The organism is Azospirillum sp. (genome assembly GCF_050789165.1).
Genome location: NZ_JBOZRT010000125.1, coordinates 57,252 through 108,714, shown reverse-complemented (window position 1 = coordinate 108,714; position 51,463 = coordinate 57,252). Strand labels below are relative to the sequence as shown.

The following is a 51,463-nucleotide window of genomic DNA, read 5'->3' as shown; positions in this document are numbered from 1 at the left end:
GGGGATCCAGAGAACCTTGGGAAATCAACCCCTTGCCAACTCTCCTGGATCCCCGCTTTCGCGGGGATGACGGTTGAGAGAAGCGAAGAAATGCAACTGCGCTCTTTTCCCCGGACAGCCGTGCGCCTTCGCGGGGATGACGTGTTGCGAGGGGTTGCTGAAGCCCGGAACGTGTCCGCGGCGCCCGCCTTACCGCACCGGGCTGATGTGCAGTTCCGCGATGTCGCCGCGCGGATCGACCGCCACGCAGTTGCGGCCGCGGCGCTTGGCATCGTAGAGCGCCTCGTCGGCGCGCTTGACCACCGCCTCGGCGGTGTCGCCCAGCCGGCCGCCGATCGACACGCCGACCGACACCGTCACCGCGATCTCGCCCACCGGGGCCGAGACCGCGAAGGGCGTGTCGCCGATGCGCTGGCGCAGGCGCTCGGCCACCGTGGCCGCGCCCTCGCCGTCGGTGTCGGGGAGGATGACGATGAACTCCTCGCCGCCCAGGCGCGCCACCAGGTCGAAGGTGCGCAGGTTGCGGCTGGCGCGCGTCGCCACCTCCTTCAGCACCTCGTCGCCGACGTCGTGGCCGTAGGTGTCGTTGACCACCTTGAAGTGGTCGATGTCGAACATCAGCACCGACACCGGCTTGTGGTTGTCGATGGCGCGGTCGAGCAGGCGGGGCAGGTGCGCGCTGACGTAGCGGCGGTTGAACACCCCCGTCAGGCTGTCGGTGAGCGCCATCGACAGGCTCTGCTCGTAGTTCGCGCGCAGCCGCTCCTGGTAGCGCTTGCGCCGGATCTGCGTGCGCACGCGCGCCAGCAGCTCGTTGCGGTCGATGGGCTTGATGACGTAGTCGTTGGCGCCCAGCTCCAGGCCCTTGGCGATGCGGTTGAGGTCGCCCTCGTCCACCACCAGCAGGATCGGCACCTGCCGGGTGCGCTCGTGCGAGCGCAGCTGCGAGCACAGGCGCAGCCCGTCCTCGTTCAGCAGGGTCAGGCTGATGATCACCAGCTCGAAATCGTCGGACAGCGCGCGCTCCAGCGCCCGCGCCCCGGTCTCGGCGGCGACCACGTGGTTGCTGTCGCGCGCCAGCGTGTCGGTGATCTTCTCCAGGTCGAGGGCCGAGTCCTCCAGCACCAGGACCCGCGCCTTCTCGTGCGACTCGCTGAGCAGCGTGCCGGTGGTCGGCTCGATCACGCCGAACTGGCCGGAGGTGTTCTCGCGCAGCCGCCACTCGTCCATCATCATCTTGAGACGGACCAGCGAACGCACCCGCGCGAACAGCGCGATGTCGTTGACCGGCTTGGTCAGGAAGTCGTCGGCGCCGGCCTCCAGGCCGCGCACGCGGTCGGCCACGTCGGACAGCGCGGTCACCATCACCACCGGGATGTGCATGGTGGCGGGGTCGGAGCGGATCTTCTCGCACACCTCGAACCCGTCCATGCCCGGCATCATGACGTCGAGCAGCACGATGTCGGGCGCTTCCTTGCGCACCTGCTCCAGCGCTTCCGGGCCGTTGTAGGCGGTGATGACGTCGAAGTACTCGCGGGTCAGCTTCGCCGCCAGCAGCTTCACGTTCGGCAGGACGTCGTCGACGACGAGGACGCGGGCTGACATCGGCGTCTCAGCTCAGGAACCGCTGGACCGCTTCGAGGAACTTGGTCACGGAGATCGGCTTGGCGATGTAGTCCTCGCAGCCACCCTCGCGGATCTTTTCCTCGTCCCCCTTCATGGCGAAGGCGGTCACGGCGATGATCGGAATCGACTTGAGCTCCTCGTCCTCCTTGATCCACTTGGTCACCTCCAGGCCCGAGACCTCGGGCAGCTGGATGTCCATCAGGATCAGGTCGGGGCGGTGCAGGCGCGCCATCTTCAGCGCCTCCAGGCCGTCGCGCGTCTGCAGCGTGGCGTAGCCGTGGGCTTCCAGCAGGTCGTGGAAGAGCTTCATGTTCAGTTCGTTGTCCTCGACGATGAGGACACGCTTGGCCGCTCGTCCCTGGTCCGCCGCCTCGGCGAGGCCATTCGGTGCCGACATTGACTTGCTCCCCCGGAGTCCCGCCCAGCCCGGCGGCTGTGCGGCCCTCGACCACGTTCGCGTTCGGCGATCCCCGCCACCGACGGCGCCGGGGGTGCTTTTACCGTCTTTCCAGATACAAGGTGAGGGTTAAATTGTCGTTACCTTCGGCCCTTCGTCATACGGGAGTCCGCATGTTCTTCATCCCCCTGTACGACGACAATCCGACGCGCCGCACCCCCGTCGTCACCATCGCGCTGATCGCGCTGTGCATCCTGGTGTACGGCTGGCAGGTGTCGCTGGGGCCGCGCGGCGGGGAGCTGGCGGTGTACGCCTACGGCGTGGTGCCGGCGGTGCTGTTCGGCTACGCCGAGCTGCCCGACGCGCTGCAGGTGGTGCCGCCCTGGGCCACCGTGGTGACGTCCATGTTCCTGCACGGCGGCGTGCTGCACCTGGGCGGCAACATGCTGTACCTCTGGATCTTCGGCAACAACGTCGAGGACAGCATGGGGCGCGGCCGTTTCCTGCTGTTCTACCTGCTGTGCGGCACGGCGGCGGCGCTGACCCAGAGCCTCGCCAGCCCGCTGTCGGAGGTGCCGATGCTGGGCGCCAGCGGCGCCATCGGCGGCGTGCTGGGGGCGTACCTGGTGCTGCACCCACGGGCCAACGTGCGGGTGCTGATGTGGATCATCGTCTTCGTGCGGCTGATCAACGTGCCGGCGCTGATCGTGCTGGGCGTCTGGTTCCTCGGCCAGATCCTCAGCGGCGTCGCCACGCCGACCTCGGACGAGGGCGGCGTCGCCTTCTGGGCGCACGTCGGCGGCTTCGTCGCCGGGGCGCTGCTGGTGTTCCCGTTCAAGCGGCGCGGCGTGGAGGTTCTGGAGCCGGCGCACAGCACGCCCTTCGCGGTGATGCCGGCCTCCGCCGCCGTGAAGCGGCGGGGGAGCGTGCCGGAGGCGGGAAGCCGCTGGCGGCGGTAGGGGTACAGGGGCACGGAGGCGCCGGGGAGATCAGGGGGCAAGGCCCCGGCGGATCTCCGCACCCCTGTAACTGGTCAGGCGGCGTGACGGACCGCCTTGGCGCGCTTGGGCTTGCGGTCGCGGCGGATCTTGCTGCCCTTATGTCGGTACATCTTCGCGTCGGCGCGGCGGATCACCTCGTCCTCGTGGTCGGCCGGGCCGTAGGGCTGCACGCCGACCGAGAAGCGGACCGGCAGCTCCTGCCCGTTCCACGCGGCGTGCGCGCGGTTGGCGAGCTGCGCCAGCTCGGCGGCGCGCGCGGCGCCGGTCGCCGGGTCGGTGTCGGTCAGCAGCACCGCGAACTCGTCGCCGCCCAGCCGCGCCACCACGTCGTGCTGGCGCACGTGCGCCTGGAGCAGCCGCGCCACCTGCCGCAGGTAGGAATCGCCGGCCAGATGGCCGTGCGTGTCGTTGATCGCCTTGAAGCCGTCCAGGTCGATCATCACCAGCACGCCGCCGCCCTGGCCGGCGCGGCGCGCCGCCGCCAGCTCGCGCTTCAGGTGCAGGTTGAAGCCGCGGCGGTTCACCAGCCCGGTCAGCTCGTCCGTCATGGTCAGGCTTTCCAGGTAGGCGATGCGCTCCTGTTGCTGGGTGATCGTCTCCTCCGCCTCGGCCAGCTTGGACAGCAGGGCGGCGAGGCGGACCGGGTCGCTGGCGACGTCGCGGAACCAGACGCCCGCCGCGCCCGGCACCCCTTGTGAGGCAATCCCGTGCGACCCGGCCGCGTCGGAGCGCAGCGCGATGGCGGAGGGCGGGAAGGCGGTCACGGTGGCGTTCATGGGTCGGCTCCGTCGGATACGAGGCTCGCTTCGTCTGGAACCAAGCAACCGTCATGCCAACAGTCAACGCCTTGAAATCCCTCGCCCTATGACCCGGCAAAAGCCGCCCCACCCCCTCCGTCCCGGCAGGAACTGCCCGCGCCTTCCCAGCATGCCCGGCAGAATCTGCCGCATTTTAGATAACTTTGTCCCGTATTTGTCTCTTGTTGAAATGGGCATCCAAGTTGTCCAGGGCGCGGAAGCCCATGGCGTTGCGCGTCTCCACCGTGGCGCTGCCCAGGTGCGGCAGCAGGAAGGTGTTGGGCAGGTCGCGGTAGGCGGGGTTGAGGTTCGGCTCGCCCTCGAACACGTCCAGGCCCGCGGCGGCGATCCGGCCGCTGCGCAGCGCGGCGATCAGCGCCGCGTCCTCCACCACGGCGCCGCGCGCCGTGTTGACGACGATGGCGCCGCGCGGAAGCCGCTCGATGCGCGCGGCGTTCAGCCAGTGCGTCGTCTCCTTCGTCGCGGGGCAGTGGAAGGACAGCAGGTCGGCGTGCTCCAGCATCGCCTCAGCGTCCTCGTGGAAGGTGGCGCCCTGCTCCAGGTCCGGCGTCAGGCGGCTGCGGTTGTGGTAGTGGATGGCCATGCCGAAGGCGCGGGCGCGCTCGGCCACCGCGCGGCCGATTCGGCCCATGCCGAGGATGGCGAGGCGCTTGCCACCGAGGTGCGTGCCCATCAGCTGGGTCGGCGTCCAGCCGGTCCAGGAGCCGGCGCGGATCATCCGCTCGCCCTCCGAGGCGCGCCGGGCGGCGCCCAGCATCAGCAGCAGCGCGATGTCGGCGGTGGCGTCGGTCAGCACGTCCGGCGTGTTGGTGACGGTCAGGCCGCGCGCGCGGGCGGCGGCGAGGTCGATGTGGTCGGTGCCGACCGAGAAGGTGGCGAGGATCCGCACGCTGTCCGGCAGCGCGGCGATGGCGGCGGCGTCCAGCCGGTCGCCGGCACAGCACAGGATTCCGTCCATGCCGGATGCCCGCGCCGCGATCTCCGCGCCGGAGAGCGGCGTGTCATCCGTATTAAGCACGGCGCGGTAATCGCGCGCCGCGCGCGCCTCCACCGCGTCCGGCAGCTTGCGTGTCAGCAACAGCGACGGTCGCGCCACAGCGTGCGAAGATTGCATCCCTCTGCCTCCCCAATTGTTGAAAAGGGCTTGGCGGGCCTTCCGATCCGCGCCACAACACCCATACTATTCCAGTGATAGGCCCCAATCACCGTGGACGCCACCTTGCGCAACCGCCGATCCGCCGCTCCCATCGCCGCCGCCGTCGCGCTCGGCGCCCTGCTCGTCGTCGCGGCGCCGCCCGCCCGGGCGCTCGATGCCGGCGTGATCGCGGATATCCAGCCGCACCGCGCGATCTACAAGATGTCGCTGTCCTCGGCGCGCAACAGCTCGAAGGTCAGCGGCGTCACCGGCCGCATGATGTTCGAGTGGGCGGACGCCTGCGACGGCTGGACCACCGAGCAGCGCTTCCAGCTCCGCTTCGTCTATTCCGAGGGCGAGGCGATGAACATGAACACCAACTACACGACCTGGGAGGCGAAGAACGGCCTGCGCTACCGCTTCAACGTCCTCAAGAAGGTCAACGGCGAGACCGACGAGGACATCCGCGGCGAGGCGACCCTGGACAAGGCCGGCGCCGCCGGCAAGGCCCGCTTCAGCAAGCCCGAGGAGCAGGAGATGGCGCTGCCCATCGGCAGCATGTTCCCCACCTCGCACACGCTGGGCATCCTGCAGCACGCCAAGGCCGGCGACCGCTTCTTCAACGCCACGGTGTTCGACGGCGCCGACGCCGAGGGCAGCACCGAGGTCAACGCCTTCATCGGTCCGGCCGGCAACGCCGACGGCGCGCAGGGCGGCGACCTGACCAAGGGCAAGAAGGGCTGGCCGGTGCGCATGGCCTTCTTCCCGCTGCACAGCGACTCCGCCCAGCCGGAGTACGAGATGAGCCTGCGTCTGCTGCAGAACGGCATCGCGGAGTCGATGCAGATCGACTACGGCGACTTCACCATCAAGGCGATCCTGGAGACCTTGCAGGCGCTGCCGAAATCCGGCTGCTGAAGTTTACTCAATTTTGACACAAGTCGGGCAGAGTGGCGGACATGGTGCGGCCGCCGCCGCTGCCTCGGTTTCAGGAAAGGGTTTGCGCATGCGCAAGAAGCACCACGTGCAGGTCGGGCAGGTCTACCAGGCCCTTGGCGCGGCGAGCGGCCGGTCCTGGCGCGTCAAGGACACCATCGAACTCTTCGGCATCCCGCACGCCCGTGTCGTCAGCACCGAGGACGAGGGCGACAGCAAGACGCTGAGCTGCCTGATCCTCTCCGACACCGGCTACTACCGCATGATCGAAGCGGCCCCCGCCGCGGCGGCGTAACCGGATCCTTGCGGGCAACAGGGGCTACACGGATTTCGCGGATTTAGGCACGGATTACACGGATTTTTTATGCTTGCGGCGCCTGCGCCTTCCCGCAAGCCGTTGCTGAGCACGAAAAAGAAAATCCGTGTAATCCGTGCCTAAATCCGTGCAATCCGTGTGAATTCTTGCTCCAGGCATGAAAAAGCCCCGCTCCACCGAGCGGGGCTTTCTTTCATCCAAGCGCCGTCATTCCTTCGGCGCGGCGACCTTCGGCTTCGGCAGGTCGAGCTTGAGGTGCAACTCGCGCAGGCGTGCCTGGTCCACCTCGGCCGGCGCCTGCATCAGCAGGTCCTCGGCGCGCTGGTTCAGCGGGAAGGCGATGACCTCGCGGATGTTCGGCTCGTCGGCCAGCAGCATGACGATGCGGTCGATGCCCGGGGCCGAGCCGCCGTGCGGCGGGGCGCCCATCTTGAAGGCGCTCAGCATGCCGCCGAACCGCGCCTCCAGCTCCGACGCCGGGTAGCCGGCGATCTCGAAGGCCTTGTACATGACCTCCGGCAGATGGTTGCGGATGGCGCCCGACGACAGCTCCACGCCGTTGCAGACGATGTCGTACTGGTAGGCCTTGATCTCCAGCGGATCCATCTCCTGCAACGCCTTCAGCCCGCCCTGCGGCATGGAGAAGGGGTTGTGCGAGAAGATGACCTGCTTGGCCTCCTCGTCGTACTCGAACATCGGGAAGTCGACGATCCAGCAGAAGCGGAAGGCGTTCTTCTCGATGAGGTCCAGTTCCTGGCCCAGCTTGGTGCGGGCCTGACCGGCCAGCTTCGCCGCCGCGGCCGGCTGGTCGCAGACGAAGAACACCGCGTCGCCGTCCTCCAGGCCGACCAGCGTGCGCAGCTCGGCCTGCGCCGCCTCCGGCACGAACTTGGCGATCGGGCCCTTGCCGCCGGTCGCCTCGAAGATGATGTAGCCGAGGCCCGGCGCGCCCAGCTCGCGCGCCCAATCGTTCAGCTTGTCGAAGAAGCTGCGCGGCCGGTCGGAGACCTTCGGCGCGCGGATGGCGCGCACCACGCCGCCCTTGTCGATGGTCTGGCGGAAGGCGCGGAACTCCACGTCGTCGCGCTTGAACACCGAGGTCACGTCGGTGATGACCAGCGGGTTGCGCAGGTCCGGCTTGTCCGAGCCGTACTTCAGCATCGCCTCGTCGAAGGCGATGCGGCGGAACGGGTAGGAGTCGACCTGGGGCTTGCTCTCGCGGCGGAAGCCGCCGAACTCGTCGAAGATGCCGTGCAGCACCGGCTCGATGGAGGCGAACACGTCGTCCTGGGTGACGTAGCTCATCTCGAAGTCGAGCTGGTAGAACTCGCCCGGGCTGCGGTCGGCGCGCGCGTCCTCGTCGCGGAAGCACGGCGCGATCTGGAAGTAGCGGTCGAAGCCGGCGACCATCAGCAGCTGCTTGAACTGCTGCGGCGCCTGCGGCAGCGCGTAGAACTTGCCGGGGTGGTTGCGGCTCGGCACCAGGTAGTCGCGGGCACCCTCGGGCGAGGACGCCGTGAGGATCGGCGTCTGGAACTCGGTGAAGCCCTGGTCGATCATGCGGCGGCGCACCGAGGCGATGACGCGCGAGCGCAGCAGGATGTTCTCGTGGATGCGCTCGCGCCGCAGGTCGAGGAAGCGGTAGCGCAGGCGCACCTCCTCGCCCGTGTCGGCCTCCTGGTTGACCGGCATCGGCAGGGTCTCGGCCTCGGACTGGACCGTCAGCTCCTGGATCTGCACCTCGATGCGGCCGGTCGCCATCTTGTCGTTGATGGTCTCGGGCGTGCGCTTCACCACCTTGCCGGTGATGGTGATGACGGACTCGAGGCGCAGCCGGTCGGCGGTGGCGAAGTCGGCCTTGGAGTTGTCGATCACGCACTGCGTGATGCCGTAGTGGTCGCGCAGGTCGATGAACAGGAGCTGCCCGTGGTCGCGCTTGCGGTTGATCCAGCCCGACAGGCGGACGGTGGAGCCGGCATCCTCTTCACGAAGCTGGCCGCAGGTGTGGGTGCGATAGGGGTGCATGGGTCGAGCTGCCTTGGGAATCGATGGTTTCCGCGCGGAAAATGGCCGCCAGAGCACACCGGGAGCGCGGGAATGTCAAGGGTGGCAAGCGCGACGCCCCCCTTTCCCGCCGCCCATGGCTCGTGTATGTAACGCGGCCATGACTCTGATCACCACCACATCCGACCTCGAAGCGTTCTGCCGCGACCTCGCGGGCGCCGACTACATCACCGTCGACACCGAGTTCCTGCGCGAGAAGACCTTCTACCCGCAGCTCTGCCTGGTGCAGGTCGCCGGGCCGAAGTCGGCCGCCGCCATCGACCCGCTGGCGGAAGGCATCGACCTCGCGCCGCTGATCGACGTGCTGAACGACCCGTCGGTGCTCAAGGTCTTCCACGCCGCCCGCCAGGACGTGGAGATCTTCTACCAGCTCACCGGCAAGATCCCGCACCCGCTGTTCGACACGCAGGTCGCCGCCATGGTCTGCGGCTTCGGCGACAGCGTCGGCTACGAGACGCTGGTCACCAAGCTGGCCGGCGCCCGCATCGACAAGTCCAGCCGCTTCACCGACTGGTCGCAGCGCCCCTTGACCGACCGCCAGCTGCAGTACGCGCTGTCCGACGTCACCCACCTCCGCCCCGCCTACGAGAAGCTGCGCCGCCGGCTGCACCGCACCGGCCGCGAGCACTGGCTGGAGGAGGAGATGGCGGTGCTGACCGACCCCGCCACCTACGAATCCGACCCCGAGACCGCCTGGATGCGCCTCAAAGTGCGCACCAACAAGCCGCGCTTCCTGGCCGTGCTGAAGGAGCTGGCGGCGTGGCGCGAGCGCGAGGCGCAGCGGCGCGACCTGCCGCGCTCGCGCGTGCTGCGCGACGAGGCCATGCTGGAGATCGCCGCGCACGCGCCGACCACCGTGGACGACCTCGCCCGCACCCGCGGCATGGGCCGCGGCTTCGCCGAGGGGCGCCAGGGGGCCGACGTGCTGGCCGCCGTGCAGCGCGCCCTCGACCTGCCGGAGTCGGAGCTGCCGCGCCTGGAGCCGCGCGAGGAGCCGCCGCAGGGCATCGCCCCGATCGTCGAGCTGCTGCGCGTGCTGCTCAAGATGAAGTGCGACGAGAACCACGTCGCCAGCAAGCTGGTGGCCTCGGCCGCCGACCTCGAGGCCATCGCCGCCGACGACGAGGCCGACGTGCCGGCCCTGCACGGCTGGCGGCGCGAGATGTTCGGCGACGACGCGCTGGCCCTGAAGCACGGGCGAATCGCGCTGGCGATCCTCGACCGCCGGGTGCGCATCGTCCCCACCGAGGTGGTCGAGGAGTAGGATCGGGAGGCTCCGGCCTCCCCGTCCGTTCAATAAAACAACCGGCCAGCGGCGGACGGCGTACGATTGACCCTGCAAACTAGGAAAATTTGATTGGTAATTCCTATGTTAACCACGCTTTAATGCCTTGTTAAAGATACCTAAGCGTAACATACCCGCGCGGTTTCGGGTTTGAGGGGCGGCCCGCCGCGGATGATCGTTGCGGTCCCCTGCCGGGGCACGGTAAACGAGAAAGCGGTCTGGGGGATTTCTGGATGAGCAGTTTTCGCGGCAGGCCGCCGGTCGGCAGAGACCGGGTACGCCTCTCCACCTCGGAGAAGCAGCAGGCCGTCGCCGCTCAGCAGGAAAAAGGCCCCGTCTTCGACAATGACAAGTTGCTGAACCTGCTGCGCTCGGCCAAGAGCGAGCTGCAGGGCATGCGACTGATCCACATGCACCTGTCGCTGCTGAAGGACAAGGACCCGACGGCGCAGATGGTGGTGCGCACCATCATCCAGGAGCTGGGGACCAAGGCCTCCTACCTGCAGTCCTTCAACATCTCGAACGGCGACGTCATCGTCCTCTACAAGGGCCTGAAGCTGACCGGCGTCACCGACGTCTGCCAGAAGGTCGAGCAGGTCTTCCTGTCGAAGACGACGCTGACCGGGCCGAACCCGTACAAGGAATACTCGCTCTACTCGATCATGGAACTGGCGTTGAACTTCATCAACGTCATCCGGTTCGTGGAGGAGCTGGCGTCCGGCGAGTCCGGCATCGCCGTTACCGAGACCAAGCCGCCGATCACGCTGGAAGAGCTGGGCAAGCTCGAACGCTCGATGCAGATGTTCGACCTGTCGCCGTTCCTCTTCAACCAGGCGATCGCCAATCTTGATCCGGCGGCCGAAGACGAGATGGCGTACTTCGAGCTGTACATCTCGATCAAGCTGCTGCAGGAGCGGCTGTGCCCGGACTATGACCTGACGGCCAACAAGTGGCTGTTCAACTACTTCACCGCCAACCTCGACCAGTCGGTGCTGCGGGCGCTGAACCACGGCCTCAGCTTCATGCGCGGCCGGCGCATCGGCATCAACATCAACCTGTCCACGGTGATCTCCACCGGCTTCATCAAGTTTGACGAACGCCTGCCCATCGACTTCCGCGGGCAGGTGGTTCTGGAGATCTCCAAGGGCGACCTGATCGAGAACCTCCAGCTGTTCCAGGAGGTCGTGGACTTCGCGCAGGACCGCCGCTACCAGATCGCGGTGGACGGGCTGAACCCGTTCTGGGTCACCAACTTCGACCTGGAATACCTGAACGCCGACTACGCCAAGATCTTCTGGTCCAACGACATGCTGGAGATGGACCCGGCGTTCGAGAAGTACTTCTTCGAGCGGATCAGCGAGCAGGACCGCTGCAAGTTCATCCTGGCCCGCTGCGACACCGTGTCGAGCCTGGTGTACGCCCACAAGGCCGGCATCAAGCTGGTGCAGGGCCGCGCGGTGGACAACATCCTGCGCAAGGGCGTCAGCATCCGCGACGCCATCTCCGCCGCCAAGGGCATGACGGACTGAGGGTTTGCCCCCTCCCTGCCCCTCCCCCGCTGTCGCGGTGGAGGGAACTCCGCCGCTCTGCCCCCTCCACCGCGACAGCGGGGGAGGGATGGGGAGGGGGCACGCGCTTCCTCACTCCGCCGCCAGCGGCCGTAGCGGGGTTGTCACCACCTCCGCCCTCCGGTTCAGCGCCTTGGCCAGTGCGTCCAGCCGCCGGCGCACCGTCTCGCCGTCCAGCGCCTCGGTGTCGTCGGGCAGCGTCAGCACCAGGGCCTCGCCGCCCAGCTTCAGTGCCGTGCGCTGCAGGAAGGCGCTCGCCCCGCCGGTCAGGTTCAGCGCCAGCCGCAGCCCCAATCCCAGGACCAGCGCCCGCTTCTGCTGCGCGTCCGACAGCAGGCCGCGCACCCCAGCGGTCACCGGGGCGTCGATGGTGCCGGCGTAGCGGGCGTAGCAGGCCAGCGCCAGGAACACCCGCTCGGCGTGGTCGCAGCCGGGGAACGGGTAGCGCAGCACGCGCAGGAAGGCGTGCTCGGCGCGGTAATCCGGGTGCTCGGCCCAGCCGACGTCGCTCAGCAGGCAGGCGGCGTGGCGCAGGCGCTGGCCCAGCGCGTCCTCGCCGGCGAACAGGCCGGCCGTCCACGGCACCAGCAGCGACGGGTCGCCGAAGCGGCAGAACCTCTGCCCCCAGTCGACGCAGGCCGCCAGCAGCGGGTCCTCCTGCCGCACGTCCGGCGGCAGCAGCGAGAACAGGTGCCCTTCGCGCAGGCCGTAGGCGGAGAACACCACGTCGCGCGGCCCCGCCGCCTTGATCAGCCGCTCCAGCACCAGCGCCGCGTAGGGAAGCGTGTCGCCGCGGCGGCGCGAGCCGGCCAGCTTGGCCAGCGTCGACGTGCTCTGGCGGGCGATCAGGTCGGCGAACTGCCGGATCTCGCCGGCCGGCACCGTGTAGTGGTGGATGATGTGCAGCGGGTGGCGGGTCTGCTCCATGTGCAGCTTGGCCAGCGCCCGCCAGCTGCCGCCCACCGGGTAGAAGGTACGCCCCTTGGCCTCGCCCAGCCACGGCAGCGTGTCGAGGTGCTGGTCGATGGCCTTGACCAGCGCGCCGCGGCTCTCCCCCGCCTCCATCAGCCGCAGCGGCCCCAGCGGCAGCGTCACCTGGCGGCCCAGCGCGTGGCCGGAGACGGTGACCAGCTCCAGGCTGCCGCCGCCCAGGTCGCCGACCAGCCCGTCGGCCTCCGGCGTGCCGGACAGCACGCCGTTGGCGGCGAGCTGCGCCTCCTCCTCGCCGCTGACGACGCGCACGCTCAACCCGGTCGCCTGCTCCACCGCCTTGACGAAGGCGGGGCCGTCCTTGGCGTCGCGCACCGCGGCGGTGGCCAGCACGTCCACCCGCGGCACCCGCATGCCCTCGGCGATCTGCCGGAAACGCGGCAGGTGGGCCAGCGCGGCGCGCACGCCCTCGGGGTTCAGCTTCCGGCTCTTCTCGACGCCGCGGCCCAGGCCGCACAGCACCTTCTCGTTGAAGATCGGCATCGGGGAACGCTTCAGCCCGTCGTAGACCACCAGCCGGATCGAGTTGGACCCGATGTCGATGACCGCGATGGTCTCTGGGCGCGGCGCTCCGCGGCGTTCCTCGGCAGCCATCTTACGATACCGTCTTCAGTTTCAGGCGTGGCGGCGTGCGCTTGCTGTTCAGCGCCGACCCGCGGCCGGACAGGCTGGGGTTGGTCATGAAATAGGTGTGGGCGCTGAAGGCATCCGGCCCCGATTCCTTGACACGGTGGTACACGCCGTCCGGCCCCAGCAGCCAGGAGCTGGTCTCGTCCTTGTAGTTGGCGACCATGATCTGGTCCAGCACCTGCTCGTGCACCGTCGGGTTCTCGATGGGGACCAGCGTCTCGATGCGGCGGTCGAGGTTGCGCGGCATCCAGTCGGCCGAGGAGATGTAGATCTTGGCGTGCGGGCTGGGCAGCTTGTGGCCGTTGCCGAAGCACACGACGCGCCCGTGCTCCAGGAAGCGCCCGACGATGGAGCGCACGCGGATGTTCTCCGACAGGCCCTTGATGCCGGGCCTGAGGCAGCAGATGCCGCGGATCACCATGTCCACCATCACGCCGGCCTGGGACGCCTGGTAGAGCTTGTCGATGATCTCAGCATCGACCAGCGAATTGAGCTTCACCCAGATCTGCGCCGGCTTGCCGGCCCTGGCGTTGGCGATCTCGGCGTCGATCAGCTCGACCAGGCGCTTGCGCAGCGTGATCGGCGCGATGGCGATCTTCTCCAGGACCTTCGGCGTGGCGTAGCCGGTCATGAAGTTGAACATCACCGCCGCGTCGTGGCACAGCGCCGGGTCGCAGGTGAAAAAGGACAGGTCGGTGTACACCTTGGCCGTGATCGGATGATAGTTGCCGGTGCCGAAATGCACGTAGCTGCGCAGCGCCTTGTTCTCGCGCCGCACGACCAGCGAGATCTTGGCGTGCGTCTTCAGGTCCACGAATCCGTAAACCACCTGGGCGCCCGCGCGTTCCAGGTCGCGCGCCCAGCGGATGTTGGCCTCCTCGTCGAAGCGGGCCTTCAGCTCGACCAGGGCGGTGACCGACTTGCCGGCCTCCGCCGCCTCGATCAGCGCGGCGACGATGGGCGAATCCTTGGAGGTGCGGTACAGCGTCTGCTTGATCGCCACCACCTGCGGGTCGCGCGCCGCCTGCCGCACGAACTGCACCACCACCTCGAAGCTCTCGTAGGGATGGTGGACCACGATGTCCTTGTGGCGGATCGCGGCGAAGCAGTCGCCGCCGAAGTCGCGGATGCGCTCCGGGAAGCGGGCGTTGAACGGGCGGAAGACGAGGTCGGGGCGCTCGTCGACGATCAGCTGCTTGGTGTCGACCAGCCCGATCAGCCCGTCGAGGATGAACACGTCGTCGTTCGACACGCTCAGCTCGGCGCGCAGGAACTCGCGCAGGTCGGCGGCCATGCCCGCATCGACGGCCAGCCGGATGACGCTGCCGCGGCGGCGGCGCTTGAGCGCGGATTCGAAGGTGCGGACCAGGTCTTCCGCCTCTTCCTCGATTTCGATCTCGCTGTCGCGCAGGATGCGGAAGACGCCGTGCGCCTTGACCTGGAACGGAGGAAACAGCTGGTCGATGAAGGTGAGCACCACCTTCTCCAGCTGGATGAAGCGGATGTCCGAGCCCGGCAATCTGATGAAGCGGTCCAGCTGCGCCGGCAGCGGCACCAGCGCGTCCAGGTGCGTGCCCTTGACCGTGTCGTGCAGTTGCAGGCCCAGCGAGAAGCCCAGGTTCGGGATGAACGGGAACGGGTGCGCCGGGTCCACCGCGATGGGCGTCAGGATCGGGAAGATGTCGTCGAGGAACTTGGCCTCCAGCCAGTCGCGCTCGGCCTCCGACAGCTCGTCCGGGTCGACCACGGCGATGCCGTTCTCGCGCAGCTCCTTCTTGAGCGTGCGCCAGACGTTCTGCTGCTCGCTCATCAGCTCGATGATGCGCTGGTTGACGGCGGCCAGCTGCTGGGCGGGGGTGAGGTTCTCCGGGCTGGGCGCCTTGACGCCGGCGGCCACCTGCCCTTTCAGGCCGGCGACGCGCACCATATAGAACTCATCCAGGTTGCTGGCCGAGATCGACAGGAAGCGCAGCCGCTCCAGCAGCGGGTGGTGCGGGTTCGACGCCTCCTCCAGGACGCGCCGGTTGAAGGCCAGCCACGACACCTCGCGGTTGATGAAGCGCTCCGGCGATTCGGGGTCGATGGTGAAGTCGTCGAGCTGCTGGACGTCGGACACGGGTTGCCTCGCTGGAGAACCGGGATGGGACGAACATGAAACAGGCGTATAGCCTACAACAGCTGGATTACGATTTGGCGAAACGGCATGCTTGTCCAGTGAAAACCCCCCTGCCGGGAGGCCCTGCGCCATGAAGACGCTCTGCCTGATGCGCCACGCCAAGTCCGGCTGGGACGATCCGTCGCTGGCCGACCACGACCGGCCGTTGACCGAGCGCGGGGTGGAGGCCGCCGGACTGGTCGGCCGCCACCTGAAGCACCGGGGAATCCACCCCGACCTGGTGCTGTGCTCCACCGCGAAGCGCGCCGCCGACACGCTGGCGCTGGTGCTGGAGGCGCTGGGCCGCGACGCGACCGTCAAGCACGACCGCGGGCTCTACCTGGCCGGCGCGCCGGCCCTGCTGGAGGCGCTGCGGGCGGCGCCCGATTCGGTGGGAACGCTGATGCTGGTCGGCCACAACCCGGACATGCACCACCTCACCCAACACCTCGCCGGATTCGGCGACCCGAAGGTCCTGCGCGCGGTGGCCGAGAAGTTCCCCACCGGCGGCTGCGCCATCCTGACCTTCGAGACGACGCGCTGGCGCGACGTCTCCCCCGGCCAGGGCCATCTGGTGGAGTTCGTGCGACCGCGCCTGCTGGCATAACCCCCGGCCTTGGGGTATTCCAGGACACCCGTCCCGGAACCCGAGGCCGCACCGCGTTGGCAACCGCTCCGCTCCCCGCATCCCCGACCGGCGCCATGGCGCACGAGGTGGAGTTGAAGCTCCACGTGCAGCCGGACGACCTCGCCCGGCTGGCGGCGCTGCCGCTGCTGGCGGAGCGGGCGGAGGGAGCGCCGGTGACGGGACGGCTGCGCACCGTCTATTTCGACACCCCGGACCTGCGCCTGTACGGCCGCGGCATCGCGCTGCGCCTGCGCCACGACGGCACACGGCGGATCCAGGGCCTGAAGACCGTCGCCGCCGACCCGCAGGCCGACGCCGCCGCGGTCGCCGTGCGGCGCGAGTGGGAGTGGCCGGTGGAGGGCGACGCCCCCGACTTCGCGCGCCTCGACGCCGAGGGCGCCGGCGCCCTGGTGCCGGAGGACGCGCGCGGCGAACTGATGCCGGTCTTCGCCACCGACTTCACCCGCACCGCGGTGCTGCTGCGCCTGGACGCGCAGACCAGCGTCGAGGTCGCCATCGACGATGGCGGCATCGCCGCCGGCCGCGGCGACGAGCGGATCAGCGAGGTCGAGCTGGAGCTGAAATCCGGCCGCATCGGCCGCCTGTTCGCCCTGGCGCAGGAACTGCACGGCGCCGTGCCGTTGCGCATCGGCATGGAGAGCAAGGCCGAGCTGGGCTACCGCATGGTCTCCGGCCGGGCGCCGGCGCCGGTGCTCGGCGACCCGCCCATGTTGTCGCCGCTCAGCACGGTGGCCGAGGCGTTCCGCCACGTCGTGCGGCACGGACTGCGCCAGATCCTCGCCAACGAGCCCTGCGTGCTGGCCGGCGGCGACGCCGAGGGCCTGCACCGGATCCGCATCGCCCTGCGCCACCTGCGCACCGCGCTGACGCTGTTCGCCCCGGTCGTCGCGCCGGCCGAGGCGGCGCGGCTGGAGCACGAGATCCGCTGGCTGGCCAAGCGGCTGCGGCCGGCGCGGGCTTGGGACGTGCTGGCCTCCGCCCTGCCCGACCCGGCGCTCGCCCCCGCCCTGGCCGAGGCCCGCCGCCCGGCGGCGGAGCGCGCCGTGGCCGCGCTGCGCGAGCCTCGCTGCACGGCGCTGCTGCTGGCGCTGGGGGTCTGGCTGGAGGAGGGGCACTGGCACGCCGGCATCGCCCGCGCGCGGCTCGACGCGCCGATGGCCGACCTCGCCGGCCCCTGGCTGGCGGCCCGGCACGCCAAGGCGCGCAAGGCCGAGGATCCCGAACGCCTGCGCCGCCGCCTGCGCACGCTGCGCTACGGCGTGGAGGTCTTCCGCGGCCTCTACCCGCCGGACTCCGTGCGCCCCTACGGCACGGCGCTGGACTCGCTGTACGGCACGCTGGACGCGCTGCACGACCTGCGGGTGGCGGAGAAGCGTCTGAAGGCCCTGGCCGGCGGCAAGGCGGCCAAGCCGCTGGAGCGGCGGGCGGCGCAGCACCGCAAGGCGCTGGCGGAGCGGCTGAAGGCGTTCCGGGAAATGGCGGTGTTCTGGGGGTGACGGCGGCGGCATCCGCCCCCATCTCCTCGCCATGACCGACGACCGCACCCAGAAGCAGCGCATGCTGGCCGGCGACCTCTATTGCGCCGCCGACCCGGAGATCCAGGCCGACCAGCAGCGCACCCAAACCCTGCTGCGCGCCTTCAACGACGGCGAGTCCGCCGTCCTCGGAACGCTGCTCGGCGCCATCGGCGAGGGCACGGTGGTCCGCGCGCCATTTTATTGCGACTACGGCTTCAACATCCGCCTCGGCGCCGGGGTGTTCCTGAACTTCAACTGCGTGTTCCTCGACGTGGTCGGGATCGAGGTCGGCGACGGCACGCAGATCGGCCCGGCCGTGCAGGTCTACGCCGCCGACCACCCGCGCGACCCGGAGCCGCGCCGCCAGGGCCTGGAGTTCGGCCGGCCGGTGCGCATCGGCCGCAACGTCTGGATCGGCGGCGGCGCCATCCTGCTGCCCGGCGTCACGGTCGGCGACGACGCGGTGATCGGCGCCGGCAGCGTGGTGACCCGCGACGTGCCGCCCGGCGCCACCGTGGCCGGCAACCCGGCGCGGGCGCGGCCTACCCCTCCATCTCCGCCAGCACCCCGCGCACCAGCGGCACGGTGACCGGCCGCTGCTTGGCCAGCGAGGCGCGGTCGATGGCTGCCACCACGCGGCGCGCCGCGTCCAGCGAGCGCTCCATGCGCGCCAGCAGGTAGCCGATCACCTCCTGGCTGGGGATCAGCTGGCGGTCGGCGAACAGCTTGACCAGCACCGCCGCCAGCAGCGCCTCGTCCGGCGCCTCCACCCCCACCGCCGGGGCGCCCTTGATGCGCGAGCGCAGGTCGGGCAGCTTCACCCGCCAGCGCGCCGGCGCCTTGCGCGCCAGCAGCAGCAGGTGCCCGCCGCAGTCGCGGGCGAGGTTGTAGAGGTGGAACAGCGCCCGCTCCCGCCCCGGCTTGCCCGCCACGGCGTCGGCGTCGTCCACCACCACGGCGCGCGCCGCGTCGATGAGCGCCGGCAGGTCGGCGTCCTCCAGCGCGGCGCCGGTCACCTGCGGCGCCCGGCTGCGCGCCCGCCAGACCTGGCCGAGGTGCGTCTTGCCGCAGCCCGGCGGCCCCCAGACGGTCAGCGCCGGGGCCGGCCACGCCGGCCAGCGGTCGAGCCACGCCACCGCGTCGCCGTTGCTGGGCGCCACCAGGAAGTCCTCGCCGCCCATCGCCGGGCGGAAACCGAGGTCCAGCGGCAGTTGCGCCGGGACGCTCATGGGCTGTCGACCGCGCCGTTGTAGTAATCGCTCTGCAGGTAGCGCCCCAGCGCGAAGCGGGTCAGCACGCCGATCACCGCCGCCACCGGCACCGCCAGCAGCACGCCGACGAAGCCGAACAGGCTGCCGCCGGCCAGCAGCGCGAACATCACCCACACCGGGTGCAGCCCGACCTTGTCGCCGACCAGCTTGGGCGTCAGCACGTTGCCCTCGATCATCTGGCCGAAGATGAAGATCGCCACCACGATCGCCACCCGCCACAGCGAATCGAACTGCAACAGCGCCAGCCCGGTCGAGGTGACGAAACCGAACAGCGTGCCGACGAACGGGATGAAGGACAGCAGCCCCGACAGCAGCCCCACCACCAGCCCGAAGTTCAGCCCCGCCGCCGACAGCCCCAGCGCGTAGAACAGGCCGAGCACCACGCACACCAGCGCCTGCCCCCGCACGAAGCCGGCCAGCGTGCGGTTCACCTCCTGCGCCTGAGCGCGGATGGTGGACAGGTGCTGGCGCGGCGCCCAGCCGTCCACCCGGCCGACCAGCACGTCCCAGTCGCGCAGCAGGTAGAAGGCGACCACCGGCGTGATGAACAGCACCGAGAACACGTCGAACAGCGCCAGCCCGCCCGACAGCAGGCCGCGCAGCACCCGGCCGATCCACCCGACGGCCTCGCCCGCGTACTCGCCGGCGGCGGTGCGCAGGCGCTCCACGTCCTCCGGCGACAGGCGGTGCACGAGGTCCTCGATGGCCGGCTGCACGCGCTCGCGCAGCACCTGGGCGTAGTGCGGCAGCGTGTCGATCAGCAGCACCGCCTGCGCCTGCACCAGCGGCAGCAGCAGCAGCACGAAGCAGAACGCCACCAGCACGAAGGACAGCAGCACAACCACCGCCCCCGCCCAGCGCGGCAGCCCGGTGCGCTCCAGCCGGTCCACCGAGGGATCGAGGAAATAGGCGATCGCCAGCCCCGCCACGAAGGGCAGCAGCATGCCGGACAGCACCCACAGCACCGCCGCGAACAGCGCGAAGCCGATCAGCCAGAAGCGGAGGTGCCGGGCCTGGTTCACTTGAGGCCCCCGGTGCGGTCGAACAGGATGCGGCCGCGCCCCAGGTAGGCCAGCCCGGAGGCCACGGTGGTGACCGTGCACAGCCACACCAGCAGCCGCACCAGGTCGTAGCCGTAGAAGACCGGCTGCGTGTAGTCGAGCCCGTGCGGCGCCAGCACCGCCACCGGCAGCACCAGTTGCACCGCGGTGTTGAGCTTGCTGATGCCGAGCGGCTGCATCGCCAGCGATTCCTTGAGCGTGTAGGCCAGCAGCACCGCGCCGACGATCATCAGGTCGCGGAACACCACCAAGATGACCAGCCACAGCGGCAGCTGCCCGACGTTGCCCAGCGCCACGTAGACGCTGACCAGCAGCACCTTGTCGGCGATCGGGTCGAGGTAGGCGCCCAGCGCCGTGCGGGCGCGGAACATGCGCGCGATGGCGCCGTCCAGCGCGTCCGAGGCGCCGGCCGCCATGCACAGCCAGAACGTCCAGCCCAGCTCGCCGGCCAGGATCAGGTAGACGGCCAGCGGCGCGCACAGCAGCCGGCCCAGTGTGATGGTGTTGGGGATGCTCACGCGCTTCCCCTCTCCTTTCGGTGCGTCAAGCCTTGCATTTCTTCGGCCGTCATCCCCGCGAAGGCGGGGATCCATAGCCCTCAAGGCACGCCGCTTCGGAAATTATGGATCCTCGCCTGCGCGGGGATGACGGGGACGGCAGCGTAACGGCCCATCGCCGATGCCGCCACCGCATCAATACCGCCGCGCGGGAATCGTGCCGAGGTCGCGCGGCGGCGCGCCCATGACGACGCCCGGCCCGGCCGGGGCGGCCATCGGCGGCGGAACCGGGGCCGCGGCCGGCAGCGGCGCCGCCGGCTGGCTCGCCCCGGCGCCCCTGGGCAGGGCGCGCAGTTCCAGCGCCGGGGCCGGCACCACGCCGGCATCGACGCGCGGCGCCGCCTGGGTCAGGCCGAGGTCGCGGCGCGCCATCGCCTGCCGCAGCCGCTCGACGTCGCCGCGGAAGGTCAGCGCCACCAGCGCCTCCATCCGGCTCAGCGACAGCAGGTCGGCGCGGGTCACCGCCTGCACGGTGGCCAGCCGCTTGCGCGTCTCGATCCAGTCCTCCAGCCGGCCGACCGGCACCGCCACGGCGACCGTCTGCTCGCCGCCGGAGACCGCCGTGTTGTCGCGCTTCCACGCCTCGTCCAGCGCCGCAGCCACGAAGGTCACGCCGCGCGCCAGCGCGTCAGCGGGGCGGTCGTCGGCATCGACGCGGACGCTGACCGGGAACTGCTCGCGCGAGCCGTCCAGGCCGTAGCGGACGACGTCCACCGCCAGCGGCTGCCCCCGAGTCGGCTCGCCCGACGCCGGCAGCGTGGTGCGCGCCACCACCACGCCGTTGGCGCTGTAGCGCCGGGCGATGGCGGCCAGCGGATCGGCCGCGCCGTTCACCGCGTCCTGGGCGCCGATGGCCTGGAGATCCTCCATCTCGCCCTCCGGCACCACCAGCGGCACCAGCGAGCTGCCGCGCTCGCGCGCCTCCCAGGCCGAGCGCCAGGGCGTGCGGTCCTCCCACAGGATCGGCTTGCCGTCCACCACGGTCACCGGCAGCACGACGAGCGGCTGGCTCGGCGGCTCGACGTAGGCGGCGCCGCTGCCGCCGAGCTGGTCGCGCACTGCCTGCGGGCGGAAGCGCACGGTCATCGTGCCGACGTAGCGGTTGGCCGCCAGCTTCTCCTCGTCGATCTCGAATCCCGCCACGAGGCGGGCGAGGTCGTGGTCGGACAGCCTCGGCGCCTTCCCGCCCGGGACGAGGCGCTGGTACAGCGTGTCCCACGCCTTGCGCTGCGCCTCGCTGATCGCCTGGTCGCGTCCGGCGTTGGGGTTGGCGGTGGTGACGTCCACCTTCACGCCCGAGACGGTGAAGGCGTCGGCCTGCGCCGCGGGCGCGACCTGGGCGCGCGCCGGGAGCGTGTGCCCGGCCAGCGCCAGAAGCAGGGCGGCGATGACGGCGCAAAGCGCCCGGCGGCTGCGGTGGAGCATTGCAATGCCTTCCGATTCGAGTATGTTTCGGCCCGATCTTTGGCCCGGTATATAGCCCAGCCCAAGCGAGGATACCATCAGCACTCCCGCAAAAAACGCGTCCGACGCCTACAAGCAGGCAGGCGTGGACATCGACGCCGGCAACGCGCTGGTCGAGGCCATCAAGCCGCTGGCACGCTCCACCGCGCGCGCGGGTTCCGACGCGGGCCTGGGCGGCTTCGGCGCGCTGTTCGACCTGAAGGCCGCCGGCTACCATGACCCGCTGCTGGTCGCCACCACCGACGGCGTCGGCACCAAGCTGAAGGTCGCCATCGACAGCGGCCGCCACGACACGGTCGGCATCGACCTCGTGGCGATGTGCGTCAACGACCTCGTCGTCCAGGGCGCCGAGCCGCTGCTGTTCCTCGACTACTTCGCCACCGGCAAGCTGGACGTCGAGGCCGGGCGCGCCATCGTCGCCGGCATCGCCGAGGGCTGCCGGCAGGCCGGCTGCGCCCTGGTCGGCGGCGAGACCGCCGAGATGCCGGGCATGTACGCCAAGGGCGACTACGACCTCGCCGGCTTCTCGGTCGGCGCCGTCGAGCGCGACCAGGCGCTGACCGGGGCCGGCGTGCAGGCCGGCGACGTGGTGCTGGGCCTCGCCTCCTCGGGCGTGCACTCCAACGGGTATTCGCTGGTGCGCCGGCTGGTCGAGACGAGCGGCCTCGGCTACGCCGACCCGGCTCCCTGGGACGCGTCGAAGACGCTGGGCGAGGCGCTGCTGACGCCGACGCGCATCTATGTGAAGAGCGCGCTCGCCGCGGTGCGCGCCGGCACGGTGCGGGCGCTGGCCCACATCACCGGCGGCGGCCTGATCGAGAACATCCCGCGCGTGCTGCCGGACGGCCTGGGGGTCAGCCTGGACGCCACGCAGTGGCCGCTGCTGCCGGTGTTCGGCTGGCTGGCCAAGACCGGTGGCCTGAGCGCCGCCGACCTCGCCCGCACCTTCAACTGCGGCCTCGGCATGGTCGTCGTCTGCCCGCCGGAGAAGGCGGACGAGGCGGCGGAGATCCTGCGCCAGCACGGCGAGACGGTGTACCGCGTCGGCACCATTGCCCCGGTGGCGGATGGCGAGCGCGTGACGGTCGCCGGAACGGACACGGCATGGCCCGTCTGAAGGTCGGCGTCCTGATCTCGGGACGCGGCAGCAACCTGCAGGCGCTGATCGACGCGGCGGCGGCCCCCGGCTTCCCCGCGGAAATCGCGCTGGTCCTCTCCAACAAGGCCGACGCCGCCGGACTGGCGCGCGCGGCCGAGGCGGGCATCGCGACCGCGGTGGTCGACCACCGCGAATTCCCGGGCGACAAGGCCGCCTTCGAGGCGGCCATGGACGCCCGGCTGCGCGCGGCCGGCGTGGAACTGGTGTGCCTCGCCGGCTTCATGCGGCTGCTGTCGCCGTGGTTCGTCGATGCGTGGCGCGACCGGATGATCAACATCCACCCGTCGCTGCTGCCCGCCTTCAAGGGGCTGGACACCCACCAGCGGGCGCTGGACGCCGGCGTGCGCGTGCACGGCTGCACGGTGCACTACGTGCGCTCGGAGATGGACGTCGGCCCGATCGTCGTGCAGGCGGCGGTGCCGGTGCTGCCGGACGACGACGCCCACGCCCTGGCCGGCCGCGTGCTGGCGCAGGAACACCGCGCCTACCCCCTCGCCGTGCGCCTGATCGCCGAGGGCCAGGTCCGCGTCGAGAACGAGCGCGTCCATGTCGACGGGCACGCCCCCGACGGCGCGTCGGTGCTGCTCAACCCCGCGCCGTAAGGCGGGACTTGCCGGCGCGCCTCTCGGCCACCACTTCCTCGCAAAACCGCAAAAACGAGGAGGGGGTTATCATCATGGCCTTGGCGCAGCAACACGACCGGCCCGTCAGCGAAGAACTGGTGCGCGAGCACGCGCGCGGCTGGGAATCCTTCACGCACTTCATGAAGTACGCCGTCATCGGCGTCGTGGTCGTGCTGGTCCTGATGGCGATTTTCCTGCTCTAGCCATCCCATTCCGCATTCCCGTCGTCCCCGCCCCGGCGCGGACGACGGGACACGCGCCCGCGTCGCGGGCGGAACAGCCGGTATGCACGTCGAGACATGCACGCGGGAGAGCCTGGACGACTGGGTCCGCATGCGCCGCGCCCTGTGGCCGGAAGCGTCGCTCTCCATACACCGCGCCGAAGCGGAGGCCATGCTGGACGGCGGCCGCGCGGCCATCCGCCTCGCGCGCTCACCCGACGCCGAGTGGATCGGGTTCGCCGAAGCGACCCTCCGCCATGATTACGTGAACGGCTGCGAAACGTCGCCCGTGGCGTTCCTCGAAGGGCTGTACGTGCGCTCGGACTGGCGCCGGCGCGGGGTGGCCCGCCTGCTGGTCCGGTCGGTCGTCGCCTGGGCGACGGCGCAGGGGTGCCGGGAACTGGCGTCGGACGCCCTCATCGACAATCAGGTGTCCCAGCGCATGCACATGGCGCTCGGCTTCGAGGAGACCGAACGCGTCGTCTACTACCGCCGTTCGCTCGGACAACCCGAATAAACGAAGGGCCGCCCCGGGGGGCGGCCCTTCGCAGATCCTCGACGCTGCGGCTGAAATCAGCCGACCAGCTCCAGGCCGGAGAAGAAGTAGGCGATCTCCTGGGCGGCGGTCTCCGGGGCGTCGGAGCCGTGCACCGAGTTCGCCTCGATCGACTCGGCGAAGTCCTTGCGGATGGTGCCCTCGGCGGCGTTGGCCGGGTTGGTGGCGCCCATGATCTCGCGGTTGCGGGCGATGGCGTTCTCGCCTTCCAGCACCTGCACGACCACCGGGCCGGAGACCATGAACTTCACCAGGTCGCCGAAGAACGGACGCTCGCGGTGCACGCCGTAGAAGGTCTCGGCCTGGGCCTGGGACAGCTGGAGGCGCTTCTGCGCGACGATGCGCAGGCCACCGTCCTCGAAGCGGGCGTTGATCTTGCCGGTCAGGTTGCGGCGGGTCGCGTCGGGCTTGATGATCGACAGGGTGCGCTCGAGGGCCATGGCGGTGGTGCTCCACATGAAAATGGTTTTCCCGGCGCTCCCCGAACGGAGGCACCGCGTTGCGCGGGGTTATAGCGGCCGGGCGGCGGCTCGGCAAGCATGTCCCCACCCGATCCCTTCAAACCAAGCCGCCGACGTGCTACATCCCCCGGCAACATGCTGCACATCAACGACCTGACGTTCCGCTACGGCGGCCGCGTGCTGTTCGACCAAGCCACCGCGGTGGTGCCGAAGGGGCACCGCGTGGCGCTCGTCGGCCGCAACGGCTGCGGCAAGAGCACGCTGCTCAAGCTCATCGCCGGCACCCTGCACGCCGACGGCGGCTCCATCACGCTGCCCGCCGGCATGAAGCTCGGCATGGTAGCGCAGGAGGTGCCGGCCGGCTCGACCAGCCTGATCGACACCGTGCTGGCCGCCGACACCGAGCGCACCGCGCTGCTCGCCGAGGCCGAGACCGCCACCGACCCGCACCGCATCGCCGAGGTGCACACGCGCCTCGCCGACATCGAGGCGCACTCGGCGCCGGCCCGCGCGGCGCAGATCCTCTCCGGCCTGGGCTTCGACGCGGACGCGCAGCTCCAGCCCTGCTCGGCCTTCTCCGGCGGCTGGCGGATGCGCGTGGCGCTGGCCGGCGTGCTGTTCGCGCGGCCGGACCTGCTGCTGCTCGACGAGCCGACCAACCACCTCGACCTCGAAGCCACGATCTGGCTCGAGAACTACCTGAAGAACTACCCGCACACGATCCTGCTGGTCAGCCACGACCGCGACCTGCTGAACTCGGTGCCGACGACGACCATCCACGTCGACCAGGGCAAGCTGGTGACCTACGGCGGCAACTACGACCGCTTCGTCGCCACCCGGCGCGCCAACATCGAGCGCCTGCAGGCCAACGCCGCCAAGCAGGAGGCGGTGCGCAAGCACATCCAGTCCTACATCGACCGCTTCCGCTACAAGGCCAGCAAGGCCCGGCAGGCGCAGAGCCGCATCAAGGCGCTGGAGCGCATGGAGCCGATCGCCGAGGTGGGCGAGGAGGAGCGGGTCAGCTTCAACTTCCCGCAGCCCGACGGCCTGTCGCCGCCGCTGGTCGCGCTGGAGGACGCCACCGTCGGCTACGGCGACAAGGCGATCCTCAGGCGCCTCAACCTGCGCATCGACATGGACGACCGCATCGCGCTGCTGGGCGCCAACGGCAACGGCAAGTCGACGCTGGTCAAGCTGCTGGCCGGGCGCCTCAAGGCGATGGGCGGCGAGATGCGCCGCTCCGGCAAGCTGAAGGTCGGCTACTTCGCCCAGCACCAGGCGGAGGAGTTGGACCTGACCCTCACCCCCGTCCAGCAGATGGCCCGCGTCATGCCCGACGTGCTGGAGGAGAAGGTGCGCGCCCACCTGGGCCGCTTCGGCTTCCCGCAGCAGAAGGCGGAGACGAAGATCTCCAGCCTGTCCGGCGGCGAGAAGGCGCGGCTGCTGTTCGCGATGATGAGCCGCGAGGCGCCGCACATCCTGATGCTCGACGAGCCGACCAACCACCTGGACCTCGACAGCCGCGAGGCGCTGATCCAGGCGATCAACGGCTTCGAGGGCGCGGTGATCCTGATCAGCCATGACCCGCACCTGATCGAGCTGACCGCCGACCGCCTCTGGCTGGTCGCCGAGGGCACGTGCAAGCCCTACGACGGCGACATGGAGGACTACCGCGCCCTGCTGCTCGACAAGGCGCGCGCGGAGCGGGCCGAGGCCAAGGGCGACACCGGCCCCAGCCGCAAGGACCAGCGCCGCGCCTCGGCGGAAGCGCGCGCCGCGCTGGCGCCCCTGAAGAAGAAGGCCACCGACGCCGAGGCGCTGGTCGGCAAGCTGAGCGCCGAGAAGGCGAAGATCGAGGGCAAGCTGGCCGACCCCAAGCTCTACGAAGGACCGAGCGAGACGCTGCGGAAGCTGCAGATCGACCTGGGCGCCGTCGAGAAGAAGCTCTCGGCCGCCGAGGAGACGTGGCTGGAGGCGCTGGAGGTCTACGAGGCCGCCGCCGCCGAGGCGGGCATCGCCGCATGAGCGCCGAACTGGACCAGGAGTGCCCGGCGGCGCTGGCCGACGAGCAGCGCACGTCGGACGTGCTGGCGGCGTTCCGCGCCGACCTGCCGCAGGGCCGGGTGGCGCTCGCCCACCTGATCGCGGCGCTGGGCGACCGCTCGCTGGGCACGGTGCTGCTGGCGCTGGCGCTGCCGACCATCGCGCCGGTGCCGCTCGGCGTCTCGGTGCTGTGCGACCTGCCGCTGTTCCTGTTCTCGCTGCGCCTGCTGTTCGGCAAGCGCGACGCGGTGCTGCCGGCGTGGCTGCTGCACCGCTCGGTGTCGCGGGACAACGCGGCGCGCATGCTGGACGCGGTGATGCCGCGCCTGCTGTGGATCGAGGCGATGCTGAAGCCGCGCCTGCCCCGTCTGGCCCACGTGGACGGCGAGCGCTGGTTCGGCGTGCTCATCTTCGTGCTGATCACCATCTGCATCGTGCCGGTGCCGCTGATGGGCTGGCTGCCCGGATTCGCGCTGGTGCTGATCTCGCTGGGGCTGATCGAGCGCGACGGCGGCGCCATCGGCGTGGGGCTGCTGCTGTCGGTCGCCGCGGTGGTCGCGGCGGTGGTGCTGGTGTCCGGGCTGTCGTACGCGGGCCACGAACTTCTGTCCAATGAGCCTATTCCGTAAGCGTGCGGCGTCCAGCGGGTTGCAAGATCCCGTCCTTTTGTTGGATAAGAAAACCTAGGAAACCATGGTTCGGGACCCCCGGGCACAAGATCGTGTTAACCGGGGGCATCAGGCAATAACCACCGGCGAAAGGCCGATCATGACTCCCTCGGAATATTCCGTCGCCGCGAAAGCCAAGAATGCCAAGGCGCCGCACCCGGCGCTGATCTTCTTCCAGCGGTGGATGGCCAACCCCATGGCGGTGGGATCGATCACGCCGTCCGGTCCCGGCCTGCGCAAGATCATCCGTGAGAATCTGGTCTGCGGTCCCGACGAGGTGATCGCCGAGTTCGGCCCCGGCACCGGCGCCATCACCCAGGCGCTGCTGGAGGCCGGCGTCCCCGCCCAGCGCATCTATTCCTTCGAGATCGACGCGCACCTCGCCAACTACGTGCACGGCGTCTATCCCGACGTGAACGTCATCAACGCCGACTGCCGCAAGATCGCCGAGACGCTGGGGCCGGACCTGATGGGCAAGGTCGGCACGGTGGTGATCGGCATTCCCATGAAGGCGCTGCCCATGGACGTGCAGCAGGGCATCGTGGACGCCACCTTCTCGGTCATGCCGGAAGGCCGCCGCTTCCTGCTGTACACCTACATGATCAACTCGCCGCTCAACATGCAGAAGCTGGGCCTGAAGGGGAAGCGCATCGGCTTCACCTGGCAGAACGTCCCGCCGGCCTCGGTGTGGGCGTACTGGAAGGCCTGACCTTCGCTTCCGTGGTTTCATGAAAACGCCCCTTCCCGTGTGGGAGGGGCGTTTTCGTTTGTGCGGCCGTTGCCCCCTCCCTAACCCTCCCCCGCTGCGCGGTGGAGGGAACTCCGCCGCATCGTCGGCAGCCCCCCTCTCCCGCGCAGCGGGGGAGGGTTAGGGAGGGGGCATCACGCCTCCGGCTTCCGCGGCGTCCGCGCCGCGACGCGGTCCACCCACCCCGCCGGCAGCGCCGACAGCAGCCACACCACCGCCGCCATCGGCCACGGGAACGAAATCCGCCCGACGTTGCGCGCCAGCTTCCGCTTGATCAGCTCCGCCGCCGGCCCGGCGTCCATCAGGAAGGGCATCGGGAACGGGTTGCGCGCCGTCATGCGGCTGCGCACGAAGCCGGGGCAGATCACCGACACGCCGATCCCCTGCCCGGCCAGATCGCCGCGCAGCGATTCGCCCAGGACCCGCACCGCCGCCTTGCTGGCGCAGTAGGCCGGCGCCCCGGGCAGCCCGCGGAAGCCCGCCAGCGAGGCCATCAGCGCGACCTGCCCCCTCCCCCGCCCCCGCATGGCGTCGATGGCCGGGTAGATGGTGTTCAGCACGCCGTCCAGGTTCACCGCGAAGATTCGCCGCGCCTGCTCCTCGGTCTCCCCATTCAGACCGGTGCCGGCGGAGATGCCGGCGTTGGCGATCACCAGATCCACCGGGTGCGCCGCGTCGAACCCGGCGAACCACGCCGCCATGGCCGCGCGGTCGGCGGAGTCCACCACCCCGGCCTCCACCACCGCCCCCCTGGCCCGGCAGCGCGCCGCCACGGCGTCGAGGCGCGCCGCGTCGCGCCCGGTCAGGCCCAGCGCCACGCCGGGGCCGGCGTAGGCCAGCGCCAGAGCCTCGCCGATGCCGCTGGACGCACCGGTGATCACCAGGGAATGGACCGGAGTCATCTCGCCTCGCCGCTTGTTGGCCCGCCGAACGCAAGCTATAAGTTGTTCCCCCAAAGCCCACAAATTGTATCCGAGGCCGATGTGACCGCCCACCGCCCCGTCGCCAGCATGACCGGATTCGCCCGCGTGGACGGCCACGCCGACGGCTACGCCTGGACGCTGGAGGCGAAGAGCGTCAACGGCCGCAACCTCGACCTGCGCTGCCGCATGCCCTCCGGCTTCGACCAGCTGGAGGCGCAGGCCCGCGCCGAGGTCCCGAAGACGCTGGCGCGCGGCACCGTCAACCTGACGCTCAGCGTCACCCGCACCTCGACCGTGTCGCAGATCCGCATCAACCGCGAACTGCTGGCCCAGGTGCTGGAGCTAGCCCGCGAGATCGAGGGCGCCGGCGCCGCCGCGCCGCGGCTCGACGCGCTGCTCACCGTGCGCGGCATCATCGAGCCGGTCGAGGAGGACGAGACCGAGGCGCGCGAACGCCTGGACGCCGCGCTGAAGAAGGACCTCGCCGCCGTGGTCGGGCAGCTGGCCGCCGCCCGCGCCGCCGAGGGCGCGCGGCTGGTGACCATCCTCAACGGCCACCTGGACGAGATCGCCCGGCTGACCGACGCGGCCGCCGCCTGCTCCTCGGTTCAGCCCGACGTGCTCAAGGAGAAGCTGCGCGCCCAGGTCGCCGCGCTCCTCGACGCCGTGCCGACGCTGTCGGAGGACCGGCTGTCGCAGGAAGCGGCGCTGATCATCGCCAAGGGCGACGTGCGCGAGGAGATGGACCGGCTGCGCGCCCACGTCCAGGCGGCGCGCGACCTGCTGGCCGAGGGCGGCGCCATCGGCCGCCGCTTCGACTTCCTGTGCCAGGAGTTCAACCGCGAGGCCAACACGCTGTGCTCCAAGTCCGCCGACGTGGAGCTGACGCGCATCGGCCTGTCGCTGAAGGCTTCCATCGAGCAGCTGCGCGAGCAGGTGCAGAACATCGAGTGATCCGCATGCCCTCCACCGACCACCCCGCCCCGAAGGACATCCGTCGGCGCGGCCTGATGCTCGTGCTGTCGTCGCCGTCGGGCGCCGGCAAGACGACCATTTCCCGCCGCCTGCTCGACCGCGACGCCGGCATCACCATGTCGGTGTCGGTGACGACGCGCCCGATGCGCCCCGGCGAGGTGCCGGGCCGCGACTACTACTTCATCGACATGCCCGAGTTCGAGCGCAAGGCCGAGGCCGGCGAGTTGCTGGAGTACGCCCGCGTGTTCGGCAACTGCTACGGCACGCCGCGCGACAAGGTCGAGCAGGCGCTGGGCGCCGGCCGCGACGTGCTGTTCGACATCGACTGGCAGGGCACCCAGCAGCTGGCCGAGAACGCCCGCACCGACCTCGTCAGCGTCTTCATCCTGCCGCCGTCCGGCGAGGAGCTGGAGCGCCGCCTGCACAGCCGCGCCCAGGACTCGGCCGAGGTGATCGCCCAGCGCATGGCCAAGGCGTCGGACGAGATCAGCCACTGGGCCGAGTACGACTACGTGATCGTCAACCACGACATCGAGGAGAGCGTCGCCTCGGTCCAGGCGATCCTGCGCGCCGAACGCCTGAAGCGCACCCGGCAGGTGGGGCTGCAGAAGTTCGTGCAGGCGGTTCAGGCGGCGTTGTAGGAATACTCTTGGCGACCAAACACCTTTCCTGACCGTCATCCCCGCGAAGGCGGGGATCCATACGTTCCACAGTCACTCGCTTTGGGAATTATGGATCCCCGCTTTCGCGGGGATGACGAAAAAAGCAAGAAATACCAATATGTTACGGCATCTCGCCGTCCGGCACCCGGTACCATCCGTCCCGGCCCAGCGCCTCCAGGGGGCGGAACCGCGCCTTGTAGGCCATCTTGCGGCTCTGCGCGATCCAGTAGCCGAGATAGACGTAGGGCAGCCCCTCCGCCCGCGCCCGCGCGATCAGGCCCAGGATCATGTAGGTGCCCAGGCTGCGCTTCTCCTGCGCGGCGTCGTAGAAGCTGTAGACCGCCGACCAGCCGTCGCCCAGCCGGTCGGTCAGCATGCAGGCGATCAGCTTGCCCCCCGCGTCCCGCGCCTCGACCAGCGACGTGTCGGCCCGGCCCTCGTCGATCATCGCCGCGAAATCGGCCATCGCCATGCGCGCCATGTCGGAATCGCCGTGGCGCGATGCCTGGTAGGTGGCGAACAGGCGGTACTGCTCGCTGGTCGCGTTGGCCGGCGCCTGCCCCAGCCGCAGATCCTCGTTCGCGCGCAGCACGCGCTTCTGCGACCGGGTCGGCTCGAACTGGTCGACCGCGATGCGCACCGGCACGCAGGCCGAGCAGGTCGGGCAGACCGGCCGGTAGACGATGTCGTGGCTGCGCCGGAAGCCGGCGCGCGACAGCGTCGAGTTCACCTCCGCCGCGTACGGGCCGCTCAGCCGGGTGAAGAGCTTCCGCTCGACCCGGCCGGGCAGGTAGGGGCACGGCATCGGGCCGGAACGGAAGAACTGCTGGAGCGGCCGGTGATGCGGCGGGATGATCGACATGCGCTCTCTACTGGACCTCCACCTGCGCGAGGGGGGCGGGCTCCTGGCCGAAGAACGCGTGGCCGATCTCCGCGGTGATCTCGATCAGCTGGCGCTGCACCCAGTCCAGGTACTCGTGCAGGCCGTCGGCGATCACGGCTTCGATGGGTCGGCTCAACAGGGCGGCCAGCAGCTCGTCGACCTTCTCCATGGCCTCGCTGCCACGGCGCAAAGTGTAGCGCGACTTCAGGCGGGTCAACAACCCGTCGATCTGCCTTACACACATGACGACGGAGCGCGGGAACCCTTCGTTGAACAGGATGAAGCCGGCGACCGTCGTGGGCGTCATGCCGCGCGGGTAGACGCGCCGGAAGGCGTGGTAGCCCGCGGCCGAGCGCAGCACCGTGCACCACTGCTGCATGTCGAGCGACGAGCCGAGGTCGTCCGGCGACGGCAGCAGCGTGTGGTACTTGATGTCGAGGAGCCGCGTGGTCTGGTCGGCGCGCTCGATCGCCTTGCCCAGCTGGTAGAAGTACCAGCCCTGGTCGCGGTAGAAGGTGCCCTCGGTGATGCCGGTGTGGGTCTGGCACGCCTCCTTGACCATGCGGCAGACGCGGCTGAGGTGCGGCATCGCCACGTCCCTCGGCGTCAGCACCAGCAGCTGGTTGTAGAAGACGTTGATCTGCGACCACATCTCGGTCGAGATCCACGGCCGCAGCGTGCGCGCGTTCTCGCGCGCGGCGCGGATCATCGAGACGATGGAGTTCGGGTTCGTGGCGTCCAGCAGGTAGAACGCCACCACCGTCTCGGCGGACGCGGTGGCGTGGCGCTTGAGGAACGCCTCCTCGTCGGCGTAAAGCTGCACCACCGACAGCCAGTTGGTGCCGCCGCGCTCGTCGCGCACGAAGGTCTCCTGCACGTCGAGGACGCGCGCCAGATTCTCCGCGCGCTCCATGTAGCGCGCCATCCAGAAGATGTTCTCGGCGTAGCGGGCCAGCAGGTTCATGCCGCACCCCCGTTTTCCAGGACCCCATTCTCTAAGACCCAGGTGTCCTTGGAGCCGCCCCCCTGGCTGGAATTCACGATCAGCGTTCCCTTCTGCAAGGCCACCCGCGACAGGCCGCCGGGCAGCACCCAGGTCTTCGATCCGGTCACCGCGAACGGGCGCAGGTCGACGTGGCGCGGCTCGATGCCGTCGGGCGTGACGGTCGGGCACACGGACAGGTCGACCACCGGCTGGCTGATGTAGTTGGACGGGTCGGCGATCAGCTTGGCGCGGCAGTCGTCCAGCTCGGCCTTGCTGGCGCGCGGGCCGATGGTGATGCCGTAGCCGCCGGCCTCGCCCACCGGCTTGACCACCAGCTTGTCCAGATTGTCCAGCGTGTAGGTCAGCGCGTCGTGCTCGCGGCAGATGCGGGTATCGACGTTGGGGATGAGGGCGTCCTGATCCAAGTAGTACTTGATCATCCGCGGCACGTAGGCGTAGACGGCCTTGTCGTCAGCCACGCCGGTGCCGATGGCGTTGGCCAGCGCCACGTTGCCGCGCCGGTACGCCTCCAGGATGCCGGGCACGCCCAGCAGGCTGTCCGGGTTGAAGGCGGTGGGATCGAGGAAGTCGTCGCCGATGCGGCGGTAGATCGAGTGCACCGGGGCGAGGCCGTCGGTGGTCTTCATGTAGACGCGGTGGTTCTCGACCACGAGGTCGCGCCCCTCGACCAGCGGCACGCCCATCTCGCGCGCCAGGAAGATATGCTCGAAATACGCCGAGTTGTAGGAGCCGGGGGAGAGCAGCGCCACCTCCGGGTCGCCCTCCGCCACCGGCGCGATCTCCGACATCGCCTCCAGCAGCTTGTGGCCGTAGTTGTCGACCGGGCGGATGCCGATGTCGCGCATCAGGTCGGGGAAGACGCGCTGCATCATGTGGCGGTTCTCGACCACGTAGGAGACGCCGGACGGCACCCGCCCGTTGTCCTCCAGCACGCGGAAGGTGCCCTCGCGGTCGCGCACGAGGTCCACGCCCATGATGTGGATGTAGGTGTCGAACGGCACGTCCAGCCCGGCCATCTGCGGCCGGAAGTTGGCGTTGCCCAGCACCAGCTCGGCCGGGATGATGCCGTCCTTGAGGATCTTCTGGTCGTGGTAGATGTCGTGCAGGAACAGGTTCAGCGTGGCGACGCGCTGCTTGATCCCCGCCTCCAGGTGCGCCCACTCCTTCGCCGAGATCACCCGCGGGATCACGTCGAAGGGCAGGATGCGGTCCTCCGCCCCCTGCGCGGCGTAGATCAGGAAGGTGATGCCGAGGTTGTACAGCTCCTTCTCGGCGTCGGTGGCCCGGCGCCGGAGGTCCTCGAAGTCGAGCTGGTTGAGACGCTCGCGGATCAGCCGCGTGTGCCCGGCCGGCTTGTCGGCGTTGCCGAACAGCTCGTCATAGAAGATGCCGGCGTCGTAGGACGCCAGGAGGTCCCGCGCGCCCGCCCGTGGCGCCGTCGCTCCGTTCACGCTCACCCGCTCCTCCCGCTCGAGACGCGGTGCCAGCTGCACCGCAGGAAGTATGGAGCAATGCCCTATGCATCAACAGGGCCAATAGGGCGAAGGGTTGAGTCGCCGTAGGGTCTTTCGCGAGACGTGCGCGGGGCGCGGGCAGGCTGCTGCTTTTTTGGGCGAACTGGATGCCCCCTCCCTAGCCCTCCCCCGCTTGCGCGGGAGAGGGAACTCCGCCACTGCGGCGGCAGCCCCCTCCACCGCAACGCGGGGGAGGGAGGGGGAGGGGGCAATGGTTGATCAGCGCCGCGCCGGAGCGGCCGGAGCCGGTGCGGGAGCCACGGCCGGAGCCGCCGGCTTGGCCGACTGGCCGCCGGCCGCCGGGGCCTTGGCCTGGGCGTCGCGCAGCAGCACGATGCTGATGCGGCGGTTGCGCGGGCTGCCGGGCTGGTCGGGCGCCAGCAGGTCGCGGTCGGCGCGGCCGACCACGTCCTGGACGCGGGTCTCCGGGACGCCGCCGGCCAGCAGGGCGCGGCGCGTGGCGTTGGCGCGCTCGGTGGACAGGTCCCAGTTGTCGCGCCCGCCGCCGGAGAAGGGCGTGGCGTCGGTGTGGCCGCTGATCGACAGCTTGTTGGGCAGCTTGTTCAGCGCCTGCGCCACCTGCATCACCAGCTGGCGCGTCTGCGGGTACATCTGCGCCGAGCCGCCGGGGAACATCGACACCCGGTCCTGGTCGACGATCTGGATGCGCAGCCCCTCCGGCGTCTGGTCGATCATCAGGTTCTGCGCCAGCGGCTGCAGTTCGGGGATCGACTGGATGGCCTGGCGGATCTCGTTGGCGGTCTGCTGGAACTGCTTGCCCTCGGACTGCTGCTCCTGGAGCTTGGCGGTGGCCTCCGACACGCGGTCGGCGAAGTCGGAGAGCTTCTCGCCCGGCTTCTGGCCGGGGATGCCCAGCTGCTTGGCGAGCTGCTCCAGGCGCTGCTGGTATTCCAGGCGGTTCTCGTTGGGTTTCTGCTCGCTCTGGGCGCCGCCGGTGCCGGGGCCGCCCTCGGCGCCGCTCATCGGCTCCTCGCCGCCGACGCCGGTGAGGCTGGGGGTGGACGGGATATCCGGGGTCATCGGCGAGCTGGAGTTGATCTGCGCGCCCGGCGCCGTCACCGTCTGCCCGCCCAGCATGCCGCCGGAGCCCGAGGTCTCGCGGCTGACCGACACCGGCGCGAAGTAGTCGGCGATGCCCTTGCGCTGATCCGAGGTGGTGACGTTGAGCAGCCACAGCAGCAGGAAGAACGCCATCATCGCGGTGACGAAGTCGGCGTAGGCCACCTTCCAGGCGCCGCCGTGGTGGCCGCCGTGGCCGCCCTTCTTCTTCTTGATGATGATCGGCTGTTCGGTGCCGGCGGGATTGGCTGCCATTGAAACCCCAGGAAATCCGGGCCGGAATGCGACGCCGCCACGGTGCGCGGTTTTCCTTAAGATCCGTTTAACGGAATCTCAGGCAAATCCTGATGTTACGGTGGGCAGAACCGGCTTGCGCCGGGCCGCGGGGTGGTTTAATCCCCGGCGACCACCGCTTTACGGGTCCGAGCCAAGGGTGCCATGACCATCGATCCCCGCGCCTTCCGCAACGCGCTCGGCTGCTTCGCCACCGGCATCACCGTCGTCACCACGACCTGCCCGGACGGCCACCCGGTGGGGGTGACGGTGAACTCGTTCTCGTCGGTGTCGCTCGACCCGCCGCTGGTGCTGTTCAGCCTGGGCCGCGCCTCGCAGGCCTATGACTTCTTCGTGAACGGCGCGGCGTTCGCGATCAACATCCTGGCGGCCGACCAGGAGGACCTGTCCAACCGCTTCTCGCGCCGCGACCTGCAGGAGCGCTGGGAGGGCGTGGGGGTGGAGCGCTGGGACACCGGCGTGCCGATCCTCACCGGCTGCCTCGCCAACATCGAGTGCGACCGCCACGCGGTGCACGACGGCGGCGACCACGCCATCATCGTCGGCCGCGTCCGCTGCCTGCGCGCCGCCGCCGAGGGCAAGCCGCTGCTGTACTTCCGCGGAAGCTACGCGCAGCTGGGATAAGCCCCACCGCGGTCCCCCTTCCTCCCACGCCTGCGGCGCGGGCCCCTCCTTCCCCCACTGCGCGGGGGAAGGAGTTAAGCCCTCCCCCGCGCAGTGGCGGAGGGTTTGGGTGGGGCCCCAGCGCAGGAACTTACGACACGTCCACCATCAGCTCCGTCGGGAACCCGGCCTTCGCCAGCCGGTCGACGATCGCCTGCACGTGCGTGCGGTCGCGCGTCTCCAGGATGACGTCGATCTCCGCCATCTTCACCGGCACGTCGTGGAACAGGCGCTGGTGGTAGACCTCGACGATGTTGGCGCCGGCCTCGCCGAGGATCCGCGTCGCTTTGGCCAGCGCGCCCGGCGCGTCGGTCAGCGCGATGCGCAGGCGCACGATGCGGCCCTCCAGCACCAGCCCGCGCATGAGCACCTGCGCCAGCAGCCGCGCGTCGATGTTGCCGCCCGACACCACCAGCCCGACCCGCTTGCCCTGGAAGCGCCCCGGCTCGGCCAGCACCGCCGCCAGCGCCGCCGCGCCCGCCCCCTCGGCGACCAGCTTCTGCACCGTCACCATGCGGAACACCGCGGCCTCCAGCGCCTCCTCCGAGGCCAGCAGGATGTCCTCGACGTGCTGCTCGACCAGCGCCTTGGTCAGCCCGCCCGGCGCCTTGACGGCGATGCCCTCGGCGATGGTGACGCCGGAGCAGACGATGGGCTCCCCCCGCACCGCCTGCCGCATGGAGGGGTAGAGCGCGCACTCCACGCCGATCACCCGGATGTCCGGCTTCACCGCCTTGGCCGCCACCGCCATGCCGGCGATCAGCCCGCCGCCGCCCACCGGCACCACCAGCACGTCCAGGTCCGGCACCTGCTCCAGGAACTCCAGCGCCACCGTGCCCTGGCCGGCGATCACGTGCGCGTCGTCGTAGGGGTGGACGAAGACCAGCCCCTCGCGCGCCGCCATCTCCTGCGCGAAGGCGGCCGCGTCGCTCAGCGTCTCGCCCTCCAGCACGACGCGGGCGCCGTAGCTCTCGGTGCGCTCCACCTTGGTGAAGGGGGTGAAGCTCGGCATCACGATGGTCGCCTTGATGCCCAGCCGCGCGGCGTGGCAGGCCACCGCCTGGGCGTGGTTGCCGGCCGACATGGCGATGACGCCGGCCGCCCGCTCCGCCTCCGACAGGCTGAGCAGCTTGTTCAGCGCGCCGCGCTCCTTGAAGGAGCCGGTGTGCTGCTGGTTCTCCAGCTTCAGGAACACCGCGCAGCCGGCCAGCTCCGACAGGCGCGGCGCCGCCTCGGCCGGGGTGGCGGCGATGCGGCCGGACAGGCGCGAAGCGGCAGCCTGGACGTCCGCGGGGGTAACGGTGCTCATCAACGGCCTCCGAAGCTGGGCTTGAGCGAAAGGACCTGGGCGCCGGCCTTGCGCAGCGCCTCGCGGTCGCCGGTCAGCCGCACGCTCTCCCCCTGCCGCCAGCGCTCGACGAAGTCGCCCCAGTGCGCCGACAGCGGATTGCCCGACTGCCCGGTGGCGATGACGTAGCGCGAGTTGCCGAGGTCGGACAAGTCATAGACCGCCCGGAAGCCGGCCCCGTGCACGTGCGCGTAGGGCGCCGCCGGGTCGGAGAAGCGCGTGGTGCCGCGGTTGACGGTGAAGCTGTCGCCGTCCGTCTCCACCGCCAGGGTGAACCAGCGCCCGACCAGCGGCAGCCGGCTGAGCAGCGGGTGCGGCAGCGGCGCCACGTGCTCCGCGCCCCAGCGCCACGTGGCCAGGACCGGCCCGTGCTTCCGCGCCAGCTCGTCCAGCGCGGCGTTCAGCGACGCCGTCAGCACCTCGGCGCAGGTCTCCGTCCGGTCGCCGGTGCGGACGTCGTCGCACCACGCCGGGCGGTCGGTTAGCGCCAGCATCACGGTGCGCGTCTGCTGCCAGAAATACTCGCCGTACAGCGGCCCCAGTTCGTCGCCGAGCAGCGCGCGGTTCAGCGCGCGGAACCACGCCTCGAAGATCAGCGGCTCCGGCCGGTCGCGGTCCATGCGGCCGTCCCACGCCTTGAGCAGGGCCACCGCCTCCGCCGCCCGCCCCTCGGCCGGCGCCGCGGTCATCAGCGGCAGCAGCTCCTTGGCCGCCAGCGAGGTGACGTCGAGCTGCTGCGCCGCCACGTCGTCCACCGTGAAGGCGCCGCCGGCCAGCATCTGCTGGATGCGGGCGGCGCGCAGCGGTTCCGGCCAGTTCGCCGCCAGCAGGTACGGGTAGCCCGCCCCGACCACCGCGTTGTTGGCGTTGACGATCTGGCCCGAGGGCGGGTTGACCGACTGCGGCAGCGCCTCGAACGGGATGAAGCCGGTCCAGTCGTACTCGCCGTCCCAGCCCGGCACCGGCAGCGTGCCGTCACCCTTGCGCCGCACCGGGGCGAGGCCGGGCACGATGAACCCGATCGTCCCGGCGGTGTCGGCGTAGACCACGTTCTGCTGCGGCGTCACGTGCTTGGCCAGCGCGGTGCGCACCTCCGCGGCGGTGCGGGCGTGGTTGAGGCGGTAGAGCGCCTCGGCGGAGGTGTCCGGCTCGCGCAGGCCGGCCCAGGCGAGCGCCAGCACGTGGCCCTCCGGCGCGCCGTCCATGCCCTCCAGCCCGCTCAGCACCGGGCCGTGCCGCGTCTCGCGCACCGTCAGCACCTCGTCCGGCTGGCCGGCGACCTTGATGATCTCGGTGCGCGTGGTGAAGGGCTCGCTGCCCTTGGGCGTCAGGTAATGGGTGGGATCCCGCGGATCGACGCGCTCGACGAACAGGTCCTGCACGTCGCTGTGGGTGTTGGTGAAGCCCCAGGCGACGTTGCCGTTCTGCCCCAGCGCGTGCAGCGGCATGCCCGGCGCGGTGGCGCCGGTGATGGAGAAGTTGGGGGTGACGATGCGCGCCAGGTACCACAACACCGGCGCCTCCAGCCCCAGGTGCGGGTCGTTGGCGAGGATCGGCTTGGCCGTCGCGGTGCGGCTGCCGGCCAGCACCCACTCGTTGGAGGCGAGGTCGAAGCCCAGCGCCGGCGGCAGCGCGGCTTCCGCCTTGTCGAAGCGCATTCCCCGCAGATCCGCCGCCAGCGTCACCGGCGAGCCGGGCGGGTCGCCGGGGTAGAGGTCGCGGATCTGCTGCGGCGTCAGCGTCTGCGCCAGCCGGGCGCGGGTCAGCTCCTCGCGGTAGTTGCCGGCGAGTTGCAGCGCCATCAGCTTGCCCCACACGAGGCTGTCGGCGGGCTTCCACGGCTCCGGCTCCAGGCGGGTCAGCTGGAACTCGATGGGCAGCGCCTCCTTGCGGGTGGCGATGTAGGCGTTGACCCCCTTGGCGTAGGCGTCGAGCACCCGCTTGGCCTCCGGCGACAGCAGCGCGTAGCTCTCCTGGGCGCGGCGGTGGAAGCCCAGCGTGCGCGTCAGCCGGTCGAGCCGCAGCGTCCAGTCGCCGAACCGCGTGCCGAACAGCTCGGCCAGCCGGCCGCTGCCCAGCCGCCGCATGCCCTCCATCTGCCACAGCCGGTCCTGCGCGTGGACGAAGCCCAGGGCGTAGTAGGCGTCCGCCTCGGTCTCGGCGAAGATGTGCGGCACCGCGTCGGCGTCGCGCAGCACCTCCACCGGCCGCTCCAGGCCGGGCAGCGAGAGGGAGCCGGCGTGCTGCGGCTGTTCGCCGCGCAGCCACAGGAACAGCCCGCCGCCCACCAGCGCCGGCAGCACGACCACGGCCAGCACGACCGCCGCAACGATCTTCAGAAAACGCCGCATTCCGGAAAACCCGTCCGCCAATCCAGCCTCCAACATAGTGCAGGCGGGCGGGCGAGACAGGATCGCGCGGGGGTGCGCGTGTCACATTCTCCATACGCACTATGGCGACAGCGGCACGCAGACCCGATATGGTCGTGCAAGCCAGGAGGGATGCAATGCCGAACTATGATGAAAAAGCCTACCGGATGACCCGCAGCAAGGACGGCCCGACCCTTGCGGAGCAGAAGAGCCAGCTGGCGCGGCTCAAGCAGGATCTGGAGCAGTTCACCAGCCGGCAGGCCGGCGGCGCGATCCTCGGATCGCTGAAGGAGCGCATCCGCGACCTGGAGGGCTCCATCGCCCGCATCGAGAACGCCCGCGCGCTGGACCGCGAAGCGCGCCGGGGCGGCGAGGACGGCGGCGGGCCGGGCAACCCGGTGCGCGCGACGTCGAGCCGCTTCCCGCCGCGCGGCACGCCGGGGCGGGGCTGAGGAACGGTTTCGTCACCCCGCCCAGCGGGCGGGGTGACACGCGGCGCCGTACGGGCGCCGGTCCGGGGTCAGTGGACGCTGAGCCGGTCGATCCGTTCCTTGACGTACAGCTTTTCGAGCTTCAGGCGCTTGAGGGCCATGTCGTCCGGTCTCGCACGGCCATACTCCGCCCGAAGCTGGGCTTCGAGCTCGGCATGGCGATGGCGAAGTGCCTCGACGGCATCCGTTTCAACGATCTCCATGGCAGCACCTATGTTCTGTGTCCTCCCGCGGCCCGGGATTCGGGCCGCCTGGGAAACAGATATGGGCATGGCGCGCCAATACCACTGCGCGAAAGCGGTGTCCTACCGCCTTCGGCCGGATCAGGCCTTCTTCACGAACTCCGATTTCAGGTTCATCGCGCCGATGCCGTCGATCTTGCACGCGATGTTGTGCCCGTCGGCGCCGTCCACCAGGCGGATGCCCTTGACCTTGGTGCCGCCCTTGACCACCAGCGACGAGCCCTTGACCTTCAGGTCCTTGATCACGGTCACGCTGTCGCCGTCGGCGAGCACGTTGCCGTTGGCGTCGCGCACGCTCTGGTCCTGCGAGGGCTCCGCGCCGGCGGTCTCCGGGTTCCATTCATGCCCGCATTCCGGGCAGATCCACAGGCTGCCGTCGTGATAGGCGTGTTCGGAGCTGCACTCGGGGCACTTAACGTCGCTGTCCATCGTCGTCCTCGCTGTTTGGGAGGGCGCACCCTAGTGCACCGGCGGGCCGACCGGAACCAAAACTCATATCAAAGGCGCTCGATGGCTCCCGTCGAGCGCCTTTGAGTCAAACCCGGCGGCTCGATGCGCCGGCGGTATCAGCCGCCCATCCGCCCCATGGCGGTGAAGATGGTGATGTCCGAGCGATGGATGCCGACGTCCCGGAGCTGGCGGTCGTCCATCGCCTTCAGCTCGCGGCGCGAGCGCATGGTGGCGAAGAAGGTGCGGAACTTGCCGGTCAGCAGCAGCAGGGCGGCCGGCTGCGCAGGGGTGCGGTCGTCAGCGCCGGCGACGGGCTGAAGGGTGATGAAGCTCACGGTGAAACGTCCAGATGTGCGGTCGGGGAATGCCGGGACCCTGATCCTTTTTTCCTACCGGCGCAATGGACATATATCTGCGGGATTGGAAGGTCAGGCACGCGCCGGAGGCGTGCCTGATCCCTCTTTGCCCCATCACCCCGTGTTGATGATGGATTGGCTGAAAGCAGCCAAGGTCGCGTTACGTCGCTGTTCCGGTGGCTCCGTCACCGTGCCCCGACCACCGTCAGGAAGGCACCGTTGTCCAAAGCCTGATCGACGGCGGCTTGCATGCTGTCGTTCGCCATCTTCCCAAGATCCTCGACCGAACCGAAGATTCCAGCCGCCAGCGTGGCGTCGCCGGAACGGTTGTCCTCATAGGCCTTGGTGTAGACCGGCCGTCCGGTCGTTCGGTCCAGCACCGACACCTGGAACCGCGCGTGCGCTTCCGGCCGCATGAGCAGGCTGCAATCCAGCTTGTCCACGGTGATGTCGAGCCCGTAGCGTGCGCCATTCCCCTGGGCCAGAAGGCCGCGCGCCCCCAGACCGTCAACGAACGCCTGCCGTACGACGTCATTGGCGGGACGGGCCATCTCCAATGTCTTCAGCGTGTTCCCGTAACCACCGCGGATCGCGCCCAGATGCTTGCCCGTGTGCTTGCGAGCGTCGGTGACGCTCAACACCTCCACGTCCGCCTTTGCGGCCGGTGGCTTCTGCGCGACCACGCCCGCATTGTAGGTCATCGGAACCTGGTGCGTGCTGCACGCTCCCAACAGGCCGGCGGCCATCAGCGCGCCAACCGCAGCTTTCCGCATCGCGTCTTCTCCATCTGCTTTCGGGGCGCATATCGCTATATGCAAAGACACCCGCCCACTCCACTCTTGCGGGAAACTTGAAGGGGTCCGAAGGAGACAAGTCAAGGAGCGTCGATGTGGTGCCGACTGTCGACGCTTCCGTTCACGCGCCGCCTTTAGGGTCTGGAGGCCACAGCCGGTCCCTCTGATCGCCGTGGTTGCGCGGCGTGCCGCCCCAATACGAGACAGGGGCAAGGCCTTGGAACCAGGGTGCCGGGGGAGACGATCTGCCGCATCGTCACGGCGCAAACCGTCGGGCTGCGCCGTGTCGCACGGAAGGACCAGCGGCGGAAGAAAGCTGAGAGGAACCAAAGCCCCGCGCTACGAAGCAAGGGGGCCGAAGCCCCCTTGCCTGTCGATCCGCTTGGCTTTTCCCGCAACGCGAAGGAGCGGGGCCATCACCCCATGTTGATGATGATCGTCTTCTTGTGGGTGAAGTGCTCCAGCATCGACTCCAGCGTCGCCTCCTTGCCCAGGCCGGACGCCTTGACGCCGCCGTAGCTGAGGTTCGGCTGCACCACCAGGTTCTGGTTCACCTGCACGAAGCCCGCCTCCAGGCGGTGCACCGCGTCCATGGCGGTCTTCAGGTCGCGCGTCCAGATGGTGGCGGCGAGGCCGTACTCCGTGTCGTTGGCCGCCTGGATGGCGTCCTCGTACTCGGTGAACCTGAAGAGGCAGGCGACCGGGCCGAAGATCTCCTCGCGCGCCGGGGCGGAATCGCGCGGGATGTCCACCAGCAGCGCCGGCTGCACGAACAGCCCCTTGCCCAGCTTCGGGTCCGCCGGCAGGGCCGAGCACTTCAGCACCGTGGCGCCGGGGCTCTCCTCGCCGATGCGGATGTAGTTGAGCACCTTGTCGTACTGCTGGCGGCTGACGATGGCGCCGATGTCGGTGGCCTCGTCCAGCGGGTCGCCCATCACCATGGCGTCCACCTTGGCCTTCAGCTTGGCCACGAAGTCGTCGTGCACGTCGGCGTGCACGAAGATGCGCGAGGAGGCGGTGCAGCTCTGGCCCTGGCGGGTGAAGCGCATGCCGGCCACCGCGCCGGCCACCGCCTTGTCCACGTCGGCGTCGCCCATGACGATCATCGGGCTCTTGCCGCCCAGCTCCAGCGTCACCGGGATCAGCTTGTCGGCGGCGGTCTTGTAGACGATCTTGCCGGTCTCGACCGAGCCGGTGAAGGTCACCTTGCCGACCTTCGGGTGCGCCACCAGCGGCGCGCCGCACTCCGGCCCCATGCCCGAGAGGATGTTCAGCAGCCCCGGCGGCAGCACCGTCTGCATCAGCTGGCAGGCGCGCAGCACGGCGAACGGCGCCTCCTCGGCCGACTTCACCACCACCGCGTTGCCCGCCACCATCGCCGGCGCGATCTTCAGCGCCATCAGCAGCAGCGGCACGTTCCACGGGATGATCGCGCCGACCACGCCGATCGGCTCGCGCACCGTCATGGTCAGCATCGCCGGGTTGAACGGCACGGTCTCGCCCTTCAGCTCCGGCGCCAGGCCGCCGAAGAAGGTGAAGGCGTCGGACAGCACGCCGGCCTCGACCCGGCTCTCGGTGCGCAGCGCCTTGCCGGTCTCCAGCGTGACGAGGCGCGCGATCTCCTCCTTGTGGGCGTCGAGGATGCGGCCGCATTCGGCCACCAGCTTGCCGCGCTCGCGCGCCGGGCGCTTGGCCCACTCCCTCTGCGCCTTCACCGCGGCGGCCACCGCGGCGGCCACGTCGGCCTCGTCGCCCCAGGCGGCCTGCCCCACGGTCTCCTGCGTGGCCGGGTTCACCACGTCGAAGGTGCGGCCCGAGCGCGGGGCGACCAGCTGGCCGTCGATCAGCTGCTTGCCCGACAGCGTGCGGGCGAGGGCGAAGGGATCGAGCACGGGCTCGATGGTGCTGGACATGGTCGTTTCCTCTTCCTCCACCGGCTCTCCGGCCGGCGACTTGTGATATGGGAGCGCCGGGCGCATCCATTCGGCACCGTATGCTTGCCGAGTCGCCCTGACAAGGTCATTATCCCCGCATCCATTCGGGGAGAGAGATGCGTTTCCTGCGCGCTTTGCCGGTGCTCCTGCTGGTCGTGGCGGCCGTTCCGTCGGCGGCGGCGCGGGCGGGCGCACCCAGCGTGGAGAACGGCGTTGCGGTGGTCCGGGGTCCTGGAACCTCGACGATTCCGGCCAATCCCCCGGCGGTCCTCAAGCGCGAGTGCGAGGCGGCCGAGTCCGGCGACGCCGAGGCCGCCTACCGCATGGCCCGGCGGTTCCTGTTCGGCCTGGGGGTGGAGCGGGACCGCCGCGTCGGCGCCGCGTGGCTGCGCGCCGCCGCCAGCCGCGGCCACGCCGAGGCGCGCAAGCTGGTGGCCTACGTGCCCGGCGAGGTCGGCCGCATCCGCCCCTGGTGCCGGCCGGGCGGCGCGCCGCCGCGTGGGGTCGCGGCTCCGCCGGAGGAGATCGTGCGCATGGTCCGCGCCATGGCGCCGACCTACGGCCTCGACCCCGAGCTCGTGCTGGCCGTGGTGCGGGTGGAGAGCGCCTTCCGCACCAACGCGGTGTCGCCCAAGGAGGCCGCCGGCCTGATGCAGCTGATCCCGGAGACCGCCGAGCGCTTCGCCGTGCGCGACGTCTTCGACCCGCAGGAGAACCTGCGCGGCGGCATGAAGTACCTGCGCTGGCTGCTGGCCTACTTCAGCGGCGACGTGACGTTGGCGCTGGCCGGCTACAACGCCGGCGAGGGCGCGGTGGACAAGCACCGCGGCGTCCCGCCCTACGAGGAGACGCGCAGCTACGTGCAGTTGATCCGCCGCCTGTACGCCCACGCCGACCACCCCTTCGACCCGGCGGCGGCCAACCCGTCGCCCGTCATCCCGCGGCGGACAGCGGCCCTGCCGCGCTGATACACTGCCGGCGACCAACCGGAAGGGGAGACGCCCGCATGCCGATGTCCGAACGCCGCGTCCTGGGCCTGAGCGCGCTGGGCTTCCACGCCGTCGCCTACACCCAGTGGGGCCGGGACGACGCGCCCCGCACCGTGGTGTGCGTGCACGGCCTGACCCGCAACGGCCGCGACTTCGACCATCTCGCGCTCGACCTCGCCGACGCCTACCGCGTCGTCTGCCCCGACGTGGTCGGGCGCGGGCGGAGCGACCGGCTGGCCAACCCGGACCTCTACGGCTACCCGCAGTACCTCGCCGACGCGGCGGCGCTGATCGCGCGCCTCGACGTGGAGACGGTGGACTGGGTCGGCACCTCCATGGGCGGGCTGATCGGCCTGATGCTGGCGGCGCAGCCGAAGTCGCCGATCCGCCGGCTGGTGATCAACGACGTCGGCCCGTTCCTTCCCAAGGCGGCGCTGGAGCGCATCGCCGGCTACGTCGGCAAGGACCCGGTGTTCGACGACATCCGCGGCGTCGAGGCCTACCTGCGCCTCGTGCTGATGGGCTTCGGCCAGCTCTCCGACGAGGAATGGCGCCACATGGCCGAGCACAGCGCGCGTTCCCTGCCGGACGGCCGCTTCGCGCTGGCCTACGACCCCGGCATCGGCAAGGCGTTCACCGCGCAGCCCCTGGCCGACGTCGATCTCTGGCCGCTGTGGGACCGCATCGCCTGCCCGGTGCTGGTGCTGCGCGGCGCCGAGTCGGACCTGCTGCTGCCGGAGACGGCGCTGGAGATGACCCAGCGGGGGCCGAAGGCACGCCTCGTCGAGGTGCCGCACTGCGGCCACGCGCCGTCGCTGATGAAGCCCGAACAGATTGCGGCGGTGCGCGGCTTCCTCCTGGAAAGCTAGGCGCATACCGCATCATCGCCTCGACGGGTTGCAAGGAATACAATAAAATGCCCGCGCCGAGAGCAATCCTGCCTGCGGCGTATCGGAGGGTACAGACGATGCGGAAGCTGACTCTGACCCTGTGGGTAAAGATTAGGGCGATGCGGATCGCACTCCACATCGCCCTTGAATTCTAAACCTCACAGGCGGGCGGCAGGGGAAACCCCCTGTCGTCTGCCCTCCATATATAAGGGATGCCCCATGCCCGGGCAAGCCTCCACCAAACTTTGCGCGTCCGAGATCGCGCTTCTCGCCGCGATGGTTGTGGTCGGCGCGCTGCTTTTCGGCAAGGCCGAGGTGCACGTGATCCGTGACGAGTGATCGGCCGGGCCGTATAACCGCGGCATGACCGCCGCCCCTTTCGATCCGCACAGCCTGCCGCCGCTGCGCGACGTCATCGCCCGCTTCGGGCTCGGCGCCCGCAAGGCGCTGGGCCAGAACTTCCTGCTCGACCTCAACCTGACCGGCCGGATCGCGCGCTCGGCCGGGCTGACGGAGGGGATGTCCGTCGTCGAGGTCGGCCCCGGCCCCGGCGGCCTGACGCGCGCGCTGCTCGCCTCCCCCGCCCGCGAGGTCGTGGCGATCGAGCGCGATTCCCGCTTCGTCGAGGCCCTGCAGGACGTGGTGCAGGCCGCGGAGGGACGCCTGCGCATCGTCGAGGCCGACGCGCTGGAGGTCGACCCGGCCGCGCTGACCGAAGCCCCCCGCGCCATCGTCGCCAACCTGCCCTACAACGTGGCGACGCCGCTGCTGATCGGCTGGCTGAAGCGCATCGAGGACTATGTCAGCCTGACCCTGATGTTCCAGAAGGAGGTCGCCGACCGCCTCGTCGCCCAGCCGGGCAGCAAGGCGTACGGCCGGCTGTCGGTGATCACGCAGTGGCGGGCGGAGACCCGCGTGCTGTTCAACCTGCCGCCGCGCGCCTTCACGCCGCCGCCCAAGGTGGACTCCACCGTCGTGCACCTGACGCCGCGCGCCGCGCCTGAGCCGGCCGATTGGGCGGACCTGGAGGCGGTGACCGCCGCCGCCTTCGGCCAGCGCCGCAAAATGCTGCGCCAGAGCCTGAAGCCGCTGGGCAACGCCGAGGCGCTGCTGGCCGAAGTCGGCATCGCGCCGACCGCGCGCGCCGAGGAGGTGCCGGTGGCCGGCTTCGCCGCGCTCGCCCGCGCCGTGCGGGCGTCGCGGGCGTAGCCGGGGAAATCCGCACGCCGCCTATGGCTTTGTACCCCCTTGCGCGGAGGCCCCGTCTTCCGTCAAAAGAGGCGCAAAGGTGTTACCATTTTGGTTTCGGCCCGTAAGGGATTTCCGCAGCTTGCGGAAGGGCCGCGATCCGGGATCATCCTGCGGATGATCCCGCACGAACCGGGCACCAAGAACCAGGCGGGCCCAAGCCCGCAGCGAGGGAACAGGGAGATCCGCTTTTGAGCATCCTGCTGAAACTGAGCGGGCTGATCGACGCGCTGAACGAGGCCGTCGGCAAGCTCGTCTACTGGCTGGTGCTGGTCGCCGTGGTGATCAGCGCCGGCAACGCATCGGTCCGCTATCTCTTCAGCACCAGTTCCAACGCCTGGCTGGAACTGCAGTGGTACCTGTTCTCGGCGGTGTTCCTGCTGTGCTCCGGCTACACGCTGCTGCGCAACGAGCACATCCGCATCGACGTCGTCATCGGCCGCTTCTCCAAGCGCACGCAGGCCTGGATCGACGTCTTCGGGTTCATCGTCTTCATGTTCCCGATGGCGCTGCTGATCCTCTGGCTGTCCTTGCCGATGTTCTGGGACAGCTTCATCCACTCGGAGATGTCCAACAACGCCGGCGGCCTGATCCGCTGGCCCGCCAAGATCCTGGTCCCCGTCGGTTTCCTGCTGCTCAGCCTGCAGGGCGCGTCGGAGCTCATCAAGCGCATCGCCTTCCTGATGGGCCTGCGCGACGAGCCCGGCGACAAGATGCACGGCCATTCGTGAGCACGGGGGAAACACCGCAATGACCGCTTTCCTGATCGAGAACATGGCGCCCCTGATGTTCGGGGCGCTGGTGATCTTCCTGCTGGTCGGCTTCCCCGTCGCCTTCGCGCTGGCCGCCAACGGCCTGGTGTTCGGCCTCGTCGGCATCGAGCTCGGCCTGCTCACCCCGGCGCTGTTCCAGGCGCTGCCGGAGCGCGTGTTCGGCATCATGCAGAACGACACGCTGCTGGCGATCCCGTTCTTCACCTTCATGGGCCTGATCCTCGAACGGTCCGGCATGGCCGAGGACCTGCTGGACACCATCGGCCAGCTGTTCGGCCCGGTGCGCGGCGGCCTCGCCTACGCGGTGATCTTCGTCGGCGCGCTGCTGGCCGCCACCACCGGCGTGGTCGCCGCCTCGGTGATCTCCATGGGCCTGATCTCGCTGCCGATCATGCTGCGCTACGGCTACGACCGGCGGCTGGCCGCGGGCGTCATCGCGGCGTCGGGCACGCTGGCGCAGATCATCCCGCCGTCGCTGGTGCTGATCATCCTGGCCGACCAGCTCGGCCGCTCGGTCGGCGACATGTACGCCGGCGCCATGGCCCCGGGCCTGGTGCTGACCGCGCTGTACGCCGGCTACGTGCTGCTGGTCACCATCGTCCGCCCCGCCGCCGCCCCGGCGCTGCCGCTGGAAGCGCGGTCGCTGCGCGGCATGAAGCTGTTCATCCGGGTGATCGTCTCGCTGGTGCCGCCGCTGGTGCTGATCTTCCTGGTGCTGGGCACGATCTTCCTCGGCGTGGCGACGCCGACCGAGGGCGGCGCCATGGGTGCCGCCGGCGCGCTGCTCCTGGCGCTGGCCAAGCGCAAGCTGTCGTGGAGCCTGATGCGTCAGGCGATGGACACCACGGCCAAGCTGTCGTCCTTCGTGGTGTTCATCCTGATCGGCTCGACGGTGTTCGGCTTGGTGTTCCGCGGCGTCAACGGCGACCTGTGGGTGGAGCACCTGCTGACCGGCCTGCCCGGCGGCGCTCTCGGCTTCCTGATCGTCTGCAACATCCTGGTCTTCCTGCTGGCCTTCTTCCTCGACTTCTTCGAGCTGGCCTTCATCATCGTGCCGCTGCTGGGCCCGGTGGCGGAGAAGCTGGGCATCGACCTGATCTGGTTCGGCGTGCTGCTGGGCGTGAACATGCAGACCTCGTTCATGCACCCGCCGTTCGGCTTCGCGCTGTTCTACCTGCGCTCGGTGGCGCCGCGCACCGACTACACCGACAAGATCACCGGCAAGCTGATCGGGAAGATCACCACCGGCCAGATCTACTGGGGCGCGGTGCCGTTCGTGGTCATCCAGGTCATCATGGTGGGCATCGTCATCCTCTTCCCCGGTCTGGTGGAGGTCGGCCTCGACCGCGGGCAGAAGGTGGATCCGAACACCATCCAGATCGAGATCCCGCAGATGGACTTCGGCGCCCCGCCGCCCTACCCGGGCATGGAGCAGCAGCCGGGCGACAACAACCCCGGCGACGTCAACGACCTGATGAAGCAGCTGCAGCAGCAGAAGCAGTAGGGGTATCGAGAGCCCTCCCCCGCCTCCGGCGGGGGTGCGGCGCCGGTGCCAAAGGCAATGAGCGCCGAAGGCGATCATAGGCAAAGCGCGGTCGCCCGACTTGCGGGCGACCGGTGGTTGGGCGGGGGCGAGTTGTTCCCCGAAGTTCAGAAGCACAAAAGAAAAGCCCCGCTCACGCGGGGCTTTTTCAGTTCCTGTGCTTTGCAGGGGCCGCCGCCCCCGCCCAGCCTCCCCCGCCGGAGGCGGGGGAGGGGCTAACTCACCTCACCCCTTCTTCGGGGCCGGGCTGTTGTAGACGAAGCTGTCGAAGGTGTACTCGGCGACGCGGAACCACAGGTACTCCTCGTCGCGGAACTTGCGCCATGCTTCGTAGACCTTCTTGAAGGTGGCGTTGGTCTTCGCCTCCTCCTCGTAGGTGTCGAAGGCGGCCTGGTAGCAGGCCTGCATGACCTCGCGCGGGAACGGGCGCAGCTGGGTGCCGGCGGCGACGAGGCGCTTCAGGGCGTTCATGTTGTACACATCGTACTTGCCGAGCATCGAGCTGTTGGCCGCGGCGCAGGCCTGATCGAGGATCGCCTTGTAGGCCTTCGGCAGCGCTTCGTATTCGGCGTTGTTGACCAGCAGCGACACCTGCGGACCGCCTTCCCACCAGCCCGGATAGTAGTAGTACTGCGCGACCTTGTTGAAGCCGAGCTTCTCGTCGTCGTGCGGGCCGACCCACTCGGCGGCGTCGATGGTGCCCTTCTCCAGCGACGGGTAGATGTCGCCGCCGGCGATCTGCTGCGGCACGGTGCCGAGACGGGTGAGCACCTTGCCGGCGTAGCCGCCGATCCGGTACTTCAAGCCCTTCAGGTCATCGACGGTCTTGATCTCCTTGCGGAACCAGCCGCCCATCTGCGTGCCGGTGTTGCCGGCCGGGAACTGGATGATGTTGTAGGCCTTGAACACCTCCCGCATCAGCTCGAGGCCACCACCGTGCGTCATCCACGCCATCTGCTGGCGGGCGTTGAGGCCAAACGGCATCGAAGCGTCGAAGCCCAGGGTGGGCTCCTTACCCACGTAATAGTACGACACCGTGTGGCCGCACTGGATGGTGGCGTTCTGAACGGCGTCGAGCACTTGCAGCGCCGGGACGATCTCATTGGCGGCAAAAACGCGGATCTGGAACTTGCCGTCGGTGGCCTCGGAGACGCGCTTGGCGACCTCTTCGGCGGCGCCGTAGATGGTGTCGAGGCTCTTCGGGAAGCTGGAGGCGCACCGCCACTTCACCTCGGGCATCGACTGCGCGATGGCCGGGGCGGCGATGGTGGCGGTGGCGGCCGCGGCGGCGGTGCCGACGCCGGCCGTGGTCAGGAACTCGCGACGCTTCATCGGGTGGTCTCCCTGGGTTCTCGTTCTTGAGGTCAAGGCGTAGCGGGCAGCGCCCATCGGCCCGATCCGCAAGACGGACGGGAACGGTGCGGCGGATTGCCCGGATGGTGCTGGAGGAGTCCGAAACGCATGCGGGGCGTTTCCCGACGGCTCATCGGGCGGCGCCCGAAGACGGTCCGCCGGCGTGGTCCTGCATGCTCATGCGACGCCTCCCTGTTTCGTCCCGGTGGCGGTTGCGGCCGGTCGAGCGGCCGGTGCCCCGGTATTCTTTTGATTGCAGTACTATGCCGTATACCCATGGCTGGTATCAAGCCGGAGCATGGCTCGGTAGTACCATTTTCGGGGAAGCGTGGGGATTGCGGTTTTCCGCAATGTCGGGGACAGCGACGACACGCCGGCCGTGGCGGAAAAAGAAATGGCCGGGAACGAGCCCGGCCATCTGCGACGCGACGCGGTTCCGAAGCCCTTACGAGAACCGGTTGTTCTTCGGGAAGCCGTTGGGCGGGAACTTGCCCACCCCGGCCCGGTTCGCCTGCCACGGCCGCATGTCCGTCTCGGTGCGCACCCGGTCGCCGAGGTTCCAGGTCAGGCCGTCCGCCGCCTTGAAGGTCTTCAGGTCGGACAGGCTGGCGTCCTTGTACTTCTGCAGGTGCAGGCCCTTGCCGCGGCTCATCACCGGCAGCTCCTCCAGCGCGAAGACCAGCAGCTTTCGGTTGTTGCCGATCACCGCCACCTGGTCGTCCCCGGCCCCGACGAAGACGCAGATCTTCGCCGCCTTGCCCGAC

The 51,463-nt window shown here is 69.8% G+C and carries 49 protein-coding genes and 2 pseudogenes (1 of these 51 running past the window's edge); 25 read left to right on the top strand and 26 right to left on the bottom strand.

Annotation, left to right across the window (positions count from 1 at the left end; all coding sequences use genetic code 11):
* Positions 1 to 189: 189 nt before the first annotated feature.
* On the bottom strand, positions 190 to 1,605 hold the full coding sequence (locus ACRWK7_RS27335) for a PleD family two-component system response regulator (protein WP_431859704.1): 1,416 nt from the start codon (positions 1,603 to 1,605) through the stop codon (positions 190 to 192).
* Positions 1,606 to 1,612: 7 nt separating this feature from the next.
* The gene (locus ACRWK7_RS27330; RefSeq protein ID WP_431859702.1) at positions 1,613 to 2,023 is read right to left on the bottom strand and encodes a response regulator; all 411 of its coding nucleotides are present in this window, start codon (positions 2,021 to 2,023) and stop codon (positions 1,613 to 1,615) included.
* A gap of 173 nt (positions 2,024 to 2,196) precedes the next feature.
* On the opposite strand from ACRWK7_RS27330, the gene ACRWK7_RS27325 reads away from it, so the two are divergent.
* Positions 2,197 to 2,982: a rhomboid family intramembrane serine protease gene (locus ACRWK7_RS27325; protein WP_431859700.1), complete on the top strand. Its 786-nt coding sequence runs from the start codon at positions 2,197 to 2,199 to the stop codon at positions 2,980 to 2,982.
* A 74-nt stretch (positions 2,983 to 3,056) separates the two neighbouring features.
* On the opposite strand, the gene ACRWK7_RS27320 is transcribed toward ACRWK7_RS27325, so the two are convergent.
* Positions 3,057 to 3,800 (bottom strand): GGDEF domain-containing protein, encoded by a 744-nt coding sequence (locus ACRWK7_RS27320; protein WP_431859698.1) that lies wholly within the window; start codon positions 3,798 to 3,800, stop codon positions 3,057 to 3,059.
* A 175-nt stretch (positions 3,801 to 3,975) separates the two neighbouring features.
* The gene (locus ACRWK7_RS27315) at positions 3,976 to 4,956 is read right to left on the bottom strand and encodes a 2-hydroxyacid dehydrogenase (RefSeq protein ID WP_431859696.1); all 981 of its coding nucleotides are present in this window, start codon (positions 4,954 to 4,956) and stop codon (positions 3,976 to 3,978) included.
* Positions 4,957 to 5,061: 105 nt separating this feature from the next.
* Between ACRWK7_RS27315 and ACRWK7_RS27310 the strand changes: the two genes are divergently transcribed.
* Complete coding sequence (locus ACRWK7_RS27310; RefSeq protein WP_431859694.1) at positions 5,062 to 5,895, top strand: cell envelope integrity EipB family protein; 834 nt, start codon at positions 5,062 to 5,064, stop codon at positions 5,893 to 5,895.
* An 88-nt stretch (positions 5,896 to 5,983) separates the two neighbouring features.
* Positions 5,984 to 6,208 carry a hypothetical protein gene (locus ACRWK7_RS27305; RefSeq protein ID WP_431859692.1) on the top strand — a complete coding sequence of 75 codons (225 nt, stop codon included), beginning with the start codon at positions 5,984 to 5,986 and terminating at the stop codon, positions 6,206 to 6,208.
* Positions 6,209 to 6,436: 228 nt separating this feature from the next.
* On the opposite strand, the gene aspS is transcribed toward ACRWK7_RS27305, so the two are convergent.
* Positions 6,437 to 8,254 (bottom strand): aspartate--tRNA ligase, encoded by a 1,818-nt coding sequence (gene aspS, locus ACRWK7_RS27300; RefSeq protein WP_431859690.1) that lies wholly within the window; start codon positions 8,252 to 8,254, stop codon positions 6,437 to 6,439.
* 139 nt (positions 8,255 to 8,393) lie between these two features.
* Between aspS and rnd the strand changes: the two genes are divergently transcribed.
* Positions 8,394 to 9,557: a ribonuclease D gene (gene rnd, locus ACRWK7_RS27295; RefSeq protein ID WP_431859689.1), complete on the top strand. Its 1,164-nt coding sequence runs from the start codon at positions 8,394 to 8,396 to the stop codon at positions 9,555 to 9,557.
* A gap of 254 nt (positions 9,558 to 9,811) precedes the next feature.
* Positions 9,812 to 11,107: a hypothetical protein gene (locus ACRWK7_RS27290; protein ID WP_431859687.1), complete on the top strand. Its 1,296-nt coding sequence runs from the start codon at positions 9,812 to 9,814 to the stop codon at positions 11,105 to 11,107.
* Positions 11,108 to 11,218: 111 nt separating this feature from the next.
* Here the strand turns inward: ACRWK7_RS27290 and ppx are convergent, their stop codons facing one another.
* Positions 11,219 to 12,730 carry an exopolyphosphatase gene (gene ppx / locus ACRWK7_RS27285; protein WP_431859685.1) on the bottom strand — a complete coding sequence of 504 codons (1,512 nt, stop codon included), beginning with the start codon at positions 12,728 to 12,730 and terminating at the stop codon, positions 11,219 to 11,221.
* A gap of 1 nt (position 12,731) precedes the next feature.
* Positions 12,732 to 14,882 (bottom strand): RNA degradosome polyphosphate kinase, encoded by a 2,151-nt coding sequence (locus ACRWK7_RS27280; RefSeq protein WP_431859683.1) that lies wholly within the window; start codon positions 14,880 to 14,882, stop codon positions 12,732 to 12,734.
* Between the two features lie 130 nt (positions 14,883 to 15,012).
* Between ACRWK7_RS27280 and ACRWK7_RS27275 the strand changes: the two genes are divergently transcribed.
* The 4 genes and pseudogenes from ACRWK7_RS27275 to ACRWK7_RS27260 form a co-directional block, all read left to right on the top strand.
* Positions 15,013 to 15,528, top strand: coding sequence for a SixA phosphatase family protein (locus ACRWK7_RS27275; protein WP_431859681.1), 516 nt, complete (start codon positions 15,013 to 15,015; stop codon positions 15,526 to 15,528).
* 95 nt (positions 15,529 to 15,623) lie between these two features.
* Positions 15,624 to 17,066 carry a CHAD domain-containing protein gene (locus ACRWK7_RS27270; RefSeq protein WP_431859679.1) on the top strand — a complete coding sequence of 481 codons (1,443 nt, stop codon included), beginning with the start codon at positions 15,624 to 15,626 and terminating at the stop codon, positions 17,064 to 17,066.
* A gap of 31 nt (positions 17,067 to 17,097) precedes the next feature.
* Positions 17,098 to 17,247: pseudogene (locus ACRWK7_RS27265) on the top strand (maltose acetyltransferase domain-containing protein); the annotation flags it as partial.
* Between the two features lie 234 nt (positions 17,248 to 17,481).
* A pseudogene (locus tag ACRWK7_RS27260) lies at positions 17,482 to 17,622 on the top strand (DapH/DapD/GlmU-related protein); the annotation flags it as partial.
* A gap of 7 nt (positions 17,623 to 17,629) precedes the next feature.
* Here ACRWK7_RS27260 and ACRWK7_RS27255 read toward each other — a convergent pair.
* The 4 genes from ACRWK7_RS27255 to ACRWK7_RS27240 all read right to left on the bottom strand — a co-directional run bounded on the left by ACRWK7_RS27255 (position 17,630) and on the right by ACRWK7_RS27240 (position 21,401).
* Entirely contained in the window at positions 17,630 to 18,316 is a 687-nt protein-coding gene (locus tag ACRWK7_RS27255; protein WP_431859677.1) for an HdaA/DnaA family protein, read from the bottom strand.
* A complete protein-coding gene (locus ACRWK7_RS27250) occupies positions 18,313 to 19,380 on the bottom strand; it encodes an AI-2E family transporter (protein WP_431859675.1) in 1,068 nt (355 codons plus the stop codon). Before ACRWK7_RS27250 ends, ACRWK7_RS27255 begins: the two co-directional genes overlap by 4 nt.
* Positions 19,377 to 19,937, bottom strand: a complete 561-nt coding sequence (locus tag ACRWK7_RS27245; protein ID WP_431859673.1) for a CDP-alcohol phosphatidyltransferase family protein — start codon at positions 19,935 to 19,937, stop codon at positions 19,377 to 19,379. The genes ACRWK7_RS27250 and ACRWK7_RS27245 overlap by 4 nt, the downstream gene beginning before the upstream one ends.
* A 174-nt stretch (positions 19,938 to 20,111) precedes the next feature.
* Positions 20,112 to 21,401, bottom strand: a complete 1,290-nt coding sequence (locus ACRWK7_RS27240) for a DUF2066 domain-containing protein (RefSeq protein ID WP_431859671.1) — start codon at positions 21,399 to 21,401, stop codon at positions 20,112 to 20,114.
* A 76-nt stretch (positions 21,402 to 21,477) separates the two neighbouring features.
* On the opposite strand from ACRWK7_RS27240, the gene purM reads away from it, so the two are divergent.
* The 4 genes from purM to aac(6') all read left to right on the top strand — a co-directional run bounded on the left by purM (position 21,478) and on the right by aac(6') (position 23,960).
* Complete coding sequence (gene purM / locus ACRWK7_RS27235; RefSeq protein WP_431859711.1) at positions 21,478 to 22,557, top strand: phosphoribosylformylglycinamidine cyclo-ligase; 1,080 nt, start codon at positions 21,478 to 21,480, stop codon at positions 22,555 to 22,557.
* On the top strand, positions 22,545 to 23,201 hold the full coding sequence (purN, locus tag ACRWK7_RS27230) for a phosphoribosylglycinamide formyltransferase (RefSeq protein WP_431859669.1): 657 nt from the start codon (positions 22,545 to 22,547) through the stop codon (positions 23,199 to 23,201). The genes purM and purN overlap by 13 nt, the downstream gene beginning before the upstream one ends.
* An 8-nt stretch (positions 23,202 to 23,209) precedes the next feature.
* On the top strand, positions 23,210 to 23,425 hold the full coding sequence (locus ACRWK7_RS27225; protein ID WP_431859667.1) for an aa3-type cytochrome c oxidase subunit IV: 216 nt from the start codon (positions 23,210 to 23,212) through the stop codon (positions 23,423 to 23,425).
* Between the two features lie 82 nt (positions 23,426 to 23,507).
* The gene (gene aac(6'), locus ACRWK7_RS27220) at positions 23,508 to 23,960 is read left to right on the top strand and encodes an aminoglycoside 6'-N-acetyltransferase (RefSeq protein WP_431859665.1); all 453 of its coding nucleotides are present in this window, start codon (positions 23,508 to 23,510) and stop codon (positions 23,958 to 23,960) included.
* A 56-nt stretch (positions 23,961 to 24,016) separates the two neighbouring features.
* On the opposite strand, the gene ndk is transcribed toward aac(6'), so the two are convergent.
* Positions 24,017 to 24,439 (bottom strand): nucleoside-diphosphate kinase, encoded by a 423-nt coding sequence (gene ndk / locus ACRWK7_RS27215; RefSeq protein WP_109118651.1) that lies wholly within the window; start codon positions 24,437 to 24,439, stop codon positions 24,017 to 24,019.
* A 156-nt stretch (positions 24,440 to 24,595) separates the two neighbouring features.
* Here ndk and ACRWK7_RS27210 point away from each other — a divergent pair, with 156 nt between their 5' ends.
* The 3 genes from ACRWK7_RS27210 (at position 24,596) to ACRWK7_RS27200 (ending at position 27,880) form a co-directional block, all read left to right on the top strand.
* Positions 24,596 to 26,485, top strand: coding sequence for an ABC-F family ATP-binding cassette domain-containing protein (locus tag ACRWK7_RS27210; protein ID WP_431859663.1), 1,890 nt, complete (start codon positions 24,596 to 24,598; stop codon positions 26,483 to 26,485).
* A complete protein-coding gene (locus tag ACRWK7_RS27205; RefSeq protein ID WP_431859661.1) occupies positions 26,482 to 27,132 on the top strand; it encodes an exopolysaccharide biosynthesis protein in 651 nt (216 codons plus the stop codon). Before ACRWK7_RS27210 ends, ACRWK7_RS27205 begins: the two co-directional genes overlap by 4 nt.
* Before the next feature lie 139 nt (positions 27,133 to 27,271).
* Positions 27,272 to 27,880: a class I SAM-dependent methyltransferase gene (locus tag ACRWK7_RS27200; RefSeq protein ID WP_431859659.1), complete on the top strand. Its 609-nt coding sequence runs from the start codon at positions 27,272 to 27,274 to the stop codon at positions 27,878 to 27,880.
* A gap of 173 nt (positions 27,881 to 28,053) precedes the next feature.
* Here the strand turns inward: ACRWK7_RS27200 and ACRWK7_RS27195 are convergent, their stop codons facing one another.
* Positions 28,054 to 28,821, bottom strand: a complete 768-nt coding sequence (locus ACRWK7_RS27195) for an SDR family NAD(P)-dependent oxidoreductase (RefSeq protein WP_431859657.1) — start codon at positions 28,819 to 28,821, stop codon at positions 28,054 to 28,056.
* Between the two features lie 108 nt (positions 28,822 to 28,929).
* Between ACRWK7_RS27195 and ACRWK7_RS27190 the strand changes: the two genes are divergently transcribed.
* Together ACRWK7_RS27190 and gmk are read left to right on the top strand one after the other, a co-directional pair.
* Positions 28,930 to 29,796: a YicC/YloC family endoribonuclease gene (locus ACRWK7_RS27190; RefSeq protein WP_431859708.1), complete on the top strand. Its 867-nt coding sequence runs from the start codon at positions 28,930 to 28,932 to the stop codon at positions 29,794 to 29,796.
* Positions 29,797 to 29,801: 5 nt separating this feature from the next.
* On the top strand, positions 29,802 to 30,458 hold the full coding sequence (gene gmk / locus ACRWK7_RS27185) for a guanylate kinase (protein ID WP_431859655.1): 657 nt from the start codon (positions 29,802 to 29,804) through the stop codon (positions 30,456 to 30,458).
* 142 nt (positions 30,459 to 30,600) lie between these two features.
* On the opposite strand, the gene ACRWK7_RS27180 is transcribed toward gmk, so the two are convergent.
* The 4 genes from ACRWK7_RS27180 to ACRWK7_RS27165 form a co-directional block, all read right to left on the bottom strand.
* Positions 30,601 to 31,341, bottom strand: coding sequence for an arginyltransferase (locus ACRWK7_RS27180; RefSeq protein ID WP_431859653.1), 741 nt, complete (start codon positions 31,339 to 31,341; stop codon positions 30,601 to 30,603).
* Positions 31,342 to 31,348: 7 nt separating this feature from the next.
* Entirely contained in the window at positions 31,349 to 32,326 is a 978-nt protein-coding gene (locus tag ACRWK7_RS27175; RefSeq protein ID WP_431859651.1) for an alpha-E domain-containing protein, read from the bottom strand.
* Positions 32,323 to 33,825 carry a circularly permuted type 2 ATP-grasp protein gene (locus ACRWK7_RS27170; RefSeq protein ID WP_431859649.1) on the bottom strand — a complete coding sequence of 501 codons (1,503 nt, stop codon included), beginning with the start codon at positions 33,823 to 33,825 and terminating at the stop codon, positions 32,323 to 32,325. The genes ACRWK7_RS27175 and ACRWK7_RS27170 overlap by 4 nt, the downstream gene beginning before the upstream one ends.
* Before the next feature lie 276 nt (positions 33,826 to 34,101).
* Positions 34,102 to 35,217: a flagellar motor protein MotB gene (locus ACRWK7_RS27165; RefSeq protein ID WP_431859648.1), complete on the bottom strand. Its 1,116-nt coding sequence runs from the start codon at positions 35,215 to 35,217 to the stop codon at positions 34,102 to 34,104.
* A 183-nt stretch (positions 35,218 to 35,400) separates the two neighbouring features.
* Here ACRWK7_RS27165 and ACRWK7_RS27160 point away from each other — a divergent pair, with 183 nt between their 5' ends.
* Positions 35,401 to 35,880 (top strand): flavin reductase family protein, encoded by a 480-nt coding sequence (locus ACRWK7_RS27160; RefSeq protein ID WP_431859646.1) that lies wholly within the window; start codon positions 35,401 to 35,403, stop codon positions 35,878 to 35,880.
* Positions 35,881 to 36,010: 130 nt separating this feature from the next.
* Here the strand turns inward: ACRWK7_RS27160 and ACRWK7_RS27155 are convergent, their stop codons facing one another.
* Both ACRWK7_RS27155 and ACRWK7_RS27150 read right to left on the bottom strand, forming a co-directional pair.
* Positions 36,011 to 37,228, bottom strand: coding sequence for a threonine ammonia-lyase (locus ACRWK7_RS27155; RefSeq protein ID WP_431859644.1), 1,218 nt, complete (start codon positions 37,226 to 37,228; stop codon positions 36,011 to 36,013).
* A complete protein-coding gene (locus ACRWK7_RS27150; protein ID WP_431859642.1) occupies positions 37,228 to 39,618 on the bottom strand; it encodes a penicillin acylase family protein in 2,391 nt (796 codons plus the stop codon). Before ACRWK7_RS27150 ends, ACRWK7_RS27155 begins: the two co-directional genes overlap by 1 nt.
* A gap of 155 nt (positions 39,619 to 39,773) precedes the next feature.
* Between ACRWK7_RS27150 and ACRWK7_RS27145 the strand changes: the two genes are divergently transcribed.
* Entirely contained in the window at positions 39,774 to 40,088 is a 315-nt protein-coding gene (locus ACRWK7_RS27145; RefSeq protein WP_431859640.1) for a Gas vesicle protein V, read from the top strand.
* Between the two features lie 68 nt (positions 40,089 to 40,156).
* Here the strand turns inward: ACRWK7_RS27145 and ACRWK7_RS27140 are convergent, their stop codons facing one another.
* From ACRWK7_RS27140 to ACRWK7_RS27120, 5 genes are all read right to left on the bottom strand, one after another.
* A complete protein-coding gene (locus ACRWK7_RS27140; RefSeq protein ID WP_431859639.1) occupies positions 40,157 to 40,330 on the bottom strand; it encodes a YdcH family protein in 174 nt (57 codons plus the stop codon).
* A gap of 120 nt (positions 40,331 to 40,450) precedes the next feature.
* Positions 40,451 to 40,798: a zinc ribbon domain-containing protein YjdM gene (locus ACRWK7_RS27135; RefSeq protein ID WP_431859637.1), complete on the bottom strand. Its 348-nt coding sequence runs from the start codon at positions 40,796 to 40,798 to the stop codon at positions 40,451 to 40,453.
* Between the two features lie 137 nt (positions 40,799 to 40,935).
* Positions 40,936 to 41,154, bottom strand: a complete 219-nt coding sequence (locus ACRWK7_RS27130; protein ID WP_431859635.1) for a DUF1127 domain-containing protein — start codon at positions 41,152 to 41,154, stop codon at positions 40,936 to 40,938.
* A 206-nt stretch (positions 41,155 to 41,360) separates the two neighbouring features.
* Positions 41,361 to 41,948 carry a hypothetical protein gene (locus ACRWK7_RS27125; RefSeq protein WP_431859633.1) on the bottom strand — a complete coding sequence of 196 codons (588 nt, stop codon included), beginning with the start codon at positions 41,946 to 41,948 and terminating at the stop codon, positions 41,361 to 41,363.
* A gap of 437 nt (positions 41,949 to 42,385) precedes the next feature.
* Positions 42,386 to 43,882 (bottom strand): aldehyde dehydrogenase family protein, encoded by a 1,497-nt coding sequence (locus ACRWK7_RS27120; RefSeq protein ID WP_431859631.1) that lies wholly within the window; start codon positions 43,880 to 43,882, stop codon positions 42,386 to 42,388.
* 137 nt (positions 43,883 to 44,019) lie between these two features.
* Here ACRWK7_RS27120 and ACRWK7_RS27115 point away from each other — a divergent pair, with 137 nt between their 5' ends.
* From ACRWK7_RS27115 to ACRWK7_RS27095, 5 genes are all read left to right on the top strand, one after another.
* Positions 44,020 to 44,871 carry a lytic transglycosylase domain-containing protein gene (locus ACRWK7_RS27115; protein ID WP_431859629.1) on the top strand — a complete coding sequence of 284 codons (852 nt, stop codon included), beginning with the start codon at positions 44,020 to 44,022 and terminating at the stop codon, positions 44,869 to 44,871.
* 38 nt (positions 44,872 to 44,909) lie between these two features.
* Complete coding sequence (locus ACRWK7_RS27110; RefSeq protein WP_431859627.1) at positions 44,910 to 45,761, top strand: alpha/beta fold hydrolase; 852 nt, start codon at positions 44,910 to 44,912, stop codon at positions 45,759 to 45,761.
* Positions 45,762 to 46,145: 384 nt separating this feature from the next.
* Positions 46,146 to 46,991 carry a 16S rRNA (adenine(1518)-N(6)/adenine(1519)-N(6))-dimethyltransferase RsmA gene (gene rsmA / locus ACRWK7_RS27105; protein WP_431859625.1) on the top strand — a complete coding sequence of 282 codons (846 nt, stop codon included), beginning with the start codon at positions 46,146 to 46,148 and terminating at the stop codon, positions 46,989 to 46,991.
* 230 nt (positions 46,992 to 47,221) lie between these two features.
* Positions 47,222 to 47,761, top strand: coding sequence for a TRAP transporter small permease subunit (locus ACRWK7_RS27100; RefSeq protein ID WP_431859623.1), 540 nt, complete (start codon positions 47,222 to 47,224; stop codon positions 47,759 to 47,761).
* Positions 47,762 to 47,780: 19 nt separating this feature from the next.
* On the top strand, positions 47,781 to 49,307 hold the full coding sequence (locus tag ACRWK7_RS27095; RefSeq protein WP_431859621.1) for a TRAP transporter large permease: 1,527 nt from the start codon (positions 47,781 to 47,783) through the stop codon (positions 49,305 to 49,307).
* A gap of 264 nt (positions 49,308 to 49,571) precedes the next feature.
* Here ACRWK7_RS27095 and ACRWK7_RS27090 read toward each other — a convergent pair whose 3' ends face one another.
* Positions 49,572 to 50,678 (bottom strand): TRAP transporter substrate-binding protein, encoded by a 1,107-nt coding sequence (locus tag ACRWK7_RS27090; protein ID WP_431859619.1) that lies wholly within the window; start codon positions 50,676 to 50,678, stop codon positions 49,572 to 49,574.
* A 466-nt stretch (positions 50,679 to 51,144) separates the two neighbouring features.
* On the bottom strand, positions 51,145 to 51,463 hold the 3' end of the coding sequence (gene parC, locus ACRWK7_RS27085) for a DNA topoisomerase IV subunit A (RefSeq protein ID WP_431859617.1). 1,946 nt of this gene lie beyond the right edge of the window; 319 of the gene's 2,265 nt are visible here — the last part of the coding sequence; its start codon lies off the right edge, out of view; its stop codon occupies positions 51,145 to 51,147.

Coding starts and splice junctions, on each gene's coding strand:
- rsmA (WP_431859625.1), top strand. CDS start 46,146: ATGACCGCCGCCCCTTTCGATCCGCACAGCCTGCCGCCGCTGCGCGAC.
- ACRWK7_RS27270 (WP_431859679.1), top strand. CDS start 15,624: ATGGCGCACGAGGTGGAGTTGAAGCTCCACGTGCAGCCGGACGACCTC.
- ACRWK7_RS27165 (WP_431859648.1), bottom strand. CDS start 35,217: ATGGCAGCCAATCCCGCCGGCACCGAACAGCCGATCATCATCAAGAAG.
- ACRWK7_RS27325 (WP_431859700.1), top strand. CDS start 2,197: ATGTTCTTCATCCCCCTGTACGACGACAATCCGACGCGCCGCACCCCC.
- ACRWK7_RS27315 (WP_431859696.1), bottom strand. CDS start 4,956: ATGCAATCTTCGCACGCTGTGGCGCGACCGTCGCTGTTGCTGACACGC.
- ACRWK7_RS27320 (WP_431859698.1), bottom strand. CDS start 3,800: ATGAACGCCACCGTGACCGCCTTCCCGCCCTCCGCCATCGCGCTGCGC.
- ACRWK7_RS27290 (WP_431859687.1), top strand. CDS start 9,812: ATGAGCAGTTTTCGCGGCAGGCCGCCGGTCGGCAGAGACCGGGTACGC.
- ACRWK7_RS27115 (WP_431859629.1), top strand. CDS start 44,020: ATGCGTTTCCTGCGCGCTTTGCCGGTGCTCCTGCTGGTCGTGGCGGCC.
- ACRWK7_RS27240 (WP_431859671.1), bottom strand. CDS start 21,401: ATGCTCCACCGCAGCCGCCGGGCGCTTTGCGCCGTCATCGCCGCCCTG.
- ACRWK7_RS27145 (WP_431859640.1), top strand. CDS start 39,774: ATGCCGAACTATGATGAAAAAGCCTACCGGATGACCCGCAGCAAGGAC.
- ACRWK7_RS27175 (WP_431859651.1), bottom strand. CDS start 32,326: ATGAACCTGCTGGCCCGCTACGCCGAGAACATCTTCTGGATGGCGCGC.
- ACRWK7_RS27180 (WP_431859653.1), bottom strand. CDS start 31,341: ATGTCGATCATCCCGCCGCATCACCGGCCGCTCCAGCAGTTCTTCCGT.
- ACRWK7_RS27210 (WP_431859663.1), top strand. CDS start 24,596: ATGCTGCACATCAACGACCTGACGTTCCGCTACGGCGGCCGCGTGCTG.
- ACRWK7_RS27155 (WP_431859644.1), bottom strand. CDS start 37,228: ATGAGCACCGTTACCCCCGCGGACGTCCAGGCTGCCGCTTCGCGCCTG.
- ACRWK7_RS27150 (WP_431859642.1), bottom strand. CDS start 39,618: ATGCGGCGTTTTCTGAAGATCGTTGCGGCGGTCGTGCTGGCCGTGGTC.
- ACRWK7_RS27110 (WP_431859627.1), top strand. CDS start 44,910: ATGCCGATGTCCGAACGCCGCGTCCTGGGCCTGAGCGCGCTGGGCTTC.
- ACRWK7_RS27090 (WP_431859619.1), bottom strand. CDS start 50,678: ATGAAGCGTCGCGAGTTCCTGACCACGGCCGGCGTCGGCACCGCCGCC.
- ACRWK7_RS27335 (WP_431859704.1), bottom strand. CDS start 1,605: ATGTCAGCCCGCGTCCTCGTCGTCGACGACGTCCTGCCGAACGTGAAG.
- gmk (WP_431859655.1), top strand. CDS start 29,802: ATGCCCTCCACCGACCACCCCGCCCCGAAGGACATCCGTCGGCGCGGC.
- ndk (WP_109118651.1), bottom strand. CDS start 24,439: ATGGCCCTCGAGCGCACCCTGTCGATCATCAAGCCCGACGCGACCCGC.
- ACRWK7_RS27275 (WP_431859681.1), top strand. CDS start 15,013: ATGAAGACGCTCTGCCTGATGCGCCACGCCAAGTCCGGCTGGGACGAT.
- purN (WP_431859669.1), top strand. CDS start 22,545: ATGGCCCGTCTGAAGGTCGGCGTCCTGATCTCGGGACGCGGCAGCAAC.
- ACRWK7_RS27095 (WP_431859621.1), top strand. CDS start 47,781: ATGACCGCTTTCCTGATCGAGAACATGGCGCCCCTGATGTTCGGGGCG.
- ppx (WP_431859685.1), bottom strand. CDS start 12,730: ATGGCTGCCGAGGAACGCCGCGGAGCGCCGCGCCCAGAGACCATCGCG.
- ACRWK7_RS27305 (WP_431859692.1), top strand. CDS start 5,984: ATGCGCAAGAAGCACCACGTGCAGGTCGGGCAGGTCTACCAGGCCCTT.
- rnd (WP_431859689.1), top strand. CDS start 8,394: ATGACTCTGATCACCACCACATCCGACCTCGAAGCGTTCTGCCGCGAC.
- ACRWK7_RS27125 (WP_431859633.1), bottom strand. CDS start 41,948: ATGCGGAAAGCTGCGGTTGGCGCGCTGATGGCCGCCGGCCTGTTGGGA.
- ACRWK7_RS27135 (WP_431859637.1), bottom strand. CDS start 40,798: ATGGACAGCGACGTTAAGTGCCCCGAGTGCAGCTCCGAACACGCCTAT.
- ACRWK7_RS27160 (WP_431859646.1), top strand. CDS start 35,401: ATGACCATCGATCCCCGCGCCTTCCGCAACGCGCTCGGCTGCTTCGCC.
- aspS (WP_431859690.1), bottom strand. CDS start 8,254: ATGCACCCCTATCGCACCCACACCTGCGGCCAGCTTCGTGAAGAGGAT.
- ACRWK7_RS27140 (WP_431859639.1), bottom strand. CDS start 40,330: ATGGAGATCGTTGAAACGGATGCCGTCGAGGCACTTCGCCATCGCCAT.
- ACRWK7_RS27205 (WP_431859661.1), top strand. CDS start 26,482: ATGAGCGCCGAACTGGACCAGGAGTGCCCGGCGGCGCTGGCCGACGAG.
- ACRWK7_RS27120 (WP_431859631.1), bottom strand. CDS start 43,882: ATGTCCAGCACCATCGAGCCCGTGCTCGATCCCTTCGCCCTCGCCCGC.
- ACRWK7_RS27255 (WP_431859677.1), bottom strand. CDS start 18,316: ATGAGCGTCCCGGCGCAACTGCCGCTGGACCTCGGTTTCCGCCCGGCG.
- ACRWK7_RS27200 (WP_431859659.1), top strand. CDS start 27,272: ATGACTCCCTCGGAATATTCCGTCGCCGCGAAAGCCAAGAATGCCAAG.
- ACRWK7_RS27330 (WP_431859702.1), bottom strand. CDS start 2,023: ATGTCGGCACCGAATGGCCTCGCCGAGGCGGCGGACCAGGGACGAGCG.
- ACRWK7_RS27190 (WP_431859708.1), top strand. CDS start 28,930: ATGACCGGATTCGCCCGCGTGGACGGCCACGCCGACGGCTACGCCTGG.
- ACRWK7_RS27195 (WP_431859657.1), bottom strand. CDS start 28,821: ATGACTCCGGTCCATTCCCTGGTGATCACCGGTGCGTCCAGCGGCATC.